This is a genomic window from Actinomycetota bacterium (assembly GCA_030650795.1).
Taxonomy (GTDB): domain Bacteria; phylum Actinomycetota; class Actinomycetes; order S36-B12; family S36-B12; genus UBA11398.
The window spans coordinates 115,343-173,013 of record JAUSDJ010000040.1 but is presented as its reverse complement, the minus strand read 5'-3'; the positions used below and the strand labels follow the sequence as shown (position 1 = coordinate 173,013).

Here is a 57,671-nt window from a genome sequence, read left to right as displayed (position 1 = left end):
CCTGGCCTCCGGCGGTCGCGGCACCAATTGCGGCCAGTGCGCCGTAGGTGTTCTTGCGGGGCTCGTCACCAGTCATCACCACGATTGGGCCACGACGAGACTCTCCGGCCATAGCCGATGCCTGCTCAGCCTTCGGCAATACATCTCGAGGCCAGGCAACACTGCTCGTTATGCCTGCGACCCGATCAGCACCGATCCAGGCATGCAGCTCCTGCTTGGCAAGATGCGAGATGCAAATGAAATCGTCGTAGTGGCGCAGGGCATCAAGGCCAGCGGCGTACTCGGCTCTTGCTGCCAGATTGTTGAGATAGATCGTCGGGTAGTGCATCGGAATGAAGTCGAACACCACTGCGACCTTGTGCGCATTGCTGTGCAAGAGCGCAAGCAGTGGCTCTGCGCTAGAAGTCATGGGTGAAGGTTGAATGAGCAGGCCGAAGTCTGATGCATCCTCCACGCGCACCCGGGTAATTTGGCGACACTGCCCTGCGAGCTCGTCAGGCAGGAGTTCAAGAGCAGGATCAACGAGCAGTACAAGTTCATCATCAGTCGCAGATTCGCGGGCGCTTGCCAGCGCCGCGAGTGCAAAGCGGCCGATGCCGCGCGCGCCAAAGGTGGAGGTTTGCAAGCTGCGCGCGTCGAAAAGAATCAGCTTGCCACTGGCCCCTGCCAGCGAAGATGGTTGAGCGAGCTTCAATCGCAGCCGCAATGCGGCAGCTAGCCGGCCGATCTCATCTCCGTGATTGTCGGTGCGCGCATTCAGCATTTCGTCGGAGTCATAAGGACCGGCATCGAGCCAGGCCTGGGCTGCAGCGCATGAATCAGGCGTCAAAGGCTCGAGTTGAAAACCACCAGCAGGCATTGCGGGCTTGTCGCTGGCGTTGATCCAGTTCACTTCGTCAGCGGGTGCTTTGCCAAGATAGGCCGGATCCGTCAAATGCCCTTGATTGACGATCACATGCTTGAGGTGCCGGCTGCGTACAAGTGACGTGCGCACCGGCCCCGGCAGATGCGCGAGGCCTTGGCGCAATTTGAACTGGCCAACTCGCGCGCCCTTGCTCACCTTGCGCGCCAACTTCCAGGTACGCGAGTCTTCAACTTGAGTCAAGGCCCCACGTAACTCGCCAATCTGCTTCTCGTATTCGGTAGTTGGCACCTCGTGCCTGATGTCATGCATGAGCAGTTCACGTTGCCAGACCCGTCGGATATCTGCTCGGTTGACACGATCCGTGCGGTGCGCGTCGTCAGACTGCACCCAGCCGTCGGCTCCAGCATCAATGGCATTGAAGGGAATTGCCAAATCAATAGTGAGTTCGCTGTGCTCTTGGGAGACATACCAAGAATTCACTCCGTCAAAGCTGACAAGTGCATAGCCCGCATCCAGAACAGCTGCTTCCCAGGCCGCATGCGATCGGGTGCTCGTGCCAGGCACCACCGACTCAATGCACAGCACCCACGGTCGATGACGCCCAAGATCCAATCCCGCAAGAACGCTGGCTTCTGCGCCCTCGACATCGATGGACATGAAGTGGATCTCTTGCAGGGCGGAGTCGTCGAGAATTCCGCTCAGCTTGCGCGCTGGCACCGCAATCGAACTAGTCTCAAAGCCACGAGCGGCCGCCTCCTGAGCCTCTGCAGCCTCCAGGCTGCCAAGCCCAGTGCCGGGAACTCGGTAGAAGACCAGTTCGCCATCGCGATCAGCAGCCGCGCACTCAATGACAGTGTCCAGCGGACGATGGATTCGTAATTGCTCGGCATGCGCCGGGTCGGCTTCGATGAGCAGGCCTCGCCAGCCCAAGTCGTACAAGCTCGCAGTGATACTCAAATGCCGAGGCTCATTTGCTCCAACATCGACGTAGGTGAGACCAGAGTTCGGCAGCCCACGAAAGGCGCGCCACACACGGATGTCCTCGCCGTTTTGGGCGTAGGAGATCCTCCGAGCAGTCACGAGAGTCGAGCGTAGGGCTTCACGCCGAATTAGGCCTCGTGCCAGAGGGCCTGCGGGTCGCCGAGCAGCAATTGGTCGAACTTCACCATGCTCTGCGCGATCTCTTCGAATGTCTTGGTGTGCTGCCAGCCAAGTTCGGCGTAGGCCCTGCTGCTGTCGCCCCGAAGCAGGGTCGGGTCGGTGTGCCGACGCAGGTCGTCGTTGGAACGAACAAGGGATTGCCAGTCGCTGATACCGGCGGCCTTGAATGCCAGCGCGATGAAATCAGTGAGTTCGTGGCTCTGCCCAGTTCCCAGGACATAGTCGTGCGGCACATCAGCGCTGAGCATCAATCGCATAGCGCGGACATAGTCAGGAGCCCATCCCCAATCGCGCGATACATCCAGATTGCCAAGCTCAAGGAACTCCTGTTGTCCCGCCGCAATCTTTGCCACCGCCTGCGTGATCCGTCGGGTCACGAAACTTTCGCCGCGCAGCGGAGACTCATGGTTGTAGAGGATTGCAGCGGTTGCAAACAGGCCTTCAGCTCGCGCTGTGTCAATGAGTTCCAAGGTCTCGGCTTTGCCAACGGCATAGGGCGTCACCGGGCATCGTGGAGTGAGTTCATTCTGTGGAGAGACCTCAGTGCCCTCAAATACCGTGCCAGAGGCGGCCTGTACGAAGCGCAAGTGAAGGTTCTGCCGAGCCAGCCTTCGGCTGGCAGAGAGGATCGCCTCCACGGCCCCAACATTGACTCGACGGGTGACTTCAGGGTGCGCAGCGGCTTCTGATAGCGAGCTGATGCCGCCAAGGTTGTAGATCTGGTCGGGCTGCAGATCGACAATCAGCTGCTCGAGCTCGACTGGATCGCCAAGATCGCAGGAAAGCACGATGGTTGCAGGCGCGTAACTCTGAAGAGTCGTGATGTCGTGTCCTGGCTTGACCAGACCGACGACCTCGAAGCCATCATCAAGAAGCATCTGTGAAAGCAGGGTGCCATCTTGCCCGGCAACGCCCGTGATCAGTGCTTTCATTGGATTCCCCGCTGGTTGGAAGGTGTCAGCGAGCTAGAACTTGCCCTCAGGAGCGCCCTCAAGTCGAGCGATGTCTGCGTCGACCATGATCTTTGCCAACTCTGGTGGCAAGACCTTGGCCTCCCAGTCCAATGTGCTCTTGGCCTTTGAGGCATCGCCAATGAGTTGGTCGACTTCGGTGGGACGCAAGAACTTGGGGTCGAATTTCACGTAGTCCTCCCAAGCCAACCCCACATGCTCGAAGGAGAACTGCAGGAAATCTCGGATCGTGTAGGCCGAGCCAGTGGCCAAAACGAAATCCTCGGGCACATCTGCCTGCAGCATCCGCCACATGCCGTCGGTGTACTCCGGCGCATAGCCCCAATCACGAATGGAATCCAGATTGCCCATCCACAACTCGCTCATCAAACCCTTGGCGATGCTGGCAACCGCCAAGGTGATCTTGCGAGTCACAAAGGTCTCGCCACGACGTGGCGATTCGTGATTGAACAACTGGCCATTGACAGCGAACATGTCGTAGGCCTCACGGTAGTTGCGGGTAATCCAGTAGCTGTAGACCTTCGCCGCGCCATAAGGACTGCGCGGATAGAAGGGGGTGTCCTCATTCTGCGGCGGTGGACTGGCACCGAACATCTCGCTGGTACTGGCCTGGTAGAAGCGAATGCTGGTGTCATGGCTGCGAATCGCCTGGAGCAGATTCAGCGTGCTGATGCCGCTGGCCATGGCGGTGTGCAGCGGCTCATCGAAACTCACGCGCACATGTGACTGCGCCGCAAGGTTGTAGACCTCATGCGGGCTGATCATGCGCACCAGTTCGTGCATCCGCGCCGCATCGGTGACATCGCCGTAGTGCAGATGCAGGTTCTGCCCGGGAATGTGCTCATCGTGGTGCAGGTGATCGATGCGTCCGCGATTGAAGGAACTCGAACGGCGCACCACCCCATGGACTTCATAGCCCTTTGCAAGCAACTGCCCGGCCATATAGGAGCCGTCCTGGCCCGTCACACCGGTGATAAGCGCGCGCTTGGCCTCCGTCAAGGCTTCCTCCGACCGGATAACGGACAAGTGAAGGCTTGTCCCACAACACTGAATCCCCGAACCCTAGCGGTGCCCCCATAGACTCACCGCGTGACCGTGGCCGTCGTCGTGCCGACTTTTCGGCCGGACTCCGCATCGCTGCTTGCGCTGATCGGATCACTCCAGAGCGCCGGACTGCCAGTACTCGTCACTGACGATGCCTCCCCTGTGACCTTCGATCCGGTCTTTCGCGAGGTCGCTGCGCTCGGTGTCCAAGTTATCCGACATGACCACAACACCGGCATCGCTCGTGGCCTCAATGACGGGCTGCGCTTCGCGGAGGCTCAAGGAGCCAACTGGCTGCTGACCGTTGATCAGGACACCGAACTTCCGACCGGCTATCTGGAATCAGTGCTGCCTTGGGCCAAGGAAGGTGTCGGGGTAGTGGCCGCAGAGCATGTCGACGATGCCAGCGGGCTGCTGTCCTACCCCACCCAGTACAGCAACGGATTCATGACCACCCATGAGGTCATCCAAACCGGCTCACTCTGGTCGATCGCCAATATGCGAACGGTGGGTGGCTTCGATGAATCCCTCGGGATCGATGCAGTCGACGCAGCTGCCTGCCTGCGTCTGCGCGAACGGGGCTTACGCGTGGTGCTCGCCCCTGGAGTTTCGCTCTCGCATCACCTCGGCTCAGCCCGGCAGATCCGCATCCTGGGACGCACCGTGCTGGCAACCGGGCACAGCCCAGGGCGTAGAACAACGATGGTGCGCAACCGCCTCAAGCTGGCTCCAGCCGAATTCCGACAGTCACCGATCCACGCGCTTCGCACCCTGCGCCGCGTTGCGGTCAATCTGACCCTTGGCGTAATCGTCGAGGACGATCGCTGGGCCAAGGCCAAGGCCGGGCTGCAAGGTTTGCGTCCCGGCTCGAAGGCTTAGCCTTGCGCGACTTACTAGGGGGTCTGGCGTGAAAGGCATCATCCTGGCTGGCGGCACTGGCAGCCGGCTGTGGCCAATAACCAAGGGAGTCAGCAAGCAGCTCCTGCCGGTCTATGACAAGCCGATGATTCACTACCCATTGGACACCTTGATGGGTGCGGGGCTGCGCGAGATCCTGGTGATCACCACGCCCGACGATGCTGAGAGCTTCTCGCGCCTGCTCGGCGATGGTGCAGATCTTGGCATGAGCATCCAGTACGCGGTACAGCCAAGTCCTGACGGTCTGGCACAGGCATTCCTGATCGGCGCTGATTTTCTCGCAGGAGACCAAGCCGCCCTCGTGCTCGGCGACAACCTGTTCTATGGGCCGACCCTCGGCAACAAGCTGGCTGCCCTGACGCAGCAGGTCGGTGCGAATGTCTTCGCCTATGAGGTCGCCAATCCATCTGAATATGGAGTGGTCGAGTTCGACTCGAACGGCGTTGCGATCTCCATTGAGGAGAAGCCCGCTGATCCCAAGAGCAACTTCGCTGTGCCCGGGCTCTACTTCTACGACGAGACTGTTGTCGATGTCGTTAAGACGATCAAGCCGAGCGCACGTGGGGAACTGGAAATCACATCCGTCAACGATCACTACCTGCAAGCTGGCACGCTCACGGTCACGGTGCTCGAGCGTGGCACTGCCTGGCTTGATACCGGGACCTTCAGATCCCTGCAGGATGCCGGCGAATTCGTCCGGGTCATCGAGGATCGCACAGGGCACAAGATCGGGTGCATCGAAGAGACTGCCTGGCGCAATGGCTGGATCGACGACGAGCAGATGCTCGCCCACGCGCATGGATTGGCGAAGTCTGGCTACGGCGAGTACCTCACTCGGCTTTTCGCGCGCGGACGCGGGCCACGCACCGCCTAGAACGCACCTCGCAACTTCAGCACTCGATAGCTCAGCCGGCGCAGACTGGCCTGTGACCAGCTCCCCACGTGGCCGCGCAGGCGATCCCACCGCGAGGGACGGTACTCGGCGGCATAACGCGCCTGCCAGGCACGGAAGTCGGCCATCTGCCGATGGGCCAGCGTGGTCGAAGCCGAACTCGCGCTGACCCGGAAGCGTCCCCCGGCCCGCCTGTCGACCACGACACTGCCGTTCACCAAGACCTTCTCGTACTGCACCAGGTCAAGCAGCAGCAGTTCCGGCGACCTCCACGGCATCGTGGAAAGGAGCGCATCGCGCCGAAAGAGCACGATGAAGGGCTCGCCGATCACATTGGTGCCATGGCAGAAGCAGGCATGGAGTGCTTCCGCCTTGGAGTTATCGCCCTCACGAAGCCCTACGCATCCGCGATTGCGGAACAGCACCCGTCCTCGTGAGTCGATGATGTGCCTGCGCGCGGTGGCCATCACCGCTTCCGGATTGCTGGTGAGCTGTGCGACCTGGCGCTCAACGAGCTCTGCATCGATGAGGTCGTCCTGGCTCATCGCCTTGATGAACTCTCCGGTCGCTGCCTCGGTGGCCGCAGTCCAGTTGGCTTCCATGCCGGCACCTGCGGGAATGCTCATGAGCCTGACCCGGCTGTCGTCGATTGCGGCGAGGTACTCCAGGGATCCGTCCGTCGAGCCGCCATCGGAGATCACGATCTGCAGATTGCTATGTGTCTGGTCAAGAATCGACTGGATGGTGATCGGCAGGTACGGCATGCCATTCAGGACGGGCACGACCACCGAGACCAATGAAGGCACAGGTAAGAGTATCGATCTCGGACTGCCATCAACGCTGCACGCGATACAGAGTCAGGGTCTGCCGCTGATCGCCTTGGTAGGTCTCGGAGTCCAGAGCCATGACCTGCCAGCCTGCCGGAAAGGACCAGTCATCGGCACAAGCGCTGTCGGTCAGCACGTAGTCGACTCCCGCCTTCGTCAACGCCAAGACATCCTCACCTGCTCGTCGTCCCGGGTCCTGGAAGATCAGGAAGTCGTCCTTCGCCACAGGCCAGGCCAGACCCTGGTTGTAGTACACGACTGGGGCTCCGGTCGCCAGCTTGAGCACCTGCGGATCCAGGCAGTTGCTGCTGACGACCAGACCCGGCCGATCGTGGAGGAGCTGGGCGGCCGCCTGCAGACGCGGGGTCTGGACATCGATCACGCCCTCATCACGGGCGAAGGTGCGAAAGCCCTGGAAGTCCACAAGCGAAGTGGCCCATACAAGAGTGACCAAGGCGAGCACCACAAGGTCTCTTGCACGCACTGAGTTCGGCTGGCATCGCAGTGAGGCGAGCGCTCTGGCCAAGACGATGCTGATGAGCAGCGAGCCGACCACGAGGTACTGCAGCCAGAACCGATACGGCTCCTGATCGAATCCCCAGACGTCATTGGCCGCCATCACCACCGCCCCCGCGGGCAGCGCTACGAGCAATGACTTGAACGCCGTCGCACCCCGACCGCGCAGCATCCACGCGGCCGCCAGAGCGATGACTGTCAGCGGAACGACGGCCAGGAGTGCCTTGTCCCACTGCACGCTGAGATTGCTCGAATCGGTCTCTCGGAAGAGCAGGAACTCATTGCCTCCCGCCAGGCCGAGCACCGTTCGGACAACCTGCAGGCCACTGGTGATCGCAAGGACCGCGAGCAGCAGGGCCGCCATTCGCACGTGCGCTCGGAGCAACGGGAGCACGGCAGGCAGCAGGGCTGCAAGAGCGAGAGCGAGGGTAGGCAAGGGACCGACAGCAGCAGCCACTTGCTGACCTAGCGCGAGCACAAGGCCCACCAGCACAAGGGTTGCCACCGTGCGCGAGCGCGACTGGTAGGTGCGCAGGCACCAGATCGCGATGAACACGGCCATGAGACTGACCGTGGTGAAGAAGGCGTAGGTGTGCACATTGGCCAGGCCGCCCGTTATCGCGGCCGCGACGATCATGGCGGCCTGCTGGGTGCGATCAGACCGCATGAGTCCTGCGGCACAGAGCAAGGCCAAGGCGATTGCGCAGGTGCCCAACATCAGGCCGATCGCTTCTGCATTGAGCGTGAACAGCGATCCGAACGGCCCCCACAGCACTGCATGAGTGCTCAAGTGCGTGAACCAGTTGCCGGCAGAAAGGGTTGACCAGGTTCCAGTGAACAGAGCCAGTGCCGGCAGGATCGGAGCGAAGGCCAAGCCAGAAACCCGGACTGCGCTCCACCCCAGCAAGCCGACAGCGCCGCCGACTGCGCACAACCCAAGGAGGGTCCAGACCGACGGCACGCTCAATGAAGTCGCGCGCGCGAGCAGTCCGACCAGGAAGTACCAGGCGCTCGGATAGAAGCTGGTGCCCGTCTGGCTGAGTGGCTCGACCATCCGCAGATCGCCGTTGGCGACATCGATGGCGATCGCGGCATAGGAGAGCTGATCGCTTGAGAAGTAGTGACGAAAGCCGGTCGTCCAACCAAGGCCTCTGATGGGCTCGACCAGGATCATCAGCACCCCGACCTGGGCCAGGAGGTAGGAGAGCCCAAGGAGCACTCGGTGCCGAGTACTCGATTCGTGCTCAGAAGTCTGCATGCAACTCACTTGTCTGGAGGTCCGCCAACCTAGGATGACCACACACTAGGCGGGGACGCCGAGCCACGAGGAGCGGCCACAGTGACACGGATCGTGGTTCTTGGGGCACTTGGACACATCGGCTCGGCAGTGATCCGATCTCAGGCACTGATTGCTGCCTGCGACGAAATCGTGCTCGTGGATGATCTCAGTACCCAGAGGTATTCCAGCCTGTTTGATCTGCCTGCGACCGGCCACTACCGGTTCATTCACGGCGATGCCGGTGCACTCGTGCAGACTCTCGTGGACGATGACGTGCTCGCTGTTGTGCAGCTTGCTGGCGCCAGTGACCCAAGCGCCATTGCCGCCGACCCGCAACTGGCGATCAACAACAACCTGCGCATCACCCGGATGGCCGTCCAGGCATGCGGGTCGGCAGGCGTGCCGCTGATCTTCCCTTCGTCCACCAGCGTCTACTCCCAAAGTGGACTAGGACTTGACGAGGCCAGCGCTACGGCAGGACTCCACCCATACGCGCAGTGCAAACTTGACGAGGAATCGGAGGTCATGCGGGCCTTCGGGCAGGGGCTGCGCGGGAACATCTTCCGCTTCGGCACCATCGTTGGCCCATCACCGGGGATGCGCTTTCACACAGCTGTCAATCGCTTCTGCTGGCAGGCGGCAACGGGCACTCCCCTGAGCGTCTGGTCCTCGGCGCTGCATCAGGTGCGTCCATATCTGGCCATCACCGATGCCATTGCCGCTATCGAGCACTCGATCACCCGGGAGCTCTGGACGCAGTCCATCATCAACGCGGCGAGTTTCAATGTGACCGTTGCCGATGTCATCGCAGTCATCACGAGGGCGATTCCGGATCTGGCCATCGAGACCGTTCAGAGTGCCGTCATGAACGATCTCAGCTACTCCGTCAGTACTCAGCGCGCAATGGAGGCGGGATTTATCTTCACTGGCTCCCTTGACACGGCAGTCTCCCGCACCCTCACGCTGCTCCGCGGACTCGTGGCCACGCAGGATGCGGCACAATCGCCAGATGCCTGAGATCACCAACTGTCGTTCGTCAGGCACTCCGCTGACGGTCGTGCTCGATCTGGGCCAGCAGCCACTGGGAAATGGCTTTCGCGACCCCGAAGATGACAGCCATGAATACACCTTCTGGCTGCGCTGCGGATACAGCGAGGAGAGCCGGCTTTTCCAACTCATCGAGCAGCCCGATCCGGCAATGATGTTTCACGACGACTACGCCTTCCGCTCCAGCACTTCCGCAGGGATGCGAGCGCACTTCCAGGCGCATGCCGAGCGAGTCATCGAGCAGGGCTGGGAAGGCACTGCCGACCCATTCATCGTGGAACTCGGATGCAATGACGGCATCTGGCTGCGCAACTTCGCCGAGCGAGGCATCCGCCATGCCGGAGTCGAGCCGGCAAAGGGTCCAGGGCAGGCAGCCAGCGCCGTCGGAGTCCAAGTGGTGCCGGAGTTCTTCAGTGCCGAGCTCGGTGCGCGCCTGGCCGCCGAGAATGGGCCGGCGGAGCTCATCTACGCGGCCAATGTCATGTGCCACATCCCGGACATCCGAGGAGTCGCCGAGGGTGCGGTTGCACTCCTGAGCGACGACGGGCTCCTGGTCTTCGAGGATCCCTACCTCGGCGACGTCATCCGACTTGGCTCGTACGACCAGATCTACGACGAGCACGTGTTCCTGTTTTCCGCCTTGAGCGTGCAGTCGATCTTCGAGGACTTCGGCCTTGAGCTCGTCGACGTGGAGCCGCTGGCAACGCACGGCGGATCCATGCGCTACTCACTTGGCCGCCGCGGGCGGCATCAGCCAAGTGCGAGCGTCGCGTTGATCCTGGAGGCAGAACGCGCACAGGCCCTGGACCGCACTGCAACGTTCCTCGAATTCGCCGAGCGAGTGCGCGCCTCTGCTGCGGCCTTGCGCGCTGCACTGATCCAAGCCCGCGGTGACGGGCGATCTGTTGCGGCATACGGTGCGACCTCCAAGAGCACGACGATCTACACCTATGCCGGCATCACCAGCGAGCACATCGACTACATCCTGGACAACACCCCGAACAAGATCGGCAAGGTCAGCCCTGGCGCACACATTCCAGTCGTGGCTGAGTCCGAGTTCGAACTGCGCCGCCCTGATGTCACCTTCCTGAGCGCCTGGAATCACCAGAACGAGATCCTGCAACGCCACTCTTGGTACGCCAAGCAGGGCGGGGTGTGGCTGACACATGTCCCAGATGTGCACGTGCTGTGAGCACTGAACTTCCTGTGCCCATCTCGTCACCGGGCGCGCAGGTGCGGGCACTGGGCGAGCCGCTGCGGGAGGCGATCGAGCAGGTACTCCAGGCAGATCGCTTCATCCTGGGGCCGAACCTGGCGGCTCTGGAGCACGAGTTCGCCGACTTCATCGGAACGGCACATTCGGTTGGTGTTGCCAATGGAACGGAAGCCATCGCACTGACGCTGAAGGCTCTGGGTGTGGGCAGCGGAGACGAGGTCATCACCGTCGCGCACACGGCACTGGCCACAGTCGCAGCCATTGTCATGACGGGCGCGCGACCGGTGCTGGTCGATGTCGACCCCGCCACTATGGTCATGGATACATCCCTGATCGACGCCGCCGTCACCGACCGCACCAAGGCGGTGCTGCCCGTGCATCTGTATGGCCGAGCCATCGACCTGGAGCCCATCGCGAACATCTGCGAGCGACGCGGACTTGCCCTCATCGAGGACTGCTCCCAGGCCCATGGCGCCTACCTCCCCAGCGATTCAAGCAGTCAGCAGCGAGTGGGCAGTCGCGGTGTTGTTGGAATCTTCAGTTGCTACCCCACCAAGAACCTCGGTGCACTCGGCGATGCGGCTCTGATCACCACCAACGACAGCTCGCTCGCGCAGCGGATCACCCGGCTGCGGCAGTACGGCTGGGATGAGGCTCAGGTCAGCCATGAGCCCGGCTGGAATTCCCGACTCGACGAACTGCAGGCCTCTGTGTTGCGCGTCAAGCTCCGCTTCCTGGACGCAGGCAACCAGGCACGACAGGCCATCGCGCTTCGCTATGACCATGAGCTCGTCGACCTGGATCTTCAACTTCCGCCACCAGCAACGGCGCGCACGCATGTCCAGCATCTCTATGTGATCCAGGCGCGCGAACGCGATCAGCTGCGGACCAGGCTGGGCGATCTGGGCATCGGGACCGGTGTGCACTATGCCCTCGGTGCGCATCAGCATCCGGGATACGCGGATGCCTGCAGCTTCACTTCACTTCCCGTCACCGAGGCCGCAGCCCATCGCGTGCTGTCACTGCCGATGTTTCCCGAACTCACTGACGAGCAGGTCGACCGGGTGGTCGCGGCAGTGCGAGCGTGCGCGTGAACGTCCTCGTGACCGGCGCCAGCGGCCAGATCGGCCAGGCCACTGTCGCCAGGCTCCACGAGGCCGGTCATGACGTGCAGGCCATTGCACTGCGTGAGCCCGGAATCCTTGATCGATTGCCGAGCAGCATCGATGCAGTCGTGCATCTCGGCGGACAGACCAACGCCTATGTCGCCCGGGCCGACATCAGTACCGATGTCCGCGACTCCGTTGTGACCTTCGTGGATCTGCTGGACAGGCTGCGCGAGGCCAGACGCCCTCCGCTGGTCATCCTCGCCGGCACGCTCACCCAGTCAACGACCCAGGAGCGGTACGCGCCGACCACCTTCTACGACGTGGCCAAGAACGCGAGCCAGATGTACCTCGAACAGGCCTGCCTGGAGGGATGGGTGCACGGGCTGACTCTGCGGCTGTCCAATGTCTATGGCGGCATCACTGCCGACCACCACTCGAGCCCGCGAGGATTCCTCAACCTGTGCATCGCTCGCGCGCTTGCAGGTGAAACCATCACCATCTATGGCGACGGCTCGCAGCAACGCGATTACGTGCACGTCGATGATGTTGCGGAGCTCATCACCAGCGCCGTCAATTCCAGCTCCACTGCCCGTCCCTGTGCCAGTTACAACGTCGGTTCGGGCCATTCGACCACCCTCATCAGTGCCGTCGAACTGGTGATTGAGATTGTCCAGGAGCACACGGGTCGCCGGGCGCCCATTCAGCATCAGCCTTGGCCAACTGCGGCCTACGCCATCGAGACTCGATCGGCTCTTGTCGACCCCCGACCCGTGCGGACGGTCTATGGATGGACGCCCAGACTCGACCTGACCGCTGGCATATCTCGCACAATTCAGGCATATCTCGACAAATGACAAGTCGTGAATACACTGCGAGGTAAGGCTGGCTATTGGGCTGGCTATCCGGTATACACGCCCCATGAACACCGTGAGCAGTCAGTGCTTTCCCGTGCAAAGCCTGTGCCAGGAGAACGGCTGCCTCACGGTGTTCGACGAGTCGACCCTGCCCTTCGTCGTGCGGCGAGTGTTCACGGTGCAGGCCTGCGCTGGGGCGATTCGTGGCCAGCACGCCCACCGGATCGGCACTCAGGCACTCGTGGCACTTCTTGGTGCGGTGCACGTGAGCCTGACCGATGCCGCGGGCACCAGCGACACGGTGCTGATTCCCCAGGACCAGGGCCTGATCGTGCCACCGATGGTCTGGAGCGAGCAGATCTACCTCGATCCCTCGAACCTCCTGCTCGTGCTGTGCGACACGCCGTTCAGCGAAGCTGACTACATCCGCGATATCGACGAGTTCCGCTACCTGACCTGAGTCAGCCCCTGCGTAGCCTGCCCACGACTGTGCGCAACCGCTGGGTGGCTCGATAGGACTTGCTGGACATGATCGCCGCCAAGGCAGCGTCGGCCGATGCGGTGCTGGAAACCGTACTGGTGAACACGGTCTGCATGCCGATGATGTGTTGGAAGAAGTCGACCAGCTGCTCAGCGAACCCGCGCCAAGTGTGTCGCTCAATGGCTCCCCGCAACTGCGATAGCCGCAGTTCAGCTGCTGCAGGATTGCCGAGCAATAGCGTCAGATCTTCGGCAAAGTCCTGAACTGTCCAATGCCTCGGCACTGACATCACGCCAGAGACTTCAGCCAAGGGCCCAAAGCCCGCAAAGCTACTCGGCGTTCCAAGTGCGGCAGCTTCGTATGGAACAAAGCCAAAACCTTCGGCGCTGGATGGATACAGCACTGCATCGGCATTGGCGAGCAACCAAGCGCGTGAACCAGCAGTGACATGGTCAACTGCATGCACTCGGCCGCGCAGATCAACGTGCTTGGCGAGCAAGGCATCCTCGGCGGCCTTGCTACTGCTGCTCTTCACGTGCAAGCCCGCCAGGACCAGATCACATGATTCACCCGCGGCGAGCACCTGCTGCCAAATGGCGATGGCGAGATCTCGATTCTTATGAACGAAGTCGTTGCCCAGCACGAGTACGAATCGTCGATCGCCCAAGGCCGGAATGAGTTCAGCGAGATCTGCATCGGGCTCAGCGGGGGCGCTGGTTGCCGTGATGTGATCCAGGCCAAGGACTATCGGGCGAACTCGATCAGACTCCAAGCGCGGGACCTCCTGCTGGAGTCGCTCTGCGACATCGGCACTGATTGTGGTCACGCCATCAACGCTGAGAGCAATGCGGCGCTGCATGCTGCGGTACGCAGCCCACGCTTCCGCTGATGCGTGGTATCGCGGGATGTCATAGGCGATGAGATCAAGGTAGGTAGTCACGACGCGACGACCAAGGTTGCGAGCCTGCTCAATGTTGCTGCGACCATCGATTTGATTGGGGTACCACGCAATGTCGGCTTGTTCCACGGCGTTTGGCTCAAGGCTTACCTTGTCCAGTTGAACCAGGTGTGCCGCGTACTCGGGCAGGCTTGAAATGCCAGTGAGTTGAATGCGCGAGACTCGATCGTCCTTCGCCAGAGCCTCCACGGCCGCAGTCGTCAGTACTTGCGCTCCAGTTTGGTGCGGACCAAGCCAGGTCGCATCGACGGCAATGGTGAGATTTCGTGATTTGAGTGGCTGGGTATGACGCACAATGAAGTGAGAACCGCTCGGGTCATCTGCCTCGCGCTCGTCCATTTCATTGGCCTGGATGAGCAGGCTCGCAGTGATGACATCGCGATGGTTTGAAAGCCACCAGTCATGCCAGAGTCCGCGCTCTGATGCGGATTGACACCAGCGCATCAGTCCCTCAGCAGCCGGCTCGTCCGGAAGAGCACCGACCAGATCCTGTGCGTCCTGCGCTAATGCGAGCAAAGCGCCATGCGGGGCTGCCGCCCGCAGCCATCTATCCGTGATCGCAGAGTTTGGGGTGAGCGACAAGGACACCAGCCGAGCATCGCTGTCGATACGTCGGCCGAATTCGGTCATGCGTTCCATCGTTAGTAGCGCTGGATCTCCGTAGACGATCAGAGTTCGGCCTGCGGGAGAACGCAAACTTGGCAACTCCATCACAGGGCCTCGTAGATTCGCGGTAGTTCTGGATTGAGTGCAGGGGAGTAGTAGGGATCCTCCAGCATCAGTTCCCGCCAACGCTGATCGAAGAGTGCGTGTTCTGCGGGATCAGAATTCTTGCGGGCCATCGTGGCACCTTCGTAATGAGTGAAGTGGGCGTATGGCGTCCACGCTACGCGATATCCAGCCTCGCGAACCCTTAGGCAGAAGTCGACATCGTTGAAGTCGTGCGCGAAAGCGGAGTCAAATCCACTGACCTCGTCGAACACAGCGGTGCGAACAAGAAGGGCGGCCGCAGTGACAGCCGCGTAATTGCGCGGCGTGAGTGTTGAGCCGAAATAGCCTGTCTCCTTGGAAGGCCTGCTGATCCACGGATGCGTTGGTCCAGATGGCAGCAGCACCATTCCGACGTGTTGGAGTCGGGAATCTGGATAACTCAGCTTGGCTCCGGTGATACCGACTTGCTCGATCTGGCCGAGCTCGAGCAGGCGCGTAACTGGATTCGGCTCGGCCACTGTTGTGTCGTCATTGAGCAACAGCAGGTATTCACCTGTCGCCGTGCGGCGACCCGTGTTGATGGCATCCGAGAAATTGAATACCGAAGCCTCATAGACCACATGCACAATCGAGTGCCTGCCGAGTTCGGCCACGTACACATCGGGGATCACACCGGTCGTCACAATGATGATCTCAAGTTCCACTTGTTGCTCAAGCCTGACCAGCGACAACACCGCGTCATCAACGAAGCGTCCATCACCCGAGATATTGTGAGTGCCAACGGACGGGATGATGACTGAAACCCGAGGAGTACCAACGAGTTTCGGATGCACCTCATTGAGACCCTGCGTCGAACTCGGCTGGACCTCGCCGCCGCCGAACTGTCGATCCAGATGCTCCTGCTGGGCGCGGGCGGCCGCCAATTGCGCCCACGGCTTGGCGTCAATGGTCAGCGCAGTGGATTGGCTCCATGCTCGCCAGTGATACAGCGGGTGTGGAATTCGGACAACCGATGAAAGTCTCGGCAAGAGCCGCAAGGCGAGATCAAAATCCTGCGCACCGTCCATCGTGGTGCGAAGTCCTCCTATGTCATTGATGTCTGCTCGCTTGAATACCGTGAAATGGCAGAGATACATCTGCGTGAGCAATAGCTCAGGCGAGAACGAGGGCTTGCAGTAGAGCTCGAAATGCTCCCCACTCGGATTGATCTTGTCCTCGTCGGAGTACACAGCATCAGGGTGAGCCTCACGTTCAATGACCGTGCTGAAGATTTCGACGCATCGGGGGTCAAGCAAGTCGTCGTGATCCAGCATTCCGATGTACTCACCAGTGGCATGGCTCAACGCCAGATTCAGAGCGGATGAAATGCCGCCGTTTTCCTTGGCCGTCACAAGCACACGAGCATCACCACTGTGCAGAGCGGCGAATTCTGCGAGGTAGGCAGTGACCTCGAGCTTGGTGGAGCCGTCATTGGCAACGACCAATTGCCAGTTGCCAGCCTGCTGCTTGATGACCGACTCCAGACACTCGCGCAGAAAGTCAATGGGCGGGTTGTAGACCGGCACGATGATCGAGATCGTGAACTCGTGGTTGGTCGATCCCTCTACAACCTCGGTGGCTTCGGCAAGCCAGAGCTTGTATTGCCTGCCAATATTGCGCTCGTACAACTTGCGCTTCAACCAGCGCTTGACCCGCCCAGCCCGGCGCTTGGCTCGAATAAGCGGATTGCGTTCACTTGGCACGATTACGTCAATCGGTATTCGGCGGGAAGCTGGACGAAGCCTTGACCGATCTCCCCGGATGCACTGCGCACCGGGAACTCAGCAGCGTCGTTCCAGGAATCCAGGAGCTTGGAACCGGTGTGATCGAAGACATCCACATGCAGCCGGTAGCGCCCAGGGAGCAATGGATTCTTGAGCAGATCGATCTCGACCACTTGCTCGCCATCGATGTAGTTGAAGTCAAAGCCGAGTCGGTGATTGCTGATCATGGCCACGAGCGGCCCAGTCTCGTGCTGCAAAGCGATGCGAACATTTGGTCCAAGGACAGGCTCGGACATGGAAAGGCCCACCTTGAAGGTGAAGGTAGTTCCGGTCTCTGCATGGTTGAGCGGTATGCCCTCACTGTTGGTGATCTGCACGCTCGTCACGCGCAAGGCCGACTTCAGGCCGCCAACATGATCTTCGGGACGTAGGGCGGTGGCCAGCGGCGAGCGTGCAGACTCCTCGGCATTGACCTTCTTGAGATAGCTGGCAACGACATCGGTTGGTTCGCCGACTTCCTGGAGGGTCCCACGCTCCAACCAGGCAACCTCATCACAGAGGGCTTCCATCTGACCCAATCCGTGGCTCACCACGATGATCGTCTTTCCAGCCCGACGCAGCGCATAGAGATGGTCAAAGCACTTGCGCTGGAATTCTTCATCGCCAACGGCGAGTACCTCGTCGACCAGCAGCACGTCAGGCTTCATGTGCACGGCAACAGCGAATCCGAGTCGTACGTACATGCCACTTGAATAGTGCTTGACCGGGTCGTCGATGAACTCGCGCAAGCCGGAGAACTCAATGATCTCGTCGGCTACGGCCGCAATCTCCTTGCGCGGCAAGCCCAGGATCGAGCCATTGAGTCCGATGTTCTCGCGGCCCGTCATCTCCGGATGAAAGCCGGCGCCGAGTTCAATCAGTGAGGCGATCCGCCCTTGGCTGGTGATTGAGCCCTCTGTGGGGCGATAGATGCCACCGATCATCTTCAGCAGGGTGGATTTGCCCGAACCGTTGTGGCCGATGAGCCCATACACACTGCCTTTGGGGATGTCGAGACTGAGATTGCGCACTGCCCAGAAATCCTCGGCCCGGCGGGCACGCCCTCGCACAATGCGCTCCTTGATGGAGTTGCGTCGTTCGGCGCTACGCATAAATCGCTTGCCGACCCCGTGGATCCCTACTGCAATCTCGCTCACAGCAGCTCTCCGATGTCTTCACTGAAGCGATTGAAGATTGCAAATCCGGCCCAGAAGGTGAGGAATCCGCCAACCAGCAACGCAGCAATTTCAAGGAATGACGGCGCGACAAGCCCATACATCGCGTCATGCATGGCCTGCACGTACCAAGACATCGGATTGCACTTCACGATCCAGGCCAGCGTTTCGCTGCTCGACTCGACCAGGCTCATCGGGTAGAGCACCGGAGTCAGGAAATACAGCGCGCCAAGCACGACCGCAACGATGTACATGACATCGCCAAATCGCGCATTCATGATCGAGAGCACGAGCCCAACACCCTGAGCGAATAAAGCGGTTCCAACCAGAATCGGGATAGCCAGCAGCCAGGTAACTCCAACATTGCCAAGAATCAAGAACATGGCGATCAGCACGACCAGTTCGAGCACCACCTGAATCAGTTGCACGATGCTCGCACCCAGCACAGGGGCCCAGGCTGGGAACTGCACCTTCTTCAGCAACTCACCGTTGCTCTTCAACTGAGTCATCGACAAGGTCAGCAAGCTGGAGAAGAGGTTCCAGGTGACCATCCCGGTGAAGAGAAATGCCGCGTACGAGGTCTCGCCATTACCCATCGGCGGCGCCTTGACCCGGAAGACAATGCTGAAGACGGCTGCGTAGATGAGCAGGATTGCCAGTGGCTGAACGAGCGACCACGACCAGCCCAGAACACTGGATCGATAGCGAGTCGCGAAGTCACGGTTGGCGAAGGCCCAGATGAGCGCATGCTGCCGCTTGAGAGCGGTCAGCACGCGTGTCTGGCCCCGCGCCCTGGCTCATAGCCGCCTGCATCCTGCGAAGACGCGCGTTGCCACATGAGCCCAATGCTAACCAAGCACTGCATTTGACGAGCGCGCGCGAGCGGCAAAATCAGCCAATGGGCAAGTAGCGTGTCCCCAGACCATCAAGGAGGTTGGAATGTTGACATCAGCGCGCCATATGCGCTCGACTTGCCGAGTTGCGACAGCAACTCTGGCACTGGGACTTGCTCTCGGCTCAAGCGCCGCATTTGGCGCTGCTGCGGATGCAGCACCAACAGGAGCGATCTACGTTCCCAATGGCATGGTGGGAGTTCCTGAGAGCATTGCAGTCCAGGTTTCCGGCATCGCCGGGCAGACCATCACTCTTGGCCTGACCTCCGGCCCCATCGCCACGACCATTCAGGCCGTAGTCAATGCCCAGGGCTGGGCCTCAGCAAGTTGGACTCCGACGAGCGCTGGCGCATGGACCATCGCTGGGCTCGGATCAGCATTGCCTGCAGGTACCACCACGATCACCGTGGCGCCAATGCCCACCTACACCGTGCTGCTGGCTCAGCAAGCAGTCCAGTCAGGCGTCACCAACAATATTGCCGGCGCAGTCGTAGCTCCGATCGGCAGCCTTGCCCCAACTGGCAGCGTCTTTCTCGCAACAGCTGGGGCCGCTGGCATCACCACCCAGCCGTTGACAGGCAACTTCGGCGCCGGAACCTCGACAGTGACTCTGCCGTGGAATCCTGCGGGCGCGGGAGCCACCTCGATTCAGGCCAGTTTCCAGCCAAACAACGGCAACTACACGACTTCGACCAGCCCGATTTCACAGCCATTCATCACCCCGGCTCGCACCACAGTTGCTCTGCGCTGGCCGGCAACCTTGTATGCCGGAACGACAACGGTCATCAGCGCAATTCTTGGTGCTGGTCTGCCTGACGGCTCAGTTGCCTTCTCGATGGACGGCGCCGGCATCAGCGGTTCGATCCCTACAGTCAACGGAGTCGCCAATTACCAGTGGACGCCGCCAGCCTCGGGCATCCACACCATTTCGGTGAACTACACGGGTAATCCTCAGCCCAATCAGATCAGCCAGCAAAGTGGAGTCAACTCGCAGATTGTGAGCATTCAAGGCCAGCGCGTTGTTGACAACATCACGGTCGATCCGCCAACGCAGCCGGCATGGTCGATTGCAACGCCGATCATGATGGCTCAGGGCTCACTGGTGACCTTGACTGCCACCACAACGTCCAACACCACCGTGTTGTTCAGCGAGCAGGGTCCATGCGTCATCAACGGCTCAGTGCTCACCGCATTGAGCCCCGGACATTGCCAGGTCACGGCCTTCACGGCGGGTAACGCAAGTCTGACCCCAGGCTCTGAGACATACACGATCATGATCACCGCACCGCCTGCAAAGCACTAACGCTGTCAAGGGCGGGGACAGACTTCAATCTGCCCCCGCCCTTGCGCGTATTTAGTTCGCGCCACGACCCTTCAACTTGCGCAGTGGCGCGGTGACCTTCCAGGAGCGGGTGTTCTGAACGAAATCCAGCTCCTGGCGCAGGGCATCAGCGGCCGACTTATGCGCGAGGACTTCAGCCTTGAGGTCGTCAGCCTTCAGCACGACGAAGCTGCGAATGCCCAGGAAGCCTTCAACGGAATTCTTCGCATCGACGACAGTCAGACTCGCATATGCCGGCTCTCCAGCACTTCCATCACCCAGTGGAAGCTGAACAACTGACCCCAGATAGATCTCCTCACGCACTGGTCCGCCGGGTCCGCTTGCGTCAATGGTCACCACTCCGGGCATAGACCGAGTTGCCAGAAGCAAGGTGAGCGGCCCGGGTACTGGCCGCTGCACGCGAAACTCCATCCTTCTTCCCGGTCGAAGTTCATGACCCCAGGACTGTGGAGAGCCGAGATTTCCGATCACTGCTGCATCGACGGTCTCAAAGTCACGCTCGCCCCGCGCTTGCCGAAGCATCGGGGTCAGTCCCTCGGCTTGCAGATGCTCAAGTACCTGATCGGCATAACCAGCATCAGGAGCCGAGGAGCCCACCGCGAGCATGTATTCACGTCCGAGTTCAATCAACGGAACCATTGGTGGCCTCGCTCCCTCAGCTTGCGCAGCTGCAATCTCGTCATTGATGACAGCAGCTACTTGCTGCCAGGTGATCGGTGGTGTGGTGTCCTCGCGGATGCGCTGCTCAAGGCTCTGCCGGAACGCGACATCCAAGAGTGACTCGACGGCGTGAATGAATGCGGGTAGATCGTCTGATGCAAAGTAGACGGCCAAATTGCCGCCAGCTTCGTGCAGTGAAGAGTTATCGGCGACGATCGGCACCTTGCCAAAGGCGATGCTCTCCGAAACGGGCAGACCCCAGCCCTCGTATGTAGAGGGGTACACCGTGAATTCAGCATTTGCATAGAAGCGGGCAAGTTCGTCATCGCTCACACTCGCGCTCAGCACACTGACTTTGCCATCAAGGCCATGGCTCTTGACGTAGTCATTGAGAAATTCGCTGGCGTGCCAGCCCAAGCGTCCGATGCATACGAGATCTGGCACTGCACGGGCACCATGGCTCGCTATCAACTCGCGCCAGGCTCGCAGGGCAAGGATGTGATTCTTGCGCGCTTCAACGGTTCCTACGAACAGCGCATATGGTCGCGGCCAAGGACTCTCATTCGACTCAGAATCGGCCAGCTTGGCTGGCGTGAGTCCACACGGCAATCCAGTCGCGGCACCCGGTATGAGCTCGTAGTCGTGCGCCTTGCAGTACTCCGCAAAGTCGGCTCGGCTTGAAACGGATATCGCGGGCACCCTTGATGCCGTCTGCGAAATGAGCGACAGGTAGCGCTCAAACAGTTGGTTGACCGCCGCAGTGTGACCGGTTTGCAGCACAGGCGTCAGGTCATAGAGCAGGTCGACGATGATCGCACCAGCAGCATGCGCAGCCCTGGCGGCGAGCATCAGCGCATCATTGATCCACAAGGCTCCGAGGAAGAGCAGCACATCACCTTCAGCGATTTCAATCGGCGAGGCTTGCGCTGCGCGTTGCAGGGTTGAAGTAGCAACAACGGCCAATGACTCGCGAAGTTCCTCACTTGCAGCCCGCGCTCCGCGCATCAGCAGCACATCGAATTCGGTCGCATTCAACTCCACAAATATCCCGCGACCACGATCAAGCACGACTGCGTGTGAAGGCAATTCGCTCGCGTATTTGAGCAGCGGCGTGACCTCGGCGATCACTCGCTGAACCCCGGAAACTGACTTTTGCCGCTGAAGAAATTCGACGAGATCAGTCACGTCGATCAGCAGGGCGGACACCCTCTAGAGCCTATCTCCAAGCTCGGCTAACACCGCTTACCATGAGGGTGCTGCCTTAGCCTGACTACAGTTTCAATGTGGCGACGGCACAGGCATTGGGTGTCCGAGTGCAAAGAAATGCAGGGGATGCGCTCGTCGCCTTGGCCATCTGGCTGCTGATTCTCTGGGGAGTCGGTGCACAGTGGTGGGCAGGCATGAACTCCCCGGATTCGCAATTCTCAGCATCCATTGCCATCTTCGGTGATCAGATCAATGAGCGCTCAATAGATCCCAGTTACTACTGGACTCGTCTGGGATATCTCGCGCCCGTCAATCTGCTGACTGCCGTCTTTGGAACTTGGAATGGCTTTGCAATCTGGCGAGGTTTGCTCGTGCTCCTCATCGTGATCAGCGTGTATTGGATTGCCCGGCAAATCGGATCGCGAGCCCTTGCCACTGCTCTGACTTTGTTCATCGGCTTGAACACCATGGTGCTTGCCTACTTGGGTAATCCCTACGCAACGGGAACCGCAATGGCCGCCAGCCTGACTCTGTTTGCTCTGGCCATTGCACACATGCAACGCAATCCTCAATCGCGCCGATCGCACTTGCTGATCCTGGGTTGCGGAGCAGGCTGCATCATGGCCTGGCTTGTGATGCTCAACCCGTACAACGCTTTTCTTGCAGGCTGCACTTGGCTCGGACTTCGAATCGTTGGTGGGTGGATCTCGCGGCCTGCCGTCCGCGAAATCCTGAGCGAGCTGGCAGCGCTCCTCCTCGGATTTGCTTTTGTCTTCATCAGCTTCCTTGCATGGGGCTTGCTTCTCTTCCCCGGACGAAATTGGATTGAGACCTACCGCAGTTGGAATGCGCGCTTGGACTACTCGTCATTCATCAGCGATACCACCATTTGGCTGCACGACCTGGCGGCTCTCGTCGTGCTCCTGAGCTTCTTGGTTTCAGTCGTCGCCGTCGTCTTCGTTCGCAATCGGTGGAGCGCTTCTGCACTCGTAACCAGTTCAATCACGATTGCCTTCACCTTGCTGTACATGCAGGTCATACCTGGCCCTTGGATTGAAGCGCCGCACTATGCCGCCATGTGCTGGCCGGGCGCTCTGCTTTCGATCGTGCTGGCAATCGGCGCAATTGCCGAAGGGCGTGAGGCCTCCTCTCTGCTGTGGCTGAGCGTGCCCGTGCTGGTTGTTGCCATGGTCTGGGCCGGGCGTTCCTCGGCCTTGCCATCGATGACCCAGGGCATCTTGATGGGCATTGCATGCGTGGTGCTGATGCTTCTGACCACCCTGACTCGGTTCTGGAGTCATCCTTTCCTGGCTTGGATTGTGCTGGCCGCAACTGTGATCGTCATCGGTGTCTGCGCGCAACTGCTGCAGAACGGCCGAGGCAACCTTGGCATTTACAGCCAGTACCCCATGAACTCGGCCTATGTGGACTATCAAGCTGAAGCACTCATGCGTTCCAATGTTGAAGCTGAACAATTCGTGCTCGCACACACGTCTGCTGACGACCGCGTTGCCATTTGGACTGACCCCGCGCGCTTGACTGCCACCGTCGCAGCCATGCAGCTGTGGGGGGCGTACAACAACGCACCTGGCGAGGCATCCCTTGATCAGGCTGGTCAGCGGGCGCTTCGCGATTTGAATCCCACCGTGATTGCCTTGTATGCACCCTCTCGCGCGCAGATTGATCAGTACTTCGATTCGATTCCGGCCTGGTTCACCCCGACGCCGCTGGAGTGCACTTCGGTGCCCTATCTCGGCATCGGGTCACCTGATGCGAATGTATGTCTGACACACATCCGTGTGCAGTAGGCCTAACGGCTTTCGATGAACAGTGGCACGAGATCAATCGCCCGACGAGTTGAACGCATGAGCTGACCCGCGTGGTGCATCAGCCAAGCTGGAGCACCTTCATCCTGAAAAGCAGCATCGAGCCCAACCTGCTGTGCATCAGAGACTCGATAGTCGATCACGATGGTCGGATCAACGACAAGAACGTTATGCGCGGTGGCCCACAAGCTCCACCATCGATCATGCAACCAGCCAGCTGGCACTTTGAGATCGTGGAAGGCAGCAGGGCGAATGGCGCACGCACCACCTGTTGCTACTGAATGCCGTACGACATAACCAAACTGCTGGCTCGTTCTCCAGTTGGCGAACCCCACAGGAACGGGGAACACATCGCGCAAGGTCTTGCCCGTCGCGCCAGCTGACTCGTTCACGATGCGTCCATCAGACGCGAGCAGTGCTGCATGCGGATGATCGATAAGAGCCTTCAACTGACTGCTGACCCGGTGAGCGTGCCAAAGATCATCATGGTCACCCAAGAACACGAATTCCGCTTGCGCTTGCTCAACTCCTTGAACAAAGTTGCTCGCGATGCGGGTATGGACATCCTTGGATTGACTTGCACTCTGCACGATCTCGACTGAAACACCCTGCGCATGTTCGCGGATGATGTTCAACGTGTTGTCTTCAGAGTGATCATCGACAATGACAATGCGATCAACGGCATTGCCCTGATGCAGGACACTGAGGAAGGTCTCGGCGATCCACCTTGCCGAGTTGTGTGTCACCAACACTGCTGCCGTACTCACTTGCGGCTCGCAGCCAATCGAGCAATCAAGGCCTCGTATTCATCAACGACGATCTCCCACTGGTACTCAGTTGCGATGCGAAGCTGGCTGCTGGTTCTCAGTGCCGCCAGTTGCTCGTCGGCAGCGCCAGTGGCAATGCGATCAAGGATGACCGTGAGTTCTGCAGCATCTGACCAGAACAACGCCTGATTGTCAGTGACTTCACGATTGAACTCAACATCGAAAGCAAGGACAGCAGCACCGGCGCCCATCGCACGCAGCAGGCTCGGATTCGTTCCCCCGACGCTGTGTCCGTGAATGTAACAGCGCGCATGTCCGTATAGCTGGTCGAGCAATTCTTGATCGTAAATACCGCCCGTGAGTCTGATGCGCATATCCCCGGCCGAAGCCTGGCGAACTTTGTCCACGTACCACTGTGAGTAGGGCGCACTGCCCACCACGACGAGCGGCATTGTTTCGGTGCTGGCTCGATAGGCATGCACCGCATCAAGCACGTGATTCTCTGGCTCAAGTCGGGCCACGATCAGGTGATACTGACCAGCCTCAAGATCAAGTTCACTCAGTCGTGCGGATGAGGGATGGATCACTGGAGCGCCGTAGGCAATGACCGCACACGCGCGCCCGTATTTCTGCTGCACGTGATCGGCGATTGCCTGAGCATCGGCGATCACCTCCTGGCCCCATCGAACCGAGGCTGCTTCAGCCCAGCGGTAATAGCGGGCTCCCGCGCCGCGCCATTTCTCTCGCTTGGACTCAAGTCCATCCAAGTGAATGGCCGCTGGAATGCCCGCGAGCTTCAAAGGCTTGAGCATCGGCGCATTGCCCGCGTTCAAGAGCAGCACCACATCCGGACGGTCTTTGATCACTGCATGAGTCGCACTCAAGGCTGTGTGCGACAGGGTCTCAGTGAATCGATGACGGATCGCCGGAAGATTGACGAGATGCATACCCAAGTACTCGGTCTGCTTTTGACCGGGATTGCGGCAATAGACGGTCACTTCGTAGCCGCGCTCAACCAGACGCTTGCCGATCTCCTCGACAGCAGTCTCAAAACCGCCATACCGCGCAGGCACCCCTCGGGTGCCAAGGATGGCAATTCGCATTGGGCCAATGTACTTGGCGATCTTGCTCCCAAGGATCCCTTGAAAGGTGCGGGTCCGATAACCTCACTGCGTGCAGGCCAACCCGCTCAGTATTGAAGGTGTGTGGTCCTTCACTCCACTTCTGCGACCCGATGATCGAGGAGTGTTCCTGGAATCCTTCAAGCAGAATCTGCTCGCGGAAACCATCGGGCATGAGTTGAATTTGCAGCAGATGAACATCTCGGTCTCCAAACAAGGCACTGTTCGCGGGGTGCATTTCGCGCAGCTTCCGCCAGGACAAGCAAAATACGTCCAATGCTTTGCTGGCCGAATTCTTGACGTGGTCATCGACATTCGCGTTGGCTCCCCGACCTTTGGCCAATGGGATGCGATCGAACTCGATGACCAAGTGCACACCAGCCTCTACATCTCTGAAGGCCTCGGGCATGCATTTTGCGCCTTGAGTGACTCAGCCACCGTGGGCTACCTCTGCTCGGAGCCATATGCGCCCGGTCGCGAGCACGGCATCAATCCTCTCGACCCGGCACTGGACCTGCCTTGGCCCCAAGGCAAGCAGACCGTCCTTTCGCCAAAGGATTCGGCCGCACCAAGTCTTGCTGAAGCCGCTGAGGCTGGGCTGCTGCCAAGCTATGCCGACTGTCAGGCATTCATCGCCACACTGAGTTAGGCGATCGCCCCTGTGGGGTTGAGATTGACGCCACTGATCTTGCTTTTGTCCAATTTGAATCCCGGGCCGCTCGGCACTGACCCAGCCCACCAGGCCAGGGCCGTCTGCATCAGTGCGTACTCCTCTTTGCCCAGCGCATAGGAATCTTCAAGATTGCCGGTTGCATAGATGCGTCCGGAGTTGTAGCGCTGTTGCATGCCCCTGGTGTCGCGCGCGTGATCAGCGAGGTAGTGAGCAGCATGAGTATCGGCCGCTGAATAGATTGCGGCGAAGGAATCCACTCCGGTGAAAGTCGCCGGGCGACGAGTTCCCCAAGAAACGCCTTGGGGGTAGTAGATCTGACCGCCCGGCTTGTAGACGATGCCGCCGGGTGTGGCATATGGCGGCGAGGGGAAATCCACGACGGCGAGCGATCGGTAGATGATGTCCGAGTTCAAGAACACGGCTTCAGGCACGCTCAAGCCGGCAACGCGGAGCATGCTCGCACTCCACCAGAGGTTCTGAACATTCTGCTGGTAATCCGGATTGATGATGTTGTGGTTGGTGATCGTTCCATCTTCGTTGGCATTGGTACCCGGCAGTTCCTGCGAGATGTTGATGCCATTGACCTTGATGTTGTCGGTGAGATCACTTGGTCGGGCGAACGCTGCTATGGAGAAACCGACCAGGGCTCGCTTCCACGTATTTGCCCTCTTTGAATTGGGTGCCATCGCCATGGCGAGCGCAGGAGCAGTGAGATCCCACGAGACTTCATCTGACTTAGAGTTGCCGGCCGAGAGCTCCTTGCCATCGCGATCGCGGTAGTAATGCGGTCCGCGAGCGGCCACCGCATCGGCTTCTGACTTGACCATCGCAGCGACATAGGCCCGCTCCTGCTTGCCCAGATACGGCCACAGCAGCCAACCTGCCTGGCCAGCGGTGCTGGCCCAGAGAGCCGACTGCCAGGTGGTTCCCCAGCCGCCCGGAGTAATGGAATCGTGCTGGCAGGCAATAGAACGAATCTGCCATTTCGCATACGCGAGCAATTGCGCACGCGAAATGTTCTGTACGGACTTCCAGTTTGTGGTGGTCAGCATGATCGCCGCGGCAAGTGCCACATTTGCCGAACGCCGAACGGATTCTTCAATGCTCTTATGCGTGCTGATGACGTCGTAATAGGCGTAAGGAGTCTGGGTACTCAATCTCTTGGTGAGATCGTTCGTGATCGAGAAACGCAGACCGTCCTGCACTGTTGCCAAGATCTCCGGCATGCCTGGCTTGCCTACGTTGCCGTGCAATTTCGCTGGTGCGCGAACGCGAGATGCAACATCGAGGGCCCGCCGCTCTGACGCCGGTGTTGCAGTCGGACACGACTGCGGTCCCGTTGCACGTGAACCAACCAGGGGAGTGAAGCCACTGGGAACAGGAAAGACTTCAGTGACAGTTGAACTGAGCTTGCGCAAAGACTTGCTGAGCAGCCAGTTCACCCCATCGCGCACAACTCCGGGAGTATCAGCGCCGTCGGAATTCCAGTCGCCGACAACTGGAATATCCGTTGGCAGCCCATACGGGAAGCTCACTATCCCCAATTCGTCGTCAGGTTGAAGTACCAGGGTGGCGCCAGGATCCAGTTTCAGATCCTTCTTCTTTTCCACACCTGGCACGCGAAGAATCCAGGTGGCATTGCGCACAACTCCAAGATCGTCGATGCCATCGCCATTCCAATCGCCCACGACAGGGATGTCGCCTGCCTGACCGAAGGCAAAGTTCACAGTCCTGGTGCCGCTGACCTTCCATAGCCAGGTGCCGTTTCTGAAGAATCCCACGTCGGGCACGCGATCCTGATTCAAGTTGCCGACCACAGGAATGTCTCCTGGCTGGCCTTGGAAGCTGGCCACTGCCTTCCACTGCGGCGTGCTGCCAATCACCACGTCCGTTGCGTACCAAACCCCAGAGTCGTAGCGACCCGGCGTGGCAATGCCATCGCCGTTCCAATCAGCCATCAACGGGGTGCCGCTGCCAACGGATGCACTCGAGTGAATCGAGGCTGCCTGCATGCGCGGCCCAGAGCCGACGATGAACTGGCCTGTGGCCAGACTCGCAGCTGCAGGTACCGAAGCCGGGTTCGCTCGCGTCACGTACTTGCCAACACTCGGCAAGGCAGGAAGTCCTGGAGCCTGCAGGATCTTGACGGTCGAGGCCGCTTGGCTTGGCATCGTCGTCGCGAGCAAAGCGCAAACAACGAATCCAGCGCCGATGAGCCGAAGACCGCGCCGGCCGGCGCGAATGGTGCTGGGGTTCATGACAGCGAGCACTCCTGGCACAGGAGTGAGGAACGCATCGGCACTTTCACCAGCGTGACTTGGTCCGGTAGGGAAGTCTTCAGAGCGGCAAGGGATTCGCCGGAAACGGTGCGGAACCAATAGATCGCGATGTGCATGCTCGGATTCGCCGCGAGCGCATCGAAAACGTAACTCTGTGCGCTTTGTTCATACGGGAATGGCGGCAAGCTCAGGTAGAAAGTCTGCTGCTCCTTGCTCATCACTCCGCTCAAGCTGGCCAACCACAAATTCGGCAGGGTGCCGGAGCCATCCCAGAGCAAGGGAATGTCATTGGGGTATGACTTCGCCGCAATTGCTGCACCGATAATCGCTTCCCCTACGAGGGAGTTGTCGACACTGCCAGCCCGCTTGGCTCCCGCAGCTATCCCGGGTGACGAACTGAAGCCATTGGTGAACTCCTTCGGTGTGATCCCGACGTAGCCGAAGGCAACAATCGCGAGCAGGCAGACGATCAGAGCCATCACGAGACCCTCGGCGCGCGAGCGCGCCAGATAGGCAACGGCGAGAATCACGGTGATCGACGCCAATGCCGCGTACGCAGGTGCCGCGAACTGCAGAATCGCATTGAGAGTCTTCAAGACGTAGTAGCTGTTCAGCCACGAAAGACCCGCTGAATGCGCACCCAGCACAGCCACCGCGAGGAAGGGCAGAATGGCGATGGCCGTGCCGGCAACAGCTACGCCGAGCGGAATGAGACGTCGTCGGAAGAGCAACAGCGCGATAAGCGCCAGCAATAGCGGCGAGACCAGGGCAAGGCCGATATTGAAGGGCACCATTCCCGAACCAACAGCGCCGAGATCCTGAGTGAAGGTGCCCACGTCTGAGCCCGAAACATTGACGATCGCCTTGGTTTGCACATAGGTGGTTCCGCCAACGAGCAAGACCGTGGCGACGGCCCAGAGGATCCCAAGCCAACGCTTGCGCTGCGATAATGCGATGAGCACGACTACTCCCGCCGGCGCGATGCCCAAGACCAATGGCGTCCAAAGCCCAATGACAGCAAGGGAACCCAGCGGAACCAAGAGCCAGCCGATATGTCGCGCGCTGTTAAGGCTGCGAGTTGCGAAGTACGCCGTAGCTGCAGTGATTGTCACGGCCATGACGAAATTAGTGAAGCCCGCGTTGAAGAGTGCCATTGGGCTGCCCAGCAGGGCGAAGGCTGCGAAGGCCACAACCGCCACCGGTGCAGCAAGTCGCTTGAGCCAGGCGTGATCGGGGGCAAGAGCATCGGCAACTCGCTTTGCCAGATCGCTTGCGATCCATGACAAGGCGCCAAGGCAGAGGGCAAAGCTGATGGCAGTCCACTGCACAAATGGCCAGAGCAGGTCTAAGCGATCTAGGCCTGCGCCATTTGAAGCAAGTGCCAGCAAGGACCAGATCGTTGTGTGCAAAGACGGGTACCACTGGTTCCACGCAAGGCCACCATCAAGAGTGGGCCAATGAGTGGCGCCAACTTCATACGTGTTGGCAAACGGAACGAAGTGACCCTGGTTGTCCCACCCGGTGAAGAACAATCCGCTGACAATCTGATCCGCGTTTGCTCCGAAATATGCGCTCATCAGCCAAAGTCCGCTGACAATGACGAGTGCTGCCACGCACCAGTCGGCAGCCTTCGGCTTAGGCAGGCTTGCGTACGACTTCAACTGCGGAATGAATCCAAGCCCCACGGCCAAAAGCACAGCTAAAGAGAGCCCAACGCGCGTACTCGTCTGAGTTACCGGTACCTCGCTGCCTCGCGGAATTGTGACCGCTACAAGTCCAGCAATGATGATGGCCGAGATGATCGCCCGTTCGGTAAGCGAACGACCCCACGGCGGTGCAACGGCAAGCAGGATCACGCATGCGATGAATCCGAGAACCGGAAGAACCCACAAGAGTGCAATGGCCACAACGGCCGCGACTGCCAGGACCTTGTTGGAGCGAGTCATCAACTTGCCTTCTGCATGCCGATGACGACATTGACCGGGGCATTCTGTACAGCACTGACCTCTGCTGTTCGCCCGGTGATGACCATGCCTTCAGTTTCAACCGGCGCCCAGCCCAAAGGTGCTGTGACACGCACGGTGATCGTGGATGGAATGAACAAGGATTGTGGGTCAGCTTGAAGCGCGTAGGTCAGTGAACCGTTGGCACTGAAGGATCCAGCAGGCAGGTCGTAACTCTCCGAGACCGTTGAAGATTGACCAGGTCCGGTCCACCCGACCACGCGCACAAGCTTCTGATTGAAGCCATCGTCGGCGTATCCGTGGCCGTACTGCTGATGATTCTTGAAGGGTCGAACAGCAAAGCCAGCCGGATAGGTCGCTTGCATATTCTCTGCGGCATCGGGCACGTACATGATGTACGCGGCCTTCAGCCAACTTGTCTCATAGCCGATGCGCTCGGATGGACCTTCGGGTCGATTGGCCGGAGTCGCGTTGGTGAGGATGACATCCTGAGTGATGTGTGCCGAGCCATCAGCATTGACGGCCGCATTGACGACGACGCTGCGCTTCTGGAAGACATCAACCTTGCTCTGGTTTCCGTTCTGCGTGTAGACCGCCGACCAGTCACCCGATGTCGGTGCAACCACTGCGCCACCAGCACCACTCTTCACAACGATTGACTCGAAATCAGGGTTGAGCATCCATACCTGGAAGTGACGGCCCGGTGCAGTCTTCGCCATCGCCTTTGCTGCAGTCACCAGCTCGTCGCCAGAAAGCAGTTTGGTCAGCAGCTGATCGAGCAATTCCTGATTGGCCTTCTGCCGAGCAACCGCCTCCTCCTGCCCGAACTTTGCATAGGCATCAATGAGAAGAATCTGTCCCAGCTTGTCCCCGGTGACCTCGCCATATGTCGGCGACTGGATGGCACCCATAGCGTTGAGCACTGAACCGATGGCGGTGAGGTCAACCGACACCACGCCGTCAACGGCCGGGTACTGACCACCCTGCCAAGCCCCATCCATTTCGCGCGCACTGATCAGCATGGACGGATGGGTATTGGTGACCACCATCGGTGCATCGCGCGGGTTGGTGTCGAAGAAGGGGTTCGCTGACGGTCCCCACCACTTCACGGGTGCATTGAGTGGCGGAAACAGTTCGGTACTCGTTTGTCCCTTGATCGGGATGGTGATGCGGCCTTCATCGAACTCAACAAGAATCAATGTGAGCGGTGCGCCACCTGATGCTCGCATCTCGGCTTGATTGCCGATGGCGATCAGATACCTCTTTGGACCGTTCGCGCCAAGTGCATCTGGCAGTTGCGGTGCCAGATCGACCAGGGCCTTCATTGCCTCCTGAATCGGTGCGATCTCTTTGAGCGCCTTGGCCTGGATCGATGCCAATGGACCCGAGAGCGGCCCATTGGCTTGTAACGATTCCAAGTTCGCGTACGTGCTTGTGATGCCTTGATCGATGGACTTCACGCGCGGTGGCAGTGCGCGCAAGGCATCAACGTCAATGGCACCGTTGTTGAAGATTTTCTCGGCGCCAGATTTGCCAGACAGATCTCCGAACAAGGTGAGCATGTCGCCAGTGCTGGTCGTGATGTGCTCACTTGCTGCGGCAATCCGCTCCCAGTTCGTGACAGCTGATCTCAATCCGGGAATCCAACTCAGCACCGTCATATTGCGACCATGTGCTGAGGCCGTGACTCGATCAGCCGCTGACTGCACTTGGGCGAAATCGGCCTGCGCCGCTACGTACTCGCCATCAGAGATCTGACCGGCGGCGCTTGTCAGGCTTGTTTGAAAACTTCGGGCACCAGTGATGAGTGAAATGAGCGAAGTGATGGTGGAGATTTGGAGCCAGACAACAAAGGTTCCGATCCCGATCCCGAGTGCAATGCCCAGCGCAAGGCGTGGAGATGACCGAGACACTTGGTGAGTATAGATAACGGGTCAGGAAATCCCTGTGTCGCGAACAGCTAGTAGGCGCCGTCTCCCACAAGCACAGCCTTGACTGTCTTGGCCACGATCACCAGATCAAGTGCGGGTGACCAATGCTCGACGTAGTCCAAGTCCAAACGCATGCGCTCATCCCAGTCAACGTCCTTGCGACCAGATACTTGCCAAAGGCCGGTGAGCCCAGGCTTGGTCAGGTGACGACGGTGATCGGCATCGCCGAGCAGCGGAAGCTCGTCGACGAGCACTGGGCGCGGTCCGACCATGGACATGGTTCCGCCCATCACGTTGATCACCTGAGGCGTTTCGTCAATAGACCAGCGGCGCAGGAAACGACCAAAGGGAGTGATGCGAGGATCTCCGCGGTATCGCGCAGCAATGCTGGAGTCTGGCGATCCGATGACTTCATCGCGATGCTCATCAGCACCGACATACATCGTGCGGAATTTTGCGACTTGGATGAGTTCTCCTCCGCGACCGACCCGCTCTTGGAAGTAGAACATCGGGCCGCGGCTGGTGAGCTTCACACCGATCGCGGCAATGATCATGAATGGCAGGAAGACCAAGAACAGAACGAAAGCAAAGAGAAGATCGATGGTGCGCTTGATGGCACGCTTGGGTCCGGTCAAGTGCGGCTCATCAAGATGGAGCAGCGGAAGATCAGCAGCCATGCGCATCGTGACGCGCGGGCCAGCGACATCACCCACGGCTGGTGCTACCAGCAGATCCACGCGCGGACCTTCCAGGCGCCAGGCCAGTCGTTGTACGACCTTTGCGCCGATGGCCGGTGAGCCAGCAATGGCCACGGTGTCAGCATCTTCCAAAGCAATCACTGCCATGACTTCATCGAGCCAGTCATCGAGTTCGTCTTCGGAGATGCCCAAGGGCGGTTCTTCGAGATCGTCGACCACGGTGAAGCCGGCCACTGGATCTCGATCGAGCATGTCGACGATCTCCGACTTTTGCGGCTCGGCGCCGATGACGACTGTGCGATGCAGGAAATGCCCATAGCGACGTTCGTGACGCAACCACGAACGAAGCACCCATCGCACAACGAGCAAGAGCAGCAAGCCAGTAGTGAAGGTGATCAGCACGAAGCCACGGGAGAGGTCGATTTTGAAAGCGAAGACGACAATCGCCACTGCTCCGAAGACTGTTGCCGCCGCTGACACCACTCTCTTGAATTCCTCGGAGCCAACACCGAGAACTCGAGTGTCATACGCACCACGCAACACCATGACTGCCATCCAGGCGAAGACCACGATCACCACGAGCGACACATAGGTGGGGTCGTTGATCTCAACATTGAATGGAATAGCCCACCTCAGGGTGAAGCCCACAACACCAGCAACGGTGATGGCGATGAAATCCCAGATGACTGCACGTGTTGCATAGACACGAAGGGGATCGCGACGCAAATGCGGCCGATCGCGGCGATTGTGCGCCGACGACCATCCAATTCGGGCCGGGGTACGCAGATGGCTCGTGGCGTCAGAGGGCATGGACCCGTCCTGCGCCACCTCGTGAGTCATCTCTCCTCCGAGTCCAAGGTTACCAGCGGGCCTGCCTTTGCCTTGGATCACGACCGGGCGGCTAGGCCTGCAGATAGATGCGAACTGGCACTTCAGTCAAGGTCAACTGCGAGCCAGAAGGCACCTGTGAGCACTTGGCTGCCGGATCGCAAACGAGAGTGCTGCCCTCGGGGGCGGTGTATTGAGCCGTTCCGGTGTTGGCCCAAGCCACGATCGACTTCTGCCCAGCGCGAGTGAAGTTGCAGGTCACCACATCGCCTGTCTCAGTACATCCACCGAAGGACGAGCCAACGACCCAGTTCTCCACGGCGAAGAATCCTTGCTCCGCAGGCGAACCCGGGTAGGCCTGAATACCCAGCAGCGGGTAGGGCTTCTGGGTCCAGATGTACCAATAGGAACGCTCAATGCCGAATCGAAGATCGTCGATGTAGGTGCGAACCACCCAGCCGGCGGCTTTCAATCCGGTGATCTTCTGCTTCGGGAGTGCTCCAGGGCCGGCCAAGCCGTAGTTGAGCTCGGTATCCCAGACGGGCATGTCGGCCGGGGCGCCGGAGTCTGCGATGACTTTCATCGCCATCTCGATCAGTTTGCCGCGCGCAACTGGATCCCCATCAGCCTTGGGATAGGTGTGCATCGCAAGTACATCAACTGGCCAATCGAGCTTGGCAAGCTCGCTCAGGTATGAGGCATAGAAGCGGTCGAAGGCGGACTGCAAGCGAAGTGCCGGTGACGCCGAAACGATCTTGGCCTCGGGGTCGTTGGCCTTGATGATGTCGTAGGCGCGCTTGGTCATCTCGGCCAGTTGCGCGGGAGTTCCGTTGAAGAACTGCTTGAGGTTGGCCTCGTTCCAGATTTCATATGAGGTGATCTGGCCCTTGTAGCGCGTCACAACTTCGCGGACCCAGGTATCCCAGTCGGCCATGTTCTTGGGAGCACTGTTTGCGCCCGGGTACGGCGGGTAGACGGGGTCGGTCACCTTCGATGCGGCCCAGGTCGGCGTAGTTCCGAGCACCATCAGGATGTCGGTCAGGCCCTTGGACTTGGCGTTGGCAAGAGCTCCGTCGAGGTTCTTCCAGTGGTACACGCCCTTGGAAGTCTCAATCTGTGACCAGGCGGTGCCGTTATCCCACAGTCGTAGCGCGCCGAAAGGTGCTGAGGACCAGGCCTCTACCTCTTCGCCCTCAATCTGCAGTCCTACCAGGGAAGCCGGAATCGCATCGGCTTCAAGCGTCGGCGCCGGTGAGGCACCGCTGCCAGCGTCATCCCCGCCGCCACACGCTGCCAGCAGCAGCGCGGCACTGAGTGCTAGAGCACCGAAGGCTGCTGATTTTGTGCGTTCTTGGCGTCGGTTCCGAACCATAAGGGCATGCTCCCAATCGTGACGTTTGTACCTGGAACGACCGCAGCGCACTCATTGAGCGCATTGCATTGGACCGTTGCCCCTGCGGGGACAGTGTAAGTACCGCTACCCGTTGTGGCCCAAACCACGATCTCAGGGCTGGAGTTATCGCCGAGCTGGCAGGTGTTCACGGCTGCGGTCGTGCAGCTGTAGAAGGAGTCGGTGAGCCAGCGCTGCACAGTCTGGAAGCCAAGGGCTCCCGGCGTGCCGTCAGTCATGACAATGCCAACACGACCATCTGGGGTGTTCCAGAAATACCAGTAGGAGCGAGAAACCCCAAGGCGGACGTTGTCAAGGTAGGTCTGAGCAACGTAGGCCGCGGCATCCGCACCACCGATGGAGCGCCCAGGCGTGCCGCCAGGCCCCTGGATTCCGTAGTTCACCTCGGTATCCCAGAGCTGACGGTCAGCTGGAACACCAGCCTTCCTCATGTCGGCTTGAGTCTTCTGGATGTAGTTCACGCGAGCGGCCGGACCTTCATTGCCTGCGGGGTAGGTGTGCACCGACACCGCGTCAATAGGCCAACCCTGCTTCTTCAAGGCCTTCAAGTAGGCGGGGAAGAATTTGTTGTAGCGAGCGGTCAAGCGCACAGTGCTGGAAGCCGAAACCACCGCTGCTGTGGGGTCGATCGACTTGATGATCGTGTAGGCCGCCTTGGTCAGGTCGGCCATCTGCTTCGGTGTGCCTGCCCAGTAGTTGGTCAGGTTGGCTTCGTTCCAGATCTGATAGGCGCCCACGCTGCCCTTGTATCGAGTGGCCACTGCGGTGACCCAGGACTTCCAGTCAGCCATGCTCTTGGGCATCGACGCAGCACCCTTGTATGGGTAGGTGCCCTGCTTCTTATTCGAGGCTGCCCAAGTCGGGGTCGATCCGAGCACGATCATCGAGTTCGCGCGCGCAAGGTTGCCGTTGCCAACGGCAGCATCCAGGCCATTCCACCAGTACTGACCCCTGGATTGCTCAACTTGACCCCAAGCCACGCCCGAGTCCCAAAGCCGCAAGGTCCCAAATGTCACCGACGGCTTCACGCCATTGGCAATGCCAGGCACGTGGAGTCCGAACGAGGTCGAAGGCACTGGGTTTGCTGCTGCTTGAGCCGGCACAGTTGCCGCCAAGGAACCAAGTACGGTGAGGCTTGCTACGGCCGCAATAAGGGCACGACGCATGAGGGAACTCCCAAAACGAGAAGACAAATGTTCTTTGACTCTAACTTAGAGAGTCAAGGAACAAGGTCAGCGACACCGCAGCACGTAGAGGCTCTGACCATCTGTTTCCTGGCCGTACTCGAAGCGATCAACTGCCAGATGAGCAGCATTCACATGGTCCTCGAAGTGCGGCCTGGAGAAGCGCGTGCAGTGCAGGCGCCCCTTCCAATCCAGGGGCCCATAGCCCTCAGGATTCTCCTCCCAGCCGGCTACATCCTCCTCGACGAAGCAGGTGACGAAAGCCTTGCCATGGGGGGTCAATGCCTCGCGGATGAGCTGCAGGTAGCCCGCCGTGTCCTGATCGTTCATATGTGAAAAGACCGAATAGGCGTAGAACACATCGACAGTGCCGGAATCCACCGAAAGGCTTCGCTCCCGCGAGCCGTCAGGGTTGTAGCGCTCATTGCTGACGTTCAAATAGGTAAAGCGAAATCCTGGCCCCGACAGGTTCTCTTCGGCCCATTCAATGAGCTCGGGCTGAATATCGACTCCGTGGTAATCGCGAATGCGTCCCAGATGTTCGCGCACGCCCACGGCCAAGCGGCCAGCCCCGCATCCCCAATCGAAGAGCGCTGACTCCGTGTTCAATCCGCAGTACTTCTCTAGCCGCTGCACATCGCCAACAGCAGTCTTGACGAAGGCCTTGTCGTTCTTGAAATGCTTGCCACCCATGCGGTATTTGCCAGGTGGAAGCGGAGTCTTGCTCTTGCGTCCGATCATGGATGAACCCTAATCGTCAGATTAAGAAGAACTCCTGCGCCTTGAGCGTCAAGGACTCTCGAACACTTGGGTGTGCGGCGTACTTGATGATGTTCGTCGCCTGCTCACTTTGCGATCGTCCAAATACAAACGCAATTCCATTTTCGGTGACAACAGCACTGTGTTGAACACTCGTCACTGGCTCAGTGATTCTCGGCACGATGGTCGACACATTCGCTTTGGGGTGCCAGGACGGAAGGGCAATGAAAGAACGACCGCCGCGCGAATGCATCGCGCCGACCATGAAGTCCGTTGCACCTCCGAATCCAGAGAAGATTCGGCCATTGATGCGACTGGCATTGGCCTGATCGAAGAGATCCACCTGCAGAGCTGCATTCACACTGGTCATTTGCGCCTGCCGCGCGATGGCTCCCGGATCGTTGACGCGTTCAGTGCGCATCATCCGGATCGATCGATTCAGATTGACCCAGTCGTACAACTCCCGTGAACCGAAGATGAAACTCGACGTCAACGGAATCTCAGGATCAAGAGCCCCCGCCTTATGCAGGGCCAGCACACCGTCGCTGAACATCTCTGTCCAGATCCGAAGCCCCTTGTGCTGAGTCAGGCCCGATAGCACTGCATCTGGCACCGAGCCGATGCCCAGTTGCATGGTTGATCCGTTTTCGATGACCGCGGCGATCCGATCGCCTATCTCCTTGGAGATTCCCGTCACTTCAAGCGCCGGATGCGTCGGGAGTGGTTCATCAACTTCTACGAGATAGTCAACATCATTCTCATAGAGTTGGGCATCGCCGTAGGTGTACGGCATTTGCGGATTGGCCTGAGCGATCACCAAGCCACCATGTGCTCGAGCCGATTCGATCGCGGCGGGCAGGATGTTGACCTCAGTGCCAAGGCTCAGAGTGTCAAAGCGGCGGCTCGAGGTATGCAGCAACACCAAGTCCGGGCGGTAGTGATCGCGAAAGAGCACCGGCACCAGGCTCAACCGGCAGGGAATGTACTCAAGATCCGCATAGCCGCGCATTCCAGCCCCGATGAACGCCGTTTCGTACCGAACACCGGGTCGTGCTGGCAGCCCGAGTTGAGCGTTCAGCATGTGCAGTCGGTAATGCGAAACATGCGCATCAAGTGAACCGAGCAGCACATGTGGTGTCGCGAAGTTTCCTGACGTGACCACCCGCGGGTTGTCCGGGAGTCCGTCATATATCCGAGCCAGCTGATCGGGGGTGATCACGCGCATGGCGCAATCTTGGCGCGAAGCCACCCTCGCGGACCATCGGCGCGGGGCGCGCCCTGTGCCAGAATGGTCAAATGCAGCCGGAAATCGCCTGGGGCGATGCCAAGGTCTACGTCGCCGGACACCACGGGCTCGTTGGTTCAGCGATTGTCCGCGCTCTTGAGACCGTCGGGGTCGGCGAAGTCATCGGCTGGCGTTCGAGTGAACTGGATCTGCGCGACCGCGGCGCCACCTTCGATGCCATAAACGAAGCCAAGCCCGACATCATCATCGATGCGGCGGCAAAGGTCGGCGGCATCATGGCGAACTCGACGTACCCAGTTGAGTTTCTGCGCGACAACATCCTGCTGCAGACCAACATCATGGACGCGGCACACGCGGCCGACATCAATCGCCTGCTCTTCCTAGGCTCCTCTTGCATCTACCCACGCAATGCGAGTCAGCCAATTCGTGAATCCTCACTGATGACCGGTCCTTTGGAGCCAACGAACCAGGCCTACGCCATGGCCAAGATCGCTGGCATCTACTACATCGAAGCTCACCGCACCCAGTACGGACGTCACTGGATTTCTGCGATGCCCACAAACCTGTATGGCCCCGGTGACAACTTTGATCTTGAGACCTCACATGTGCTGCCGGCATTCATCCACCGCTTCCACGACGCCAAGGTCTCTGGCGCCCCGACAGTCACGGTGTGGGGCACCGGAGCTCCTCGTCGAGAGTTCCTGCATGTTGATGACCTCGCCGACGCCTGCTTGTTGCTGCTGAACAACTACGACTCACCTGAAACGATCAACGTGGGTCTTGGCGATGACATGCCCATTCGCGAGCTGGCCGAAACCGTCGCAGCAGTCGTGGGTTTCAAGGGCACGATCGAGTGGGATTCGTCCAAGCCCGATGGCATGCCGCGCAAACTGCTGGACACCAGCCGCATCAACGAACTCGGCTGGAAACCGCAGATCTCATTGCGCGAGGGTTTGGAATCCACTTACGCCTGGTACCTGAACACCTACGCCTGATCCGGAGGACCAATGGCAGGCAACGCCTCCGCGAACGCACCTGTCCAGGTACTCCTTGCTGGTCGCACGGCATCTCTCGTTCGCCTGACGTGCAAGCCAGGTCTTCGACCAGCATTGCTTGATGTGCTCAATAACTATCTGGATCGACTCGGCGAAGAGCCAGGCACAGAGATCTTCACCTTGTCGATAGATCCCGACAACGATGATCTCGTGTGGATGTACGAGGTATTCGCGAGCGAGGATGCCCAACGCGAACACATGCAAGCACCAGCCTTGGGCGAGATGCTGCCGCTGATGCAAGAACTCCTCGATGGCCCTCCCGCGGTGCTGCGCATGATGCCTTTGCGCTTGTCACTGCAAGAAACGGTGCTCAGCGACGAGTTCGAGATCTAGGAGAACGGCGGCCGCTCGTCCAGTTTCATGCTGGCTCGCCCGGCAGCGCGCCATACCTTCGCCGTTGCATCACGGTCCTCGTCTGTCACCAAGTTGCCCATCACTCGCAGAGCAATTGTCATCAGTGCAGTGGATCGCATCCCCACTGGTCCGAGGGTCTTGATGAATCCAGGAACAGTCAGCAGGCCAGCCAGGCGGCGGGCAATTGAGAATGCCGTGCCATAGCGAATGCTCAACTCACCTGGCCAGATGTGTGAGTAGTCCAAGGCAGAATTCCCCTTGGTATGCATAAGGATTTCCGCGACGAGATGGCCGGTCTCCAGGCCATAGTCGATGCCTTCGCCATTGAGCGGGTTGACGCATCCGGCCGCATCACCAATGAGCATCCAGTTAGTGCCAGCGATGTTGCTTACCGCTCCACCCATCGGAAGCAATGCCGACGAGAAGAGCTTCAAATCACCTTCCAGCAACCACTGCTTGCGTTGTTGATCGGTATAGAGCTCGGTGAGTGCTCGAAGATTCACATCGGCTGGTCTCTTCGTCGTAGCAAGGGTGCCGACGCCAATATTCACCTCGCCGTCGCCGAGCGGAAATATCCAGCCGTAGCCCGAGAGCACTTCGTTCTGCTCCCCGCGCAGTTCCAGATGCGAGGAAATCCACTTGTCATCGGATCTGGCACTGCTGATGTAGGCGCGACCAGCAACTCCGTACGCCGTGTCCTTGTGCCATTGGCGACCCAGGATTCTGCCGAGCTGCGATTTGGCACCATCAGCAACGATCAACCGCTTGCATCGAATGACTCGCGAGACTTTCTTCCCGTTTTCGACGCACGTGAAGGTCACCGAAGCCACCCGACCGTCCTCAAATTCGACATCGGCTGCGCGATGTCCATCAAGGGGAACAGCGCCGGCCGCCAGTGCCACCTCGCGAATCCGCGCATCCAATTCAGTGCGCGGCACAGCCGATCCGTAGTTGGGTAGCGAACCTCCTGGCCACGGGAGCATCAGAGTCTGACCAAAGCCCGCCGCACGCAAACCCAAGTTGCGCGGCTGATCCTGCAGCCATTGGCCCAGGCCCAATTCATTGAGTTCATGTATCGCTCGAGGTGTCAGACCATCGCCACAGGTCTTGTCACGCGGAAAGACCTGAGCATCTGCAAGCACGACATCGAGCCCAGCCCGGGTAGCCCAAGCAGCTGCTGCCGCACCAGCGGGGCCAGCGCCGACAACCAGAACATCGGTGTCGGATGGGCTCGTGAGCATTGCATGATTCTCGCGGAAGCCGCGGCCGGACAAGCTCTGCGGGGTGCTCGGCAAGCTCTGACTCTTGTGATGTCGCGACTACGGTGACTTGCGTGCGAAGTCCAATTGCGCTCGCTCTCGCGGGCTTGCTTGCCAGTTGCGGCATTGCATTTGTCACACCCGCCGAAGCGGCGACTCAACTTTCCGAGACGGTTTTGAACTCACTGCCTGTCTCCCCCGAGCATGCCGAGGGCTACGACCGATCGCTGTTCAAGCACTGGATCACTCAGTACGGCTGCACGACTCGGCAAGACGTGATCATCCGCCAGCGAACCGCAGGCACAGTCAAAGGATGCGCCGTGGCTGACGGTCAGTGGTTCTCTGACTACGACGGAGTCATCACATCCAATCCGCGCGGCTTCGATATTGATCACCAAGTTCCGCTGAAGGAGGCCTGGGATTCTGGTGCTTGGCGGTGGACTCCTGACGAGCGCAAAGCATTTGCGAATGACCTGGGCTACGCGAATTCGCTCAATGCTGTCAGCGCCTCCTCGAATCGTTCCAAGGGCGAGCAAGATCCGGCCGAGTGGATGCCTCCACGCGCGGGTGATGCTTGCAGATACGCAAAAGCCTGGGTCGGAGTGAAATATCGATGGCGCCTCGCCGTTGATACAACTGAGAAATCAGCACTGGTTCACATCCTGCGTGCTTGTCCAGCGAGGATGGACTTGCCGCAACTGGCCGCGCTCTAACTCAGCCGGTTGATGGGCGTCGACTAGACGACGACGCAGACGCCGAGAACCAAACCTGGGACAGTGAGGAAATCGACTTTCAGCAGGAGTTCGGGATCATCAACGCAACTGACGAAATGCTCTTTGGGGCTGCCAGCAATGATCGGCCATCTGCGCAAATCGCCGCCGAGCCCAAGACCAACAGCCTTTGAGGCGGCTTCCTTGGCAACAACGGCACTCAACAAACTCATCTGCTCCTGCGCGACCAGGGCCGTCTCAGTTTCAGTGAGCACTCGAGCAACCGTCGTTGCCGGTCGATCGAATCTCTCGACATCAACGCCCACTGATTCGGTGCCAGACACCGCTGCGACCATGACGCCCGGTGCATGCGCGAGGGATACCACTGGCAAAACCAGCGCACGGTCCTCGGCCCACGTTGCTTGGGGCGCGCCAGCATCTGTGCGGGTGATGATCAGTTCCTTGGCATCGACCTTGAGTTGATGCATCTCTAGCATCCAGGCACACACCGCCTCCTTCAACGCGATGCGTCCAAAGAGCCATTCCATGCGTCGAGTCTGCTTGGCCTGCATTGACTCCCAGCTGGCAAGCTCAGCCGAGGTGAGCCACTGTGCTCCGCGTTGCTTCAACATCTCTTCTGGGTAGGCCTTGAGCTCGTCGACGACCGTGACATGCACTCGAGCAAATGGCTCAACCACGCATACGTAGGTCGCCATTCGCGAACAGTACGGCGTTGGGGATTGAACGGTTGGCGAATGACCGACCTGCGACCAACATCAGGTGGTAAACGAATGTTTACCGCCAACTAGAACCCCATCACCTGCGTTCCAAAGTGCTTCTGTACCTTCGGCAGTCGCCGAAACATCTGAGTTGGGGCACACATGAAGGTTTGGTTCATCACCGGCACATCGCGCGGATTCGGCTATGTCTGGACACAAGCCGCGCTCGAACGTGGCGACAAGGTCGTGGCTACGGCCCGCGATCTGGAGCCTCTAGCCCCGCTGGTTGAGAAGTTCGGCGACGCGATCCTGCCGATGCGCCTGGATGTCTCCGACAAGGATGCCGTGTTCGATGCAGTCGCAGCCGCACATGCACATTTCGGACAACTCGACGTTGTCGTCAACAACGCTGGGTTCGGCCACATCGGCTATGTCGAGGAGCTGACCGAAGCTGAGATCCGGGCGCAGTTCGAAACCAATGTGTTTGGCGTCATTTGGGTAACTCAGGCCGCCTTGCCATTCCTTCGCGCTCAGGGTTCGGGGCATCTCATTCAGGTGAGCAGCGCAAGTGGTCTCACAGCTGCGGGCGGGATGGGTCTCTACAGCGCATCGAAGTGGGCATTGGAAGGGCTTTCTGAAGCGCTTGCTCAAGAGGTTCGCAAGTTCGGCATCAGCGTCACTCTGATCGAGCCCGGCGGATACGCAACAGGATTTGGCACTGCTGGTCGACGAACATCAGACATCCATCCGGACTACGTCGCTTCGCACGAAAAGCTCGCGAAGCTCTTCGGCACCGCGGCCGGCTCGGACGCCAACGACAGCATCGCTGCACTGTTCGCAGTTGTCGATGCGGAAAAGCCACCTGTGCGTTTGCTGCTTGGCAATCAGGCCGTTGACATCGTCAACGGCGCATACGAGCGCCGACTCAACGACTGGAAGGCCTGGGAAGCGGTCTCGCGTTCTGCGGGCTAGCGCAATCTGTTTTGCCGCATCTATGAAGTACGCCATGCTGCTCTCGTGAGTGGACGCTTAGTCATCATGGGTTCGGGCGAGAATGCCCCAGGCATGGTGAAACTGCATCGCACTCTGCTCGAACCGCTCACTGATGGCGCCAAGACGATGCTCGACACGCCAGCTGGATTTCAGGTCAACGCTGACGACCTCGCCTCGAAATATCAGCAGTACTTCGAGGAGTCCGTGGGCCAAGTCATTGAGATCGGAAAGTGGCGTCGCAAGGACGATCCGATCCTTGAACGCGAGCGCACTTTGGCACTCATCAATCGCTCAGATTGGGTGTTCGCCGGGCCCGGCAGCCCTTCGTACGCACTGCATCACTGGCTGGACACCCCAATTCCGGCAGCACTCGAGCAAGTGCTGGCGCGCAATGGGACTCTCGTGATTGGCAGCGCCGCAGTCGCCACTCTTGGCAGCCACGCAATCCCGGTCTATGAGATCTACAAGGTCGGACTTGATCCCTATTGGCTCGCCGGCCTTGATCTGCTTGGCAAGGCAACTGGAATCCAAGCGGTGGTCGTTCCGCACTTCGACAACCGCGAGGGCGGCAGACACGACACGAGTTGTTGCTACATCGGCCTGGAGCGACTGAAGTCCTTGGAGGCAATGCTTCCAGCTGGGGTCGGCATCATCGGAGTCGACGAACACACAGCGGTGGTGCTCGACTTGGTCACCGAGGAAGTCTCTGTGCACGGACCAGGTGGTCTGACTTTGCGTCTGAACGGCGAGTCAGAATTCATTGCCTCGGGCACGTCCACCAATTTGGAACATCTACGTACGTTCTTCCAGACCACCGATGCAGCAGTTGCAGCGACCGCCACACTTGCCAGCACTCATGACGCTGATCCCGCGTTGCGCTTTGCTGACCGACTAGCCGCCGGCGATGCCGATGGCGCAGTTGCTGTCAGTCTTGAAGTTGAAACCGTGCTCTTCAATTCAGGTTCCTCTGAAGCACACCTTGCCCTGCGTTCGATGCTCGTGCAGTTGGCTGACACTTCGCGCAATGGACTCGTCGATAGCCGTTCGGTGCTTGAGCCCTTAGTCAACATCGCCCTCGAAGTTCGTCGGGTAGCCCGCGATAACAAGGACTACGCCATGAGCGATCTGGTGCGTGATTCGCTCACTGCGGCAGGCATCGAAGTGCGCGATACCCCTGAAGGCATGATCTGGGAGCAGGTCACGAACCATTGAAGGCCAAGGGTGCAATCTCCCTTGGCCTTCAATGCACGTGCGCGAGGGGGGAGTTGAACCCCCACACCCTTTCGGGCACACGGACCTGAACCGTGCGCGTCTGCCTATTCCGCCACTCGCGCTCGCCTTGCTTTGAAGCATGCAGAGCGTACATGGTCCGCAGGAGCGCTAATCTCGTAGTCCAGCGTCTGGAAGGCCTGGATTCCCAGAGGAGCACCGTGCCTGAATCCACTCGCATGACCGTCACTCGCCTGATCCCGGCTTCAGCAGAGGCCATCTATGCGCTCGTCACCTTGCCGTCCGGGCATGTGGCGATGGACGGCTCAGGCATGCTGCTCGCCGCTCCTGATGACAAGCCGCTGACTGCGGTGGGCGACACCTTCGTCATCAATATGGATCGCGAGCCGCTGGGCGATGTACCCGACATGGGCAAATACGACGTGCTCAACACCGTGCTCGCCATCGAACCGAATCGTCTTCTGGAGTGGAGCGTGGGCACCTTCGGGCGTCCAGCATTCGGCCATTTCTATGGCATCAAGCTCACCCCGATCAGCGATTCGCAGACTCAGGTCGACAACTATGTCGATTGGAGCGGGATCCCCGAGAAGTACCGCGATCGGGTCACCTTCCCCGTCGTTCCCGAGCACATGATGCAAGCCACCCTGGTGCGCTTGGAAGAGGCACTTCTCTCGACCTGAGCCCGACCGCCGAGCTTGGTCAAGGCTGCCTTGCGCCCCGAGTCGCGCCTCAGGGATTCCACAAGCATGCGAGGTACCATGCCAAGAACGCTGTCAATTGAACGAGGTGTGTGTGGGCTTGCTAGCTCGGTTTGAGGATTCCCTCGACCGGATGGTCAATGGGGCGTTCGCGCGTGCCTTCAAGGCCGAGGTTCAGCCAGTCGAGATTGCATCGGCGCTCCAACGTGAACTCGATGATCGTGCAGCGATCATGGATCGCAACCGCACCGTGGTTCCCAATGTCTTCAACATTGAACTCTCCGGCCACGACTACACCCGGCTGGCGGTATTTCGCGATGCACTCCAAACCGAGTTGACTGCCTTGGTCAAGGGCTATGCGGCCGAGCAGCGCTACACCCTTCTGGGCGGAGTGCAGGTGATGATCTCCCAAGACGAAGAACTCGAAACCGGCATCTTCCGCGTCCGCAGCGAAGCCCGCGCAGAAGTTGCCGCACAGGGTGGCAGCGCTGACCTCGACAGCCAGGCTGGCGTCGCCCTTGGCGGTCAGCCTCGACTTGAGGTTGGGCGTATGGCCTATCCCTTGGTTCGCGCGGTCACCAGAATCGGTCGCGGGGCCGATGTCGACATCCGCGTGGATGATCCGGGAGTCTCGCGCCACCACTGCGAAATCGTGATGGGTACGCCGCTTCGCGTTCGCGATCTCAACTCCACAAATGGCACCACAGTTGGTGGTCGGCGCGTCACTGAACTCGAACTTGCTGAAGGCACGGCTATCCAGGTTGGATCAACCACGCTTGTGTTTCGGAGTATCTGAGCCGTGTCCGAGCTCGGACTTACCCTTGCAAGGCTTGCCTTCCTGGGACTGATGTGGCTCTTTGTCCTGGCAACGGTGCTGGTGCTTCGGCGCGATCTCAAGCAACCAGCCGAAGCCCGCCCTATCGCCCTTGGTCGCACGCCACGTCCTCCTCGGCCACCCAAGGTGCCCAAGAGCAAGGCAGCAAAGGTGCGTGGTTCCAAACTCATCGTCACTGACGGTGCGCTGAGCGGAACCGTCATTCCCTTGGGCACAGCCGATGTCACCATCGGCCGCGCACCGGATTCCACAGTTGTCGTCGAAGACGACTACGCATCCAGTCGTCACACGCGCGTCTTCGTTATCGACGGAGTGTGGATGGTCGAAGACCTGGGCTCCACCAATGGCACCTGGATTGATCGCACTCGCATTACGAGTGCAACAGCGCTGCCGGTTGGAGTGCCACTGCGCGTGGGTCGAACTACCTTGCAATTGCAGAAGTAGCTGAGAGCCCCATGCAATTGCGCTACGCCGCTCGATCCGATGTCGGACTCGTACGACCTGGCAACGAGGATTCCGGCTACGCGGGACCAAGTCTCTTGGTTGTGGCAGACGGCATGGGCGGTCATGCTGCAGGCGAGTTGGCCTCTGCAACAGCCGTCGCCATGCTCGCCGAGCTCGATGCCGCCCCACCCGCTGATCCGGTGACTGCACTGGCAGACACCGTGGATCGCATCGCAAGCACCATCGTCGACCTTGTGTCGCAGGACACCGAGGTCGAAGGCATGGGTACCACCGTCACCGCCCTCTACTGGCTCGGTGCTCGGGTAGCCGTCGTGCATGTGGGCGACTCAAGGGCCTATCTGCTGCGTGATGGTGAGCTCAGTCAGCTCACCCACGATCACACGTACGTCCAAACTCTTGTTGATGCCGGCCGTATTTCAGAAGAAGAGGCAGCAACGCATCCACGGAGATCGCTTCTGATGCGCGCTCTTGACGGCGTGAATCCAGTCGAAGCTGATCTTTCCGTTCGTGAGGCACGCGCAGGGGATCGATACCTGCTGTGTTCTGACGGTCTTTCCGGGGTGATGAGCAATGAGGAAATCGGCAGCCTGCTGGCCGAAGGTGAGCCAACTGGATGCGTCACTCGTCTGGTTGATCGCGCACTTGAATACGGCGCACCTGACAACGTGACCGTTGTCGTTGCCGATGTCATTGACTACGACCTTGACATCGCCGACTCAACAGTTCTTCCTGTTGTTGTCGGAGCCGCTGGCGAACTTCGGGTGCGTGAGCGACTGCCCCATGTTGAGTTTCCACTTGATGCGCAGCCTGATCCAGAAAACGTTGCGATCGCGCGTGAACGCGCGGTGGCAGCAACTCCCGAGAGCGCACTGAAGGTTCGCAAGCGTGAAGTTCGACGTCGACGATGGGTGCAATGGACTCTGAGCATCGTTGCAATCCTTGTGGTATTTGCCCTCGCATTCTTCTCCGGGCGAGCCTGGCTGCAACACCAGTGGTATGTCAGCGTCTACGGCAACCCGGGCACTGGAACCGTGGCGGTGTACAACGGCATTCCCGGTTCTGCGCTTGGTATTTCCTTGTCGAGAGTCACCACAGACAGCCATGTTGCCGTTGGCACGCTCCCGCTGTTCGATCAAGAATTGGTGAGCAAGGGCATTCCTGCCGCTGATGAGAATGATGCAGCGCGCATCACGAAGGAATTGGCCGAACGCGCGGCCGATTGCCAGGCCGAGGTGCCAGCTGCTGGCTGTCCAGGAACGCCGAACTGATGGCATTCCAGAATGTGCCAACGCGGCAACCCAACCGTCGCACCACTGAACTGCTGCTGACCATCGGAGCATGGTCTCTGGGCGTGATAGCGGCTGTGCAGATTGGTTGGGCAACAGGCGAAGGCATGACCGTCCCGATGTGGATCACAGTGAGCATCGTCGGGATTCTTGCCATTGCCATGCATATCGTCGTGCGCCTTCGCGCCAGCTATGCGGATCCGATTCTGCTGCCGATCGCCACGCTGCTCACAGTCATTGGTCTGGTGATGATCTACCGAATCGATGTAGCTGCAGAGCAAAGAGCGCAGCGCAATGCTGCGCCGCAGCCAACGCCTGATGTCTACGCGCAGCTGACGTGGTTTGCGGTAGCCGTGGTGCTGTTTGTTGCCACCATCATCTTGGTTTCAGATCACCGTCGGCTTCAGCGATTCACCTACACCTTCGGCCTTCTCGGCTTGCTGGCCCTCGTGCTGCCGCTTGTTCCCGTGATCGGCAACACCATCAATGGCGCAACATTGTGGGTCCACGTTTTCGGACTGTCATTCCAGCCTGCCGAAGCCGCGAAGATCCTGCTCACTATCTTCTTCGCCGGCTATCTCGTCATCAAGCGCGATTCACTGGCATTGGTGCGCACGAAGATCTTCGGCATCGGCTTTCCGCGCCCGAAAGACTTGGGCCCGATCGTTGTTGCCTGGATTGTGTCTCTTGCCGTGCTTGTGTTTGAACACGATCTCGGCACATCCCTGCTGTTCTTCGGCCTCTTTGTCTTCATGCTCTACATCGCAACCCAGCGGCGCTCGTGGCTGATCCTCGGCGCAACGCTGTTTGTGCTCGGTGCCACCGCCGCGTACTTCGCCTTCGGCCATGTGCGGGTGCGCGTTGATATTTGGTGGGATCCGTGGGGCGATGCAAACAACACCGGCTATCAACTCGTGCAGTCGCTCTACGGTCTTGCAAGTGGCGGCATGTTCGGCAGCGGACTGGGTCAGGGCTACCCCGATTTTGTTCCCTTTGCCAACACTGACTTCATCGTCGCTGCACTTGGCGAAGAACTCGGGCTGACCGGGCTCATCGCAATACTCCTGCTCTACGCAGTTCTTGTGGAGCGCGGCATTCGCACGGCGATCGCTGTGCGAGATTCCTTTGGGCAGTTGCTCGCCGTTGGTCTCTCGCTGACCTTGGCCTTGCAGGTCTTCGTCATCGTTGGCGGTGTTACTCGCCTCATTCCACTGACCGGACTGACGACTCCATTCCTCTCCTATGGTGGCTCCTCACTCGTTGCCAACTGGGTGATCGTCGCGCTACTCATCCGCATTTCGGATCGTGCCCGTCGACCCGACGTCTACGTACCCAGCGTTGATGAGGCCATGACCCAGGTGGTGCGCAAGATATGAATCGCCCCATCCGCCGCGTCAGCGCGGTGCTTGCTCTGCTCTTGCTTGCGCTCATCGTCAACATCACGATCATCCAGGTCTTCCGAGCCGCTGACTATCGGGATCGACCCGGCAATCAACGACAGCTGCTGGCCCAGTACGACCGCGAGCGTGGACCGATCCTGGTCGCCGCTGATCCCGCTGCGCGTTCGGTCGAAACCGGCGACACCCTTCGATACAAGCGCGTGTACTCCAATGGACCGCTCTATGCGCCCGTCACTGGTTTCTACTCGCTGGTCTACGGCGCGACAGGGCTTGAGCGCACTGAGAACCGCATTCTCAACGGCAGTTCAGATCTGCTGTTTGTTGATCGCACCAAGCAACTCTTCGCCGGCCGGCAGATTCAAGGTGGGGCGGTGACCACCACGATCAACGATCACGCACAAGAAGCGGCCTTCACGGCACTGGGCAGCAAGACGGGCGCAGTTGTCGCAATCGAGCCATCGACCGGTCGCATTCTGGCCTCGGTGCAATCCCCTTCTTTCGACCCGAATCGGCTGTCATCGCATGACCCGGCGCAGATTCGCGCCTATTACGAGAAGCTCAGTGCAGATCCAAAGAAGCCGCTGCTCAACCGACCACTCGTCGGGTTGAACCCACCAGGTTCGACCTTCAAGATGGTCGTCACGGCGGCGGCCCTTGCCTCGGGCAAGTACACCGCAGACTCGATACTGCCCGGCCCCAGTTCCTACAAGCTGCCCGACTCCTCAAAGGAGCTCCACAATTGGCAGGGAAGAGCCTGCAGCTCAAGTGGCTACCTCACCCTGCGACAAGCACTTGCCATTTCATGCAACACGGCATTCGCGTACCTGGGCAACCAACTCGGAGCCGATGCCCTGCGCGCTCAGGCAGAGAGCATGGGCTTCAACACGAGTTTTGAGGTGCCGCTACGCGCAGCCCGATCAACTTTTCCCGAGGACCCCGACGCTCCGCAAACCGCACTGAGCTCCATCGGTCAGTTCGACGTGCGCGCCACTGCCTTGCAGATGGCGATGGTCGGTGCTGCCATCGGCAACAAGGGCGTCACCATGAATCCGTACATGGTTCAGCAAATCAGAGGTCCCGACTTGTCCATCCTGCAGACCACACTGCCTTCGGTGTTCAAGCAGGCCATGACTCCCCAGAACGCGGTATCCGAGACCGAGATGATGGTCAACGTTGTGAACAACGGCACTGGCTCCAATGCACGAATCCCGGGGGTTGATGTTGCAGGCAAGACTGGAACTGCGCAGACTGGCAATGCCCGACCGTCGATCGCGTGGTTCGTCGCATTTGCTCCGGCAAAGAATCCGCAAGTTGCTGTTGCAGTGATGATCGAGGAAGCCGGCACGAGCGAAATCAGTGGAAACGGACTCGCAGCGCCGATTGCTAAGAAAGTCATCGAAGCGGTGCTGCTGGATTCAAAGACCAACCTGAGATAGTTGGTCACTAAGTCAATGGAGGAAGTGTGAGCGACGTGCGCATGCTTGGTGATCGCTATGAAATTGGCGAGGTCATCGGGCGTGGAGGCATGGCCGAGGTTCATGAGGCGCGCGATGTGCGACTCGGACGTCGAGTAGCCATCAAGATCCTGCGGCCCGACCTCGCACGCGACCCCGATTTCCAGGTTCGCTTCCAACGCGAGGCGCAATCAGCTGCCGCCTTGAACCACCCGAACATCGTCGCGGTCTACGACACTGGCGAGGATCGTCTCGATGGTGAGGATGGCGGACAACAGGTCGTAGTGCCATACATCGTCATGGAATTCGTTGATGGCATGACCTTGCGTCAACTGATCTCAGCTGGACGGCGCCTGCTGCCTGAGCGAGCACTGGAGATCGCATCCGGTGTGCTCTCCGCTCTGGACTACGCACACCGTCATGGCATCGTCCATCGTGATATCAAGCCGGCCAACGTGATGTTGACCCGCACTGGCGACGTGAAGGTCATGGACTTCGGCATCGCCCGCGTCATCAATGAGTCAGGCATCAGTATCACTGCCACTTCGGCAGTGATGGGTACTGCGCAGTACCTCTCTCCTGAGCAGGCTCGTGGAGAAGTGGTGGACGCGCGCAGCGATCTCTACTCCACAGGTGTCCTGCTTTATGAGCTGCTCACTGGCCGGCCACCGTTCATTGGCGAGTCGGCGGTTTCCATTGCGCACCAACATGTTTCTGAGATGCCTACCCCGCCATCGCAGATCGACAACGGTGTTTCTCCCGAGATCGACCTGATTGTTCTGGCGGCCTTGGCCAAACGCACAGATGAGCGTTACCAAACCGCTGGTGAGTTCCGGGCAGATATTGAAAGGGTGATTCAAGGCGGTCCCATGACTGCCGCCGTGCCCACCATGATGGTCAGCGAACACACCCAGATGCTGTCGCCCGTTGAAGCCTCAGGCAGCGCCGCCTACGCGCGCTATCAACAACAGCGGCGCGGACGCGGCGGGGCCTTCTGGGCAATCGCTGTTGTCGCAATCGTTGGAGCCATCGCTGCTGCACTGTTCTTTGTTCTTCCACTCCTTGGCGTTGCAAGCGCCAACAAGGTCACTGTTCCGAACCTTGAGGGCCTCACAGTCGAAAGCGCGCAATCCCTGCTGAGTTCCTCGAATCTGACTCTCGGAGGTCAGACCACCGAGGTCTCAGATCGCCCACTGGGCCGCATCATCGCTCAACTCCCTGCATCTGGTGAATCCCTTGAAGAGGGGCAGGCCGTCAACGTTACGGTCAGCAGCGGCAAGGAGCAGGCCACCGTGCCCCAATTGACCGGGCTCACATCGGTCGATGATGCGCGCACGGCACTTGAGGATGTTGGCCTGCAATTGGGACCCGTGAGTTTCGTGGAGTCAGACTCCCCTGGCGGCTATGTCCTGTCGCAAAGCCCAAGTGAGGGCGCGCAAGTCAACGTGGACAGTACGGTGTCGATCAAGGTCGCTTCCGGAAGCAAATCAGTCCCATCGGTTATCGGTTCAACTGAAGCACAGGCCCGCAGCGACATTGTTCAAGCAGGATTCGATCCGCAGGTGATCTATCAGGAGACCGGCGCAGACGTCGCGGGGATCGTCTTGGCCCAGTCGCCGAAGGGCAACGCCAAATTGGATCGTGGCTCCGTCGTGACCATCACCGTTGGCAAGGTTGGAGCCTTACCCACTCCAACAATTGTTGAGAGTCCACCACCACAAGTGGGCTAGTGATGCACCACAGGGGCGAGCCCCACGCTGTTGGCTATGGCGTTTTCATCGCCACACTCGGCCAACCAGTTCGCCAGCATGCGATGGCCCCCCTCGGTCAGTACTGACTCCGGGTGAAATTGCACGCCTTCGATCGGCAGCGAGCGGTGGCGAACACCCATGATGACGCCGCTGTCGGTCTGACCAGTGATCTCGAGTTCGGCCGGCATGGTTGCCGGGTCGATCGCCAGCGAGTGATAGCGCGTAGCAGTGAACGGATCGGGGAGTCCGTGCATCACGCCAATGTCGCCATGGTGCACCAGCGAGACCTTGCCATGCAGCAGTTCAGGAGCACGTCCAACGGTTGCGCCAAAGGCCACGCCAATGGCCTGATGGCCAAGACACACTCCCAAGATTGGCAGTTTGCCGCCGCACTCCTGAACGATGGCAACGCAGACTCCGGCATCCTCGGGAGTACCCGGCCCAGGAGACAGCAGCACGCCATCAAAGGCCAAAGCTTCAGCCGGCGTGACCTCGTCATTGCGCAAGACTGTGACGTCAGCTCCAAGTTGTGCCAAGTACTGCACGAGGTTGAAGACAAATGAGTCATAGTTGTCCACAACCAAGATCCGGGTCATACCCGGTATCTTCTCAGCACGAGGTCGGGCTCACGTGCGCCGGCTCGAACACAGGAGGGTGACCACAGTGCCAGAGTCCAAGCGTCGCAAGAAGGACAACGGGTACACACCGCCTCCAAGCATGGGCGAGCGCAAGATTGCCAGACTCGGATCCCCCCGCTGGCTGGCGCCACTCATGGTGGCCTGCTTCCTCATCGGCCTGATCTACATCGTGGTCTTCTACATCGCTGGTGCACAGATTCCGATCATGCGTGATCTCAACAATCTGGTGAATATCGGCATTGGCTTTGGATTCATCATCGCCGGATTCTTCCTATCCACGAGATGGCAGTAGCACCGACCTCAGTTCCGGATGTCCGCGTGGCTACAAGGTGTAGTGGAAGCGACAGGCTGCAACACGTACTTCTTGATCAACGACTTTGTAGACCAAACGATGCTCATCAGTGATGCGTCGCGACCAGTAGCCGTGCAATCCATGCTTCAGTGCTTCCGGCTTGCCTATGCCGACATTCGGTTCATCGATGAGCGCCCCTTGAGCGATATCGCGCAATAGCTCATTGATCCGCTTCAGTACTCGACGATCCTGACCCTGCCAGTAGAGATAGTCAGTCCAGGCTTGCTCATCCCAAACGAATCTCATTCCAGGAGTTGTCGATCCTGGCCAAGACCGGACTCCAGACGCTCAATCGCGGCGATGAGTCGCGCAGCGTTCGCGGGGTTTTGCAGCAGATAGGCCGTCTCCTTGAGGGATTCGTAATCTTCAAGCGAGACGATCACCACAGGGTCATGGCCAGCCCGGGTCACGATGACTTCTTCACGATCATTGGTGACCGAATCCAAGGTCTGAGCCAAATTCGCACGCGTCTGTGTGTACGTCATGGTTTTCATGGCAACTCCCTCACCTGTACAGGTAACTGTACAAGATGACCGAGCCTTCATAACCACACTATGAATTACCGTCTGGACTTACACGCCTGTAATTCTCCACAGCTGTGGAAAAGCCTGTGCATAACCTAGGTCTGCAGGCTCGGGAGAACAGGAATGAGCAGATCCTGGATCTGCGCGGTACGCACCAATGTGGTCACGATCAAGATGGTCAGGACACCAAAGCAGCCGACCGCCTGCCACGCGATCTGATTCTTGCGCGGGGCGAAGACGAAGATGGCCGCCACTAAAGCGCCAACGACGAGACCACCCAAATGGGCCCGCCAATCGACATTGGGCTGAATGAAACCGAAGGCCAGGTTGATCGCAAGCAGAACCAGCACTTGGGTGATGTCGTAGCGAAGACGACGGCCGGCGACAACGAACGCCCCCATGAGTCCGAAGATCGCGCCACTTGCTCCCACCGAGACCGTGTGGATGTCGGAGAAGGCGTACGAGGCCACCGCTCCACCAAGTGCAGCAAGCATGTAGAGCACGAAGAAGCGGGCGTGGCCGAGTACTCGTTCAAGGGTTGGTCCCATCACAAACAACACGTACATGTTGAAGGCGATGTGCAGAAACGATCCGTGTAGAAAGGCGCTCGTGAGCAGCGACCAATAGTCGCCATTGGCCGCGATGCCAATGGGCCACATGCCCCAGTTCGAGGCTGATTGGTCTACCCCAACCGACAGCTGCAACAAGAAGATCGCAACATTGATCCCGATCAGCGCATACGTCAGATATGGCTTGGAGATGGCTCGTCCACCAAGCGGCGTGCGCACCGAAATGGTCTCAGCGCTTGCCACGCATGAAGGGCACTGAAAGCCCACTGGTGCCGGGTTCATGCATTCGGTGCAGATCGGCCGATCGCAGTGGCCGCAATGGATATACGTCACCCGATCCGGATGGCGATAACACACTGGTCCTGCAGGGGTTCCTGCTGGCTCAGTCAAGGAAGAACCTATCCGCGGGTGATGGTGACCGAGTTGATGACGATCTGCTCGAGAGGTCGATCCTGGGGGCCAATCGGTGAAGAAGTGATGGAATCAACGACGTCACGAGACTCTTGGTCAGCAACTTCACCGAAAATGGTGTGCTTGAAGTTCAACCATGTCGTTGCTCCGACGGTGATGAAGAACTGCGAGCCGTTGGTGTTGGGTCCGGAGTTGGCCATCGCCAGGAGATACGGGCGATCGAAACTGAGTTCGGGGTGAAACTCATCGGCAAACTTGAAGCCCGGGCCACCTGTGCCGGTACCAAGTGGGTCGCCGCCTTGGATCATGAAGCCAGGAATGACGCGGTGGAAAATGACACCGTCGTAGAGCGGAGCAGAGGACTTCTCACCAGTCTTGGGATTGGTCCACTCAACTGACCCGTCTGCCAAGCCGGTGAAGTTGTTCACGGTCTTTGGTGCATGGTCGTCGAAGAGGTTGATGCGAATGTCACCCTTGTTGGTGTGCAGTGTGGCCGTTGAAGTCATTGAGTAATCCTGTCATAAGTCATTGCGGGTGGGCAGATGCCGTAGATACGGGCAAGCGAAGTGGAGGTTAGGAGACTCGAACTCCTGACTTCTGCCTTGCAAAGGCAGCGCTCTACCAACTGAGCTAAACCCCCTGAAGACTACTTATCGTAGATCAGGTTCCTGTGTTGGCTCTGACCAAAGATCGGTCTCGTCCTGGTTCGCCAAGTACTGCTTGTAGGCGAAGTAGCCGACGCCGACGATGATTCCGAGCACTAATAATTTTTTCACGTGGGCCTAGATGGACTTGAACCATCGACCTCTTCCTTATCAGGGAAGCGCTCTAACCAAGCTGAGCTATAGGCCCGTTCCGAACCCTGAGCAATACGCATTGCTCGTGGGCGCGGGGTGAAACAGTACCCGATCTAGCACGGGCATTGCGCCCGGGCGTTAAGCGCTTGGTTCAGCAGGGTCCGCCGATGGCTCCGGAGCCTGATCTTGTGCACCAAGCTCGACTTCGATCGCTTCCTCATCGGTCTCTTGGCCTCGCGCTACCGCAACGATGGCATCACCTTCAGCGAGGTTCATCAGGCGCACGCCCATGGTGTCGCGACCAGAGGGCCTTACTTGATCCACGCTCGTGCGAATGACAACGCCGTTGGAAGCGATGGCAAAGATCTGGTCGGCCTCGTCGCAAACCAAGGCACCGACCAGCGAGCCACGTTCCTCGACCAGACGCATGGCACGCACGCCGAGAATGCCGCGTCCCTTGGGAGCCCACTCATCAATCGCGGTGCGCTTTGCATAGCCACCATCGGTGACGGTCACAACGAAGGCGCCCTCGCGGGCTACGTCCATAGCAAGGAGGGAATCCTCTCCGCGGAAACGCATCCCGATGACACCACTGGTCGCTCGACCCATCGGTCGAAGAGTTTCGTCCTTGGCGTCGAAGCGGGCCGACATGCCTTTACGTGAGAAGAGCATCAGGTGATCGTTCTCGGAGACGAGCTGAGCAGAGATCAACTCATCGTCGTCGGCAAGATTGATCGCGATGATGCCGCCGGTGCGATTGGTGTCGTAGTCGGCGAGCTTGGTCTTCTTCACCATCCCCTTCAGGGTGGCAAGTACCAAGTGCTCGCCAGCCTCGTAGTCGGCGATTGCAAGAACTTGCGCGATCGTTTCATCGGGCTGGAAGGCCAACAGGTTGGCCACATGCTGCCCACGCGCATCGCGGCCGGCTTCGGGCAGTTGGTATGCCTTCGCGCGATAGACCCGACCCTTATTCGTGAAGAACAAGAGCCAGTGATGCGTTGTCGTGACGAACATGTGCTCGACCACGTCGTCTTGTCGCAGGGCTGCGCCCTTGACTCCCTTGCCGCCGCGACGCTGCTCACGATAGAGCTCGGCCTTGGTGCGCTTGGCGTATCCGCCTGAAGTGATCGTGAGCACAACATCTTCAACGGCTATGAGATCTTCATCAGTGACGTCGCCATCCCAAGCCACAAAGTCAGTGCGGCGGTCGTCACCAAACTTCTCGGTGATCTCTGCAAGCTCTTCCGAGATGATCGAACGCTGACGAGGTTCATTGCTGAGAATGTCGTTGTAGTCAGCGATGCGCGTCATGAGCTCTTCGTATTCGTCAACGATCTTCTGATGCTCAAGTGCTGCAAGACGACGCAATTGCATATCAAGAATTGCTGTTGACTGAACCTCGTCGATCTCGAGAAGTTCCATCAGTCCGGTACGCGCATCGTCCACAGTCGCCGATGCACGAATCAATGCGATGACTTCGTCGAGCGCGTCGAGCGCCTTCAGGTAGCCGCGAAGAATGTGCGCACGCTCTTCTGCTTTGCGCAGGCGATAGCGGGT

Annotated in this window: 52 protein-coding genes and 3 tRNA genes (2 of these 55 running past the window's edge); 23 read left to right on the top strand and 32 right to left on the bottom strand. The window is 59.4% G+C overall.

Annotated features, from left to right (window positions below):
* The 3 genes in view from Q7L55_12765 to gmd are tightly spaced (at most 33 nt apart) and all read right to left on the bottom strand, a layout consistent with a single transcriptional unit that may run on beyond the window.
* Positions 1–1,945 carry the 5' portion of an FkbM family methyltransferase gene (locus Q7L55_12765; GenBank protein ID MDO8733421.1) on the bottom strand. Its footprint begins 1,649 nt before the window's first position, so 1,945 of the gene's 3,594 nt are visible here — the first part of the coding sequence; it begins with the start codon at positions 1,943–1,945; its stop codon lies off the left edge, out of view.
* Positions 1,946–1,974: 29 nt separating this feature from the next.
* Positions 1,975–2,958, bottom strand: a complete 984-nt coding sequence (locus Q7L55_12760; GenBank protein ID MDO8733420.1) for a GDP-mannose 4,6-dehydratase — start codon at positions 2,956–2,958, stop codon at positions 1,975–1,977.
* Between the two features lie 33 nt (positions 2,959–2,991).
* The gene (gene gmd, locus Q7L55_12755) at positions 2,992–3,996 is read right to left on the bottom strand and encodes a GDP-mannose 4,6-dehydratase (GenBank protein MDO8733419.1); all 1,005 of its coding nucleotides are present in this window, start codon (positions 3,994–3,996) and stop codon (positions 2,992–2,994) included.
* A gap of 90 nt (positions 3,997–4,086) precedes the next feature.
* Here gmd and Q7L55_12750 point away from each other — a divergent pair, with 90 nt between their 5' ends.
* Together Q7L55_12750 and rfbA are read left to right on the top strand one after the other, a co-directional pair.
* Positions 4,087–4,920, top strand: coding sequence for a glycosyltransferase (locus tag Q7L55_12750; GenBank protein MDO8733418.1), 834 nt, complete (start codon positions 4,087–4,089; stop codon positions 4,918–4,920).
* Between the two features lie 28 nt (positions 4,921–4,948).
* Positions 4,949–5,833, top strand: coding sequence for a glucose-1-phosphate thymidylyltransferase RfbA (gene rfbA, locus Q7L55_12745; GenBank protein MDO8733417.1), 885 nt, complete (start codon positions 4,949–4,951; stop codon positions 5,831–5,833).
* On the opposite strand, the gene Q7L55_12740 is transcribed toward rfbA, so the two are convergent.
* A complete protein-coding gene (locus tag Q7L55_12740) occupies positions 5,830–6,657 on the bottom strand; it encodes a glycosyltransferase family A protein (GenBank protein ID MDO8733416.1) in 828 nt (275 codons plus the stop codon). The two genes, rfbA and Q7L55_12740, sit on opposite strands and share 4 nt — an antisense overlap.
* Before the next feature lie 28 nt (positions 6,658–6,685).
* Complete coding sequence (locus Q7L55_12735) at positions 6,686–8,452, bottom strand: hypothetical protein (protein MDO8733415.1); 1,767 nt, start codon at positions 8,450–8,452, stop codon at positions 6,686–6,688.
* A gap of 81 nt (positions 8,453–8,533) precedes the next feature.
* Between Q7L55_12735 and Q7L55_12730 the strand changes: the two genes are divergently transcribed.
* The 5 genes from Q7L55_12730 (at position 8,534) to Q7L55_12710 (ending at position 13,159) form a co-directional block, all read left to right on the top strand.
* The gene (locus Q7L55_12730) at positions 8,534–9,490 is read left to right on the top strand and encodes an SDR family oxidoreductase (GenBank protein ID MDO8733414.1); all 957 of its coding nucleotides are present in this window, start codon (positions 8,534–8,536) and stop codon (positions 9,488–9,490) included.
* The gene (locus Q7L55_12725; protein ID MDO8733413.1) at positions 9,483–10,712 is read left to right on the top strand and encodes a class I SAM-dependent methyltransferase; all 1,230 of its coding nucleotides are present in this window, start codon (positions 9,483–9,485) and stop codon (positions 10,710–10,712) included. Before Q7L55_12730 ends, Q7L55_12725 begins: the two co-directional genes overlap by 8 nt.
* Positions 10,709–11,830, top strand: coding sequence for a DegT/DnrJ/EryC1/StrS family aminotransferase (locus Q7L55_12720; protein ID MDO8733412.1), 1,122 nt, complete (start codon positions 10,709–10,711; stop codon positions 11,828–11,830). The genes Q7L55_12725 and Q7L55_12720 overlap by 4 nt, the downstream gene beginning before the upstream one ends.
* Entirely contained in the window at positions 11,821–12,699 is an 879-nt protein-coding gene (locus Q7L55_12715; protein ID MDO8733411.1) for an NAD(P)-dependent oxidoreductase, read from the top strand. The genes Q7L55_12720 and Q7L55_12715 overlap by 10 nt, the downstream gene beginning before the upstream one ends.
* A 64-nt stretch (positions 12,700–12,763) precedes the next feature.
* On the top strand, positions 12,764–13,159 hold the full coding sequence (locus Q7L55_12710; GenBank protein ID MDO8733410.1) for an FdtA/QdtA family cupin domain-containing protein: 396 nt from the start codon (positions 12,764–12,766) through the stop codon (positions 13,157–13,159).
* A 1-nt stretch (position 13,160) separates the two neighbouring features.
* On the opposite strand, the gene Q7L55_12705 is transcribed toward Q7L55_12710, so the two are convergent.
* The 4 genes from Q7L55_12705 to Q7L55_12690 all read right to left on the bottom strand — a co-directional run bounded on the left by Q7L55_12705 (position 13,161) and on the right by Q7L55_12690 (position 18,599).
* Positions 13,161–14,768 carry a glycosyltransferase gene (locus Q7L55_12705; GenBank protein MDO8733409.1) on the bottom strand — a complete coding sequence of 536 codons (1,608 nt, stop codon included), beginning with the start codon at positions 14,766–14,768 and terminating at the stop codon, positions 13,161–13,163.
* Positions 14,769–14,848: 80 nt separating this feature from the next.
* A complete protein-coding gene (locus tag Q7L55_12700) occupies positions 14,849–16,591 on the bottom strand; it encodes a glycosyltransferase (GenBank protein ID MDO8733408.1) in 1,743 nt (580 codons plus the stop codon).
* Between the two features lie 2 nt (positions 16,592–16,593).
* Entirely contained in the window at positions 16,594–17,808 is a 1,215-nt protein-coding gene (locus Q7L55_12695; GenBank protein ID MDO8733407.1) for an ABC transporter ATP-binding protein, read from the bottom strand.
* Entirely contained in the window at positions 17,805–18,599 is a 795-nt protein-coding gene (locus Q7L55_12690; GenBank protein MDO8733406.1) for an ABC transporter permease, read from the bottom strand. The genes Q7L55_12695 and Q7L55_12690 overlap by 4 nt, the downstream gene beginning before the upstream one ends.
* A gap of 166 nt (positions 18,600–18,765) precedes the next feature.
* On the opposite strand from Q7L55_12690, the gene Q7L55_12685 reads away from it, so the two are divergent.
* Positions 18,766–20,022 (top strand): hypothetical protein, encoded by a 1,257-nt coding sequence (locus tag Q7L55_12685; GenBank protein ID MDO8733405.1) that lies wholly within the window; start codon positions 18,766–18,768, stop codon positions 20,020–20,022.
* A 51-nt stretch (positions 20,023–20,073) separates the two neighbouring features.
* On the opposite strand, the gene Q7L55_12680 is transcribed toward Q7L55_12685, so the two are convergent.
* Positions 20,074–21,927: a glycosyltransferase gene (locus Q7L55_12680; protein ID MDO8733404.1), complete on the bottom strand. Its 1,854-nt coding sequence runs from the start codon at positions 21,925–21,927 to the stop codon at positions 20,074–20,076.
* A gap of 77 nt (positions 21,928–22,004) precedes the next feature.
* Here Q7L55_12680 and Q7L55_12675 point away from each other — a divergent pair, with 77 nt between their 5' ends.
* Complete coding sequence (locus Q7L55_12675; GenBank protein MDO8733403.1) at positions 22,005–23,735, top strand: hypothetical protein; 1,731 nt, start codon at positions 22,005–22,007, stop codon at positions 23,733–23,735.
* Between the two features lie 2 nt (positions 23,736–23,737).
* Here the strand turns inward: Q7L55_12675 and Q7L55_12670 are convergent, their stop codons facing one another.
* Together Q7L55_12670 and Q7L55_12665 are read right to left on the bottom strand one after the other, a co-directional pair.
* Positions 23,738–24,520 (bottom strand): glycosyltransferase, encoded by a 783-nt coding sequence (locus Q7L55_12670; GenBank protein ID MDO8733402.1) that lies wholly within the window; start codon positions 24,518–24,520, stop codon positions 23,738–23,740.
* A complete protein-coding gene (locus Q7L55_12665) occupies positions 24,517–25,623 on the bottom strand; it encodes a DUF1972 domain-containing protein (protein MDO8733401.1) in 1,107 nt (368 codons plus the stop codon). The genes Q7L55_12670 and Q7L55_12665 overlap by 4 nt, the downstream gene beginning before the upstream one ends.
* A 70-nt stretch (positions 25,624–25,693) precedes the next feature.
* Between Q7L55_12665 and Q7L55_12660 the strand changes: the two genes are divergently transcribed.
* Positions 25,694–26,290, top strand: a complete 597-nt coding sequence (locus Q7L55_12660) for a dTDP-4-dehydrorhamnose 3,5-epimerase family protein (protein ID MDO8733400.1) — start codon at positions 25,694–25,696, stop codon at positions 26,288–26,290.
* Here Q7L55_12660 and Q7L55_12655 read toward each other — a convergent pair.
* From Q7L55_12655 to Q7L55_12620, 8 genes are all read right to left on the bottom strand, one after another.
* Positions 26,287–28,572 (bottom strand): hypothetical protein, encoded by a 2,286-nt coding sequence (locus Q7L55_12655; GenBank protein ID MDO8733399.1) that lies wholly within the window; start codon positions 28,570–28,572, stop codon positions 26,287–26,289. The genes Q7L55_12660 and Q7L55_12655 overlap by 4 nt on opposite strands.
* Positions 28,569–30,539, bottom strand: coding sequence for a hypothetical protein (locus tag Q7L55_12650; protein ID MDO8733398.1), 1,971 nt, complete (start codon positions 30,537–30,539; stop codon positions 28,569–28,571). The genes Q7L55_12655 and Q7L55_12650 overlap by 4 nt, the downstream gene beginning before the upstream one ends.
* Positions 30,539–32,470 carry a DUF4012 domain-containing protein gene (locus Q7L55_12645; GenBank protein ID MDO8733397.1) on the bottom strand — a complete coding sequence of 644 codons (1,932 nt, stop codon included), beginning with the start codon at positions 32,468–32,470 and terminating at the stop codon, positions 30,539–30,541. Before Q7L55_12645 ends, Q7L55_12650 begins: the two co-directional genes overlap by 1 nt.
* Positions 32,471–32,517: 47 nt before the next feature.
* Positions 32,518–33,996, bottom strand: a complete 1,479-nt coding sequence (locus Q7L55_12640; GenBank protein ID MDO8733396.1) for a sugar transferase — start codon at positions 33,994–33,996, stop codon at positions 32,518–32,520.
* 91 nt (positions 33,997–34,087) lie between these two features.
* Positions 34,088–35,386 (bottom strand): hypothetical protein, encoded by a 1,299-nt coding sequence (locus Q7L55_12635; protein ID MDO8733395.1) that lies wholly within the window; start codon positions 35,384–35,386, stop codon positions 34,088–34,090.
* Positions 35,332–36,591, bottom strand: a complete 1,260-nt coding sequence (locus tag Q7L55_12630; protein MDO8733394.1) for an endo-1,4-beta-xylanase — start codon at positions 36,589–36,591, stop codon at positions 35,332–35,334. The genes Q7L55_12635 and Q7L55_12630 overlap by 55 nt, the downstream gene beginning before the upstream one ends.
* A 66-nt stretch (positions 36,592–36,657) precedes the next feature.
* Entirely contained in the window at positions 36,658–37,350 is a 693-nt protein-coding gene (locus tag Q7L55_12625) for a class I SAM-dependent methyltransferase (protein ID MDO8733393.1), read from the bottom strand.
* A gap of 16 nt (positions 37,351–37,366) precedes the next feature.
* Positions 37,367–38,593 (bottom strand): acetyl-CoA hydrolase/transferase C-terminal domain-containing protein, encoded by a 1,227-nt coding sequence (locus tag Q7L55_12620; GenBank protein ID MDO8733392.1) that lies wholly within the window; start codon positions 38,591–38,593, stop codon positions 37,367–37,369.
* Positions 38,594–38,664: 71 nt separating this feature from the next.
* On the opposite strand from Q7L55_12620, the gene Q7L55_12615 reads away from it, so the two are divergent.
* Together Q7L55_12615 and Q7L55_12610 are read left to right on the top strand one after the other, a co-directional pair.
* Positions 38,665–39,609, top strand: a complete 945-nt coding sequence (locus Q7L55_12615) for a GDP-L-fucose synthase (GenBank protein MDO8733391.1) — start codon at positions 38,665–38,667, stop codon at positions 39,607–39,609.
* Between the two features lie 12 nt (positions 39,610–39,621).
* Positions 39,622–40,002 (top strand): antibiotic biosynthesis monooxygenase family protein, encoded by a 381-nt coding sequence (locus Q7L55_12610; GenBank protein MDO8733390.1) that lies wholly within the window; start codon positions 39,622–39,624, stop codon positions 40,000–40,002.
* Here Q7L55_12610 and Q7L55_12605 read toward each other — a convergent pair.
* Positions 39,999–41,264 (bottom strand): geranylgeranyl reductase family protein, encoded by a 1,266-nt coding sequence (locus Q7L55_12605; GenBank protein MDO8733389.1) that lies wholly within the window; start codon positions 41,262–41,264, stop codon positions 39,999–40,001. The two genes, Q7L55_12610 and Q7L55_12605, sit on opposite strands and share 4 nt — an antisense overlap.
* Positions 41,265–41,356: 92 nt before the next feature.
* On the opposite strand from Q7L55_12605, the gene Q7L55_12600 reads away from it, so the two are divergent.
* Positions 41,357–41,995: an HNH endonuclease family protein gene (locus Q7L55_12600; GenBank protein MDO8733388.1), complete on the top strand. Its 639-nt coding sequence runs from the start codon at positions 41,357–41,359 to the stop codon at positions 41,993–41,995.
* 23 nt (positions 41,996–42,018) lie between these two features.
* Here Q7L55_12600 and Q7L55_12595 read toward each other — a convergent pair whose 3' ends face one another.
* Positions 42,019–42,708 carry a 4'-phosphopantetheinyl transferase superfamily protein gene (locus tag Q7L55_12595; protein ID MDO8733387.1) on the bottom strand — a complete coding sequence of 230 codons (690 nt, stop codon included), beginning with the start codon at positions 42,706–42,708 and terminating at the stop codon, positions 42,019–42,021.
* Between the two features lie 165 nt (positions 42,709–42,873).
* Between Q7L55_12595 and Q7L55_12590 the strand changes: the two genes are divergently transcribed.
* Together Q7L55_12590 and Q7L55_12585 are read left to right on the top strand one after the other, a co-directional pair.
* Positions 42,874–43,683, top strand: a complete 810-nt coding sequence (locus Q7L55_12590; GenBank protein MDO8733386.1) for an SDR family NAD(P)-dependent oxidoreductase — start codon at positions 42,874–42,876, stop codon at positions 43,681–43,683.
* Positions 43,684–43,728: 45 nt separating this feature from the next.
* Positions 43,729–44,916 carry a hypothetical protein gene (locus Q7L55_12585; protein MDO8733385.1) on the top strand — a complete coding sequence of 396 codons (1,188 nt, stop codon included), beginning with the start codon at positions 43,729–43,731 and terminating at the stop codon, positions 44,914–44,916.
* Between the two features lie 38 nt (positions 44,917–44,954).
* On the opposite strand, the gene Q7L55_12580 is transcribed toward Q7L55_12585, so the two are convergent.
* Positions 44,955–45,038: transfer RNA gene (locus Q7L55_12580), tRNA-Leu, on the bottom strand.
* A gap of 96 nt (positions 45,039–45,134) precedes the next feature.
* Here Q7L55_12580 and Q7L55_12575 point away from each other — a divergent pair.
* From Q7L55_12575 to pknB, 7 genes are all read left to right on the top strand, one after another.
* Positions 45,135–45,614, top strand: a complete 480-nt coding sequence (locus Q7L55_12575) for a polyketide cyclase (protein ID MDO8733384.1) — start codon at positions 45,135–45,137, stop codon at positions 45,612–45,614.
* A gap of 112 nt (positions 45,615–45,726) precedes the next feature.
* On the top strand, positions 45,727–46,428 hold the full coding sequence (locus Q7L55_12570; protein ID MDO8733383.1) for a DUF3662 and FHA domain-containing protein: 702 nt from the start codon (positions 45,727–45,729) through the stop codon (positions 46,426–46,428).
* A gap of 3 nt (positions 46,429–46,431) precedes the next feature.
* Positions 46,432–46,911 (top strand): FHA domain-containing protein, encoded by a 480-nt coding sequence (locus Q7L55_12565; GenBank protein MDO8733382.1) that lies wholly within the window; start codon positions 46,432–46,434, stop codon positions 46,909–46,911.
* Between the two features lie 11 nt (positions 46,912–46,922).
* Positions 46,923–48,200 carry a protein phosphatase 2C domain-containing protein gene (locus tag Q7L55_12560; protein MDO8733381.1) on the top strand — a complete coding sequence of 426 codons (1,278 nt, stop codon included), beginning with the start codon at positions 46,923–46,925 and terminating at the stop codon, positions 48,198–48,200.
* Positions 48,200–49,594, top strand: coding sequence for an FtsW/RodA/SpoVE family cell cycle protein (locus Q7L55_12555; protein ID MDO8733380.1), 1,395 nt, complete (start codon positions 48,200–48,202; stop codon positions 49,592–49,594). Before Q7L55_12560 ends, Q7L55_12555 begins: the two co-directional genes overlap by 1 nt.
* Positions 49,591–51,054 carry a penicillin-binding protein 2 gene (locus tag Q7L55_12550; GenBank protein ID MDO8733379.1) on the top strand — a complete coding sequence of 488 codons (1,464 nt, stop codon included), beginning with the start codon at positions 49,591–49,593 and terminating at the stop codon, positions 51,052–51,054. Before Q7L55_12555 ends, Q7L55_12550 begins: the two co-directional genes overlap by 4 nt.
* A gap of 26 nt (positions 51,055–51,080) precedes the next feature.
* A complete protein-coding gene (pknB, locus tag Q7L55_12545) occupies positions 51,081–52,802 on the top strand; it encodes a Stk1 family PASTA domain-containing Ser/Thr kinase (GenBank protein MDO8733378.1) in 1,722 nt (573 codons plus the stop codon).
* Here pknB and Q7L55_12540 read toward each other — a convergent pair.
* A complete protein-coding gene (locus Q7L55_12540; GenBank protein ID MDO8733377.1) occupies positions 52,799–53,419 on the bottom strand; it encodes an aminodeoxychorismate/anthranilate synthase component II in 621 nt (206 codons plus the stop codon). The two genes, pknB and Q7L55_12540, sit on opposite strands and share 4 nt — an antisense overlap.
* Before the next feature lie 67 nt (positions 53,420–53,486).
* Between Q7L55_12540 and Q7L55_12535 the strand changes: the two genes are divergently transcribed.
* Positions 53,487–53,753: a cell division protein CrgA gene (locus Q7L55_12535; protein ID MDO8733376.1), complete on the top strand. Its 267-nt coding sequence runs from the start codon at positions 53,487–53,489 to the stop codon at positions 53,751–53,753.
* A gap of 30 nt (positions 53,754–53,783) precedes the next feature.
* Here Q7L55_12535 and Q7L55_12530 read toward each other — a convergent pair whose 3' ends face one another.
* From Q7L55_12530 to gyrA, 8 genes are all read right to left on the bottom strand, one after another.
* Positions 53,784–54,059, bottom strand: coding sequence for a Txe/YoeB family addiction module toxin (locus tag Q7L55_12530; GenBank protein ID MDO8733375.1), 276 nt, complete (start codon positions 54,057–54,059; stop codon positions 53,784–53,786).
* Positions 54,056–54,307 carry a type II toxin-antitoxin system prevent-host-death family antitoxin gene (locus tag Q7L55_12525; GenBank protein ID MDO8733374.1) on the bottom strand — a complete coding sequence of 84 codons (252 nt, stop codon included), beginning with the start codon at positions 54,305–54,307 and terminating at the stop codon, positions 54,056–54,058. Before Q7L55_12525 ends, Q7L55_12530 begins: the two co-directional genes overlap by 4 nt.
* Positions 54,308–54,432: 125 nt before the next feature.
* On the bottom strand, positions 54,433–55,149 hold the full coding sequence (locus Q7L55_12520) for a rhomboid family intramembrane serine protease (protein ID MDO8733373.1): 717 nt from the start codon (positions 55,147–55,149) through the stop codon (positions 54,433–54,435).
* A 155-nt stretch (positions 55,150–55,304) separates the two neighbouring features.
* Positions 55,305–55,823, bottom strand: a complete 519-nt coding sequence (locus Q7L55_12515) for a peptidylprolyl isomerase (GenBank protein ID MDO8733372.1) — start codon at positions 55,821–55,823, stop codon at positions 55,305–55,307.
* Positions 55,824–55,884: 61 nt separating this feature from the next.
* Positions 55,885–55,957, bottom strand: a tRNA-Ala gene (locus tag Q7L55_12510).
* A 10-nt stretch (positions 55,958–55,967) separates the two neighbouring features.
* The gene (locus tag Q7L55_12505; GenBank protein MDO8733371.1) at positions 55,968–56,093 is read right to left on the bottom strand and encodes a DLW-39 family protein; all 126 of its coding nucleotides are present in this window, start codon (positions 56,091–56,093) and stop codon (positions 55,968–55,970) included.
* A gap of 1 nt (position 56,094) precedes the next feature.
* Positions 56,095–56,169: transfer RNA gene (locus Q7L55_12500), tRNA-Ile, on the bottom strand.
* 83 nt (positions 56,170–56,252) lie between these two features.
* Positions 56,253–57,671, bottom strand: the 3' portion of a protein-coding gene (gene gyrA / locus Q7L55_12495; protein MDO8733370.1) for a DNA gyrase subunit A. 1,125 nt of this gene lie beyond the right edge of the window; 1,419 of the gene's 2,544 nt are visible here — the last part of the coding sequence; its start codon lies off the right edge, out of view — the gene reads right to left on this strand; it ends in the stop codon at positions 56,253–56,255.

What these genes read in the sequence shown, in the direction of transcription:
- Q7L55_12760 (MDO8733420.1), bottom strand. Translation starts at nt 2,958, where the DNA reads ATGAAAGCACTGATCACGGGCGTTGCCGGGCAAGATGGCACCCTGCTT.
- Q7L55_12735 (MDO8733415.1), bottom strand. Translation starts at nt 8,452, where the DNA reads ATGCAGACTTCTGAGCACGAATCGAGTACTCGGCACCGAGTGCTCCTT.
- Q7L55_12725 (MDO8733413.1), top strand. Translation starts at nt 9,483, where the DNA reads ATGCCTGAGATCACCAACTGTCGTTCGTCAGGCACTCCGCTGACGGTC.
- Q7L55_12710 (MDO8733410.1), top strand. Translation starts at nt 12,764, where the DNA reads ATGAACACCGTGAGCAGTCAGTGCTTTCCCGTGCAAAGCCTGTGCCAG.
- Q7L55_12705 (MDO8733409.1), bottom strand. Translation starts at nt 14,768, where the DNA reads ATGACCGAATTCGGCCGACGTATCGACAGCGATGCTCGGCTGGTGTCC.
- Q7L55_12685 (MDO8733405.1), top strand. Translation starts at nt 18,766, where the DNA reads ATGTTGACATCAGCGCGCCATATGCGCTCGACTTGCCGAGTTGCGACA.
- Q7L55_12665 (MDO8733401.1), bottom strand. Translation starts at nt 25,623, where the DNA reads ATGCGAATTGCCATCCTTGGCACCCGAGGGGTGCCTGCGCGGTATGGC.
- Q7L55_12655 (MDO8733399.1), bottom strand. Translation starts at nt 28,572, where the DNA reads ATGAACCCCAGCACCATTCGCGCCGGCCGGCGCGGTCTTCGGCTCATC.
- Q7L55_12650 (MDO8733398.1), bottom strand. Translation starts at nt 30,539, where the DNA reads ATGACTCGCTCCAACAAGGTCCTGGCAGTCGCGGCCGTTGTGGCCATT.
- Q7L55_12640 (MDO8733396.1), bottom strand. Translation starts at nt 33,996, where the DNA reads ATGCCCTCTGACGCCACGAGCCATCTGCGTACCCCGGCCCGAATTGGA.
- Q7L55_12635 (MDO8733395.1), bottom strand. Translation starts at nt 35,386, where the DNA reads ATGGTTCGGAACCGACGCCAAGAACGCACAAAATCAGCAGCCTTCGGT.
- Q7L55_12630 (MDO8733394.1), bottom strand. Translation starts at nt 36,591, where the DNA reads ATGCGTCGTGCCCTTATTGCGGCCGTAGCAAGCCTCACCGTACTTGGT.
- Q7L55_12625 (MDO8733393.1), bottom strand. Translation starts at nt 37,350, where the DNA reads ATGATCGGACGCAAGAGCAAGACTCCGCTTCCACCTGGCAAATACCGC.
- Q7L55_12620 (MDO8733392.1), bottom strand. Translation starts at nt 38,593, where the DNA reads ATGCGCGTGATCACCCCCGATCAGCTGGCTCGGATATATGACGGACTC.
- Q7L55_12615 (MDO8733391.1), top strand. Translation starts at nt 38,665, where the DNA reads ATGCAGCCGGAAATCGCCTGGGGCGATGCCAAGGTCTACGTCGCCGGA.
- Q7L55_12610 (MDO8733390.1), top strand. Translation starts at nt 39,622, where the DNA reads ATGGCAGGCAACGCCTCCGCGAACGCACCTGTCCAGGTACTCCTTGCT.
- Q7L55_12605 (MDO8733389.1), bottom strand. Translation starts at nt 41,264, where the DNA reads ATGCTCACGAGCCCATCCGACACCGATGTTCTGGTTGTCGGCGCTGGC.
- Q7L55_12595 (MDO8733387.1), bottom strand. Translation starts at nt 42,708, where the DNA reads ATGGCGACCTACGTATGCGTGGTTGAGCCATTTGCTCGAGTGCATGTC.
- Q7L55_12590 (MDO8733386.1), top strand. Translation starts at nt 42,874, where the DNA reads ATGAAGGTTTGGTTCATCACCGGCACATCGCGCGGATTCGGCTATGTC.
- Q7L55_12560 (MDO8733381.1), top strand. Translation starts at nt 46,923, where the DNA reads ATGCAATTGCGCTACGCCGCTCGATCCGATGTCGGACTCGTACGACCT.
- Q7L55_12555 (MDO8733380.1), top strand. Translation starts at nt 48,200, where the DNA reads ATGGCATTCCAGAATGTGCCAACGCGGCAACCCAACCGTCGCACCACT.
- Q7L55_12550 (MDO8733379.1), top strand. Translation starts at nt 49,591, where the DNA reads ATGAATCGCCCCATCCGCCGCGTCAGCGCGGTGCTTGCTCTGCTCTTG.
- Q7L55_12540 (MDO8733377.1), bottom strand. Translation starts at nt 53,419, where the DNA reads ATGACCCGGATCTTGGTTGTGGACAACTATGACTCATTTGTCTTCAAC.
- Q7L55_12530 (MDO8733375.1), bottom strand. Translation starts at nt 54,059, where the DNA reads ATGAGATTCGTTTGGGATGAGCAAGCCTGGACTGACTATCTCTACTGG.
- Q7L55_12525 (MDO8733374.1), bottom strand. Translation starts at nt 54,307, where the DNA reads ATGAAAACCATGACGTACACACAGACGCGTGCGAATTTGGCTCAGACC.
- Q7L55_12515 (MDO8733372.1), bottom strand. Translation starts at nt 55,823, where the DNA reads ATGACTTCAACGGCCACACTGCACACCAACAAGGGTGACATTCGCATC.